General features: G+C 37.2%; 59 protein-coding genes and 1 riboswitch (2 of these 60 cut by a window edge). Of the genes, 31 read left to right on the top strand and 28 right to left on the bottom strand.

Annotated features, from left to right (window positions below; translation table 11 throughout):
- Positions 1-536: the 3' portion of an NADPH-dependent FMN reductase gene (locus BMY50_RS14925; RefSeq protein ID WP_093326163.1), read on the top strand. The gene continues 22 nt to the left of window position 1, outside the view; 536 of the gene's 558 nt are visible here — the last part of the coding sequence; its start codon lies beyond the left edge, outside the window; its stop codon occupies positions 534-536.
- Between the two features lie 16 nt (positions 537-552).
- On the opposite strand, the gene BMY50_RS14920 is transcribed toward BMY50_RS14925, so the two are convergent.
- The 4 genes from BMY50_RS14920 to BMY50_RS14905 form a co-directional block, all read right to left on the bottom strand.
- A complete protein-coding gene (locus BMY50_RS14920) occupies positions 553-1,221 on the bottom strand; it encodes a DUF2461 domain-containing protein (protein WP_093326160.1) in 669 nt (222 codons plus the stop codon).
- 66 nt (positions 1,222-1,287) lie between these two features.
- On the bottom strand, positions 1,288-2,958 hold the full coding sequence (locus BMY50_RS14915; protein ID WP_093326155.1) for a sodium/sugar symporter: 1,671 nt from the start codon (positions 2,956-2,958) through the stop codon (positions 1,288-1,290).
- 18 nt (positions 2,959-2,976) lie between these two features.
- Positions 2,977-4,050, bottom strand: coding sequence for an aldose epimerase family protein (locus BMY50_RS14910; protein WP_093326153.1), 1,074 nt, complete (start codon positions 4,048-4,050; stop codon positions 2,977-2,979).
- Between the two features lies 1 nt (position 4,051).
- Positions 4,052-5,221: a galactokinase gene (locus tag BMY50_RS14905; protein WP_093326151.1), complete on the bottom strand. Its 1,170-nt coding sequence runs from the start codon at positions 5,219-5,221 to the stop codon at positions 4,052-4,054.
- Positions 5,222-5,504: 283 nt separating this feature from the next.
- Here BMY50_RS14905 and BMY50_RS14900 point away from each other — a divergent pair, with 283 nt between their 5' ends.
- From BMY50_RS14900 to BMY50_RS14885, 4 genes are all read left to right on the top strand, one after another.
- Positions 5,505-5,867 (top strand): PadR family transcriptional regulator, encoded by a 363-nt coding sequence (locus BMY50_RS14900; RefSeq protein ID WP_093326148.1) that lies wholly within the window; start codon positions 5,505-5,507, stop codon positions 5,865-5,867.
- 14 nt (positions 5,868-5,881) lie between these two features.
- Positions 5,882-7,549, top strand: a complete 1,668-nt coding sequence (locus tag BMY50_RS14895; RefSeq protein ID WP_093326145.1) for a PspC domain-containing protein — start codon at positions 5,882-5,884, stop codon at positions 7,547-7,549.
- 82 nt (positions 7,550-7,631) lie between these two features.
- Positions 7,632-8,951 (top strand): UDP-N-acetylmuramoyl-tripeptide--D-alanyl-D-alanine ligase, encoded by a 1,320-nt coding sequence (locus tag BMY50_RS14890; protein ID WP_093326142.1) that lies wholly within the window; start codon positions 7,632-7,634, stop codon positions 8,949-8,951.
- A gap of 167 nt (positions 8,952-9,118) precedes the next feature.
- Entirely contained in the window at positions 9,119-10,213 is a 1,095-nt protein-coding gene (locus BMY50_RS14885; RefSeq protein WP_238383782.1) for a DUF4407 domain-containing protein, read from the top strand.
- A 49-nt stretch (positions 10,214-10,262) separates the two neighbouring features.
- Here the strand turns inward: BMY50_RS14885 and pyk are convergent, their stop codons facing one another.
- Positions 10,263-11,693 carry a pyruvate kinase gene (pyk, locus tag BMY50_RS14880; RefSeq protein WP_093326136.1) on the bottom strand — a complete coding sequence of 477 codons (1,431 nt, stop codon included), beginning with the start codon at positions 11,691-11,693 and terminating at the stop codon, positions 10,263-10,265.
- Positions 11,694-11,885: 192 nt separating this feature from the next.
- Positions 11,886-12,305: an IPExxxVDY family protein gene (locus tag BMY50_RS14875; RefSeq protein ID WP_093326134.1), complete on the bottom strand. Its 420-nt coding sequence runs from the start codon at positions 12,303-12,305 to the stop codon at positions 11,886-11,888.
- A gap of 333 nt (positions 12,306-12,638) precedes the next feature.
- Here BMY50_RS14875 and BMY50_RS14870 point away from each other — a divergent pair, with 333 nt between their 5' ends.
- From BMY50_RS14870 to rnc, 3 genes are all read left to right on the top strand, one after another.
- Positions 12,639-12,875 carry an acyl carrier protein gene (locus tag BMY50_RS14870; RefSeq protein ID WP_093326132.1) on the top strand — a complete coding sequence of 79 codons (237 nt, stop codon included), beginning with the start codon at positions 12,639-12,641 and terminating at the stop codon, positions 12,873-12,875.
- A gap of 24 nt (positions 12,876-12,899) precedes the next feature.
- Positions 12,900-14,153, top strand: coding sequence for a beta-ketoacyl-ACP synthase II (gene fabF / locus BMY50_RS14865; protein WP_093326128.1), 1,254 nt, complete (start codon positions 12,900-12,902; stop codon positions 14,151-14,153).
- Between the two features lie 83 nt (positions 14,154-14,236).
- Positions 14,237-14,968, top strand: a complete 732-nt coding sequence (gene rnc / locus BMY50_RS14860) for a ribonuclease III (RefSeq protein ID WP_093326125.1) — start codon at positions 14,237-14,239, stop codon at positions 14,966-14,968.
- A gap of 26 nt (positions 14,969-14,994) precedes the next feature.
- Here the strand turns inward: rnc and BMY50_RS14855 are convergent, their stop codons facing one another.
- A complete protein-coding gene (locus BMY50_RS14855) occupies positions 14,995-16,275 on the bottom strand; it encodes a replication-associated recombination protein A (protein ID WP_093326502.1) in 1,281 nt (426 codons plus the stop codon).
- 144 nt (positions 16,276-16,419) lie between these two features.
- On the opposite strand from BMY50_RS14855, the gene BMY50_RS14850 reads away from it, so the two are divergent.
- The 3 genes from BMY50_RS14850 (at position 16,420) to BMY50_RS14840 (ending at position 20,532) form a co-directional block, all read left to right on the top strand.
- Positions 16,420-17,598 carry a tetratricopeptide repeat protein gene (locus BMY50_RS14850; protein WP_162276603.1) on the top strand — a complete coding sequence of 393 codons (1,179 nt, stop codon included), beginning with the start codon at positions 16,420-16,422 and terminating at the stop codon, positions 17,596-17,598.
- A 208-nt stretch (positions 17,599-17,806) separates the two neighbouring features.
- Positions 17,807-19,951 (top strand): carboxy terminal-processing peptidase, encoded by a 2,145-nt coding sequence (locus tag BMY50_RS14845; protein ID WP_093326501.1) that lies wholly within the window; start codon positions 17,807-17,809, stop codon positions 19,949-19,951.
- Positions 19,952-20,058: 107 nt separating this feature from the next.
- Positions 20,059-20,532, top strand: coding sequence for a nitroreductase family protein (locus BMY50_RS14840; RefSeq protein WP_238383781.1), 474 nt, complete (start codon positions 20,059-20,061; stop codon positions 20,530-20,532).
- Positions 20,533-20,630: 98 nt separating this feature from the next.
- Here the strand turns inward: BMY50_RS14840 and BMY50_RS14835 are convergent, their stop codons facing one another.
- The 3 genes from BMY50_RS14835 to BMY50_RS14825 all read right to left on the bottom strand — a co-directional run bounded on the left by BMY50_RS14835 (position 20,631) and on the right by BMY50_RS14825 (position 22,806).
- Complete coding sequence (locus BMY50_RS14835; RefSeq protein ID WP_238383780.1) at positions 20,631-21,284, bottom strand: carboxypeptidase-like regulatory domain-containing protein; 654 nt, start codon at positions 21,282-21,284, stop codon at positions 20,631-20,633.
- A 115-nt stretch (positions 21,285-21,399) separates the two neighbouring features.
- Positions 21,400-21,678, bottom strand: coding sequence for a NifU family protein (locus BMY50_RS14830; protein ID WP_093326116.1), 279 nt, complete (start codon positions 21,676-21,678; stop codon positions 21,400-21,402).
- A 69-nt stretch (positions 21,679-21,747) separates the two neighbouring features.
- On the bottom strand, positions 21,748-22,806 hold the full coding sequence (locus BMY50_RS14825) for an Mrp/NBP35 family ATP-binding protein (RefSeq protein ID WP_093326114.1): 1,059 nt from the start codon (positions 22,804-22,806) through the stop codon (positions 21,748-21,750).
- A 170-nt stretch (positions 22,807-22,976) separates the two neighbouring features.
- On the opposite strand from BMY50_RS14825, the gene BMY50_RS14820 reads away from it, so the two are divergent.
- From BMY50_RS14820 to BMY50_RS14795, 6 genes are all read left to right on the top strand, one after another.
- Positions 22,977-25,019 carry a biosynthetic peptidoglycan transglycosylase gene (locus tag BMY50_RS14820; RefSeq protein WP_238383779.1) on the top strand — a complete coding sequence of 681 codons (2,043 nt, stop codon included), beginning with the start codon at positions 22,977-22,979 and terminating at the stop codon, positions 25,017-25,019.
- A gap of 15 nt (positions 25,020-25,034) precedes the next feature.
- Entirely contained in the window at positions 25,035-25,568 is a 534-nt protein-coding gene (gene hpt / locus BMY50_RS14815; protein ID WP_093326111.1) for a hypoxanthine phosphoribosyltransferase, read from the top strand.
- A 73-nt stretch (positions 25,569-25,641) separates the two neighbouring features.
- Positions 25,642-26,307 (top strand): phosphatidylserine decarboxylase family protein, encoded by a 666-nt coding sequence (locus BMY50_RS14810; RefSeq protein ID WP_093326108.1) that lies wholly within the window; start codon positions 25,642-25,644, stop codon positions 26,305-26,307.
- A 44-nt stretch (positions 26,308-26,351) separates the two neighbouring features.
- Positions 26,352-27,377 (top strand): sensor histidine kinase, encoded by a 1,026-nt coding sequence (locus BMY50_RS14805; protein ID WP_093326104.1) that lies wholly within the window; start codon positions 26,352-26,354, stop codon positions 27,375-27,377.
- A 122-nt stretch (positions 27,378-27,499) separates the two neighbouring features.
- Complete coding sequence (locus BMY50_RS14800) at positions 27,500-28,147, top strand: DUF47 domain-containing protein (RefSeq protein WP_093326101.1); 648 nt, start codon at positions 27,500-27,502, stop codon at positions 28,145-28,147.
- A gap of 60 nt (positions 28,148-28,207) precedes the next feature.
- Positions 28,208-29,218 carry an inorganic phosphate transporter gene (locus tag BMY50_RS14795; protein ID WP_093326098.1) on the top strand — a complete coding sequence of 337 codons (1,011 nt, stop codon included), beginning with the start codon at positions 28,208-28,210 and terminating at the stop codon, positions 29,216-29,218.
- Positions 29,219-29,260: 42 nt separating this feature from the next.
- Here BMY50_RS14795 and BMY50_RS14790 read toward each other — a convergent pair whose 3' ends face one another.
- Positions 29,261-29,917: a hypothetical protein gene (locus BMY50_RS14790; protein ID WP_093326095.1), complete on the bottom strand. Its 657-nt coding sequence runs from the start codon at positions 29,915-29,917 to the stop codon at positions 29,261-29,263.
- Positions 29,910-30,482: an RNA polymerase sigma factor gene (locus BMY50_RS14785; protein ID WP_093326092.1), complete on the bottom strand. Its 573-nt coding sequence runs from the start codon at positions 30,480-30,482 to the stop codon at positions 29,910-29,912. Before BMY50_RS14785 ends, BMY50_RS14790 begins: the two co-directional genes overlap by 8 nt.
- A gap of 255 nt (positions 30,483-30,737) precedes the next feature.
- Here BMY50_RS14785 and BMY50_RS14780 point away from each other — a divergent pair, with 255 nt between their 5' ends.
- The 8 genes from BMY50_RS14780 to BMY50_RS14745 all read left to right on the top strand — a co-directional run bounded on the left by BMY50_RS14780 (position 30,738) and on the right by BMY50_RS14745 (position 37,335).
- Positions 30,738-31,160, top strand: a complete 423-nt coding sequence (locus BMY50_RS14780; RefSeq protein ID WP_093326089.1) for a DUF4199 domain-containing protein — start codon at positions 30,738-30,740, stop codon at positions 31,158-31,160.
- Positions 31,161-31,304: 144 nt separating this feature from the next.
- Positions 31,305-31,769: a hypothetical protein gene (locus BMY50_RS14775; protein WP_093326085.1), complete on the top strand. Its 465-nt coding sequence runs from the start codon at positions 31,305-31,307 to the stop codon at positions 31,767-31,769.
- A gap of 8 nt (positions 31,770-31,777) precedes the next feature.
- Positions 31,778-32,875, top strand: a complete 1,098-nt coding sequence (locus BMY50_RS14770) for a Nif3-like dinuclear metal center hexameric protein (protein WP_093326082.1) — start codon at positions 31,778-31,780, stop codon at positions 32,873-32,875.
- Entirely contained in the window at positions 32,875-33,621 is a 747-nt protein-coding gene (locus BMY50_RS14765) for a zinc ribbon domain-containing protein (RefSeq protein ID WP_093326079.1), read from the top strand. The genes BMY50_RS14770 and BMY50_RS14765 overlap by 1 nt, the downstream gene beginning before the upstream one ends.
- A 121-nt stretch (positions 33,622-33,742) precedes the next feature.
- Positions 33,743-35,227 (top strand): tetratricopeptide repeat protein, encoded by a 1,485-nt coding sequence (locus BMY50_RS14760; protein ID WP_093326076.1) that lies wholly within the window; start codon positions 33,743-33,745, stop codon positions 35,225-35,227.
- Positions 35,228-35,245: 18 nt separating this feature from the next.
- Positions 35,246-36,514, top strand: a complete 1,269-nt coding sequence (pepT, locus tag BMY50_RS14755; RefSeq protein WP_093326074.1) for a peptidase T — start codon at positions 35,246-35,248, stop codon at positions 36,512-36,514.
- A complete protein-coding gene (dtd, locus tag BMY50_RS14750) occupies positions 36,511-36,969 on the top strand; it encodes a D-aminoacyl-tRNA deacylase (RefSeq protein ID WP_093326499.1) in 459 nt (152 codons plus the stop codon). The genes pepT and dtd overlap by 4 nt, the downstream gene beginning before the upstream one ends.
- Before the next feature lie 39 nt (positions 36,970-37,008).
- Complete coding sequence (locus BMY50_RS14745) at positions 37,009-37,335, top strand: nucleotide pyrophosphohydrolase (protein ID WP_093326067.1); 327 nt, start codon at positions 37,009-37,011, stop codon at positions 37,333-37,335.
- On the opposite strand, the gene BMY50_RS14740 is transcribed toward BMY50_RS14745, so the two are convergent.
- Genes BMY50_RS14740 through thiS form a run of 7 tightly spaced genes read right to left on the bottom strand, consistent with a single transcriptional unit; the run spans position 37,327 to position 43,643 of the window.
- On the bottom strand, positions 37,327-38,403 hold the full coding sequence (locus BMY50_RS14740; RefSeq protein ID WP_093326064.1) for a ThiF family adenylyltransferase: 1,077 nt from the start codon (positions 38,401-38,403) through the stop codon (positions 37,327-37,329). The two genes, BMY50_RS14745 and BMY50_RS14740, sit on opposite strands and share 9 nt — an antisense overlap.
- A gap of 11 nt (positions 38,404-38,414) precedes the next feature.
- Positions 38,415-39,527, bottom strand: a complete 1,113-nt coding sequence (gene thiH / locus BMY50_RS14735; RefSeq protein ID WP_093326061.1) for a 2-iminoacetate synthase ThiH — start codon at positions 39,525-39,527, stop codon at positions 38,415-38,417.
- A 3-nt stretch (positions 39,528-39,530) separates the two neighbouring features.
- The gene (locus BMY50_RS14730; protein ID WP_093326058.1) at positions 39,531-40,310 is read right to left on the bottom strand and encodes a thiazole synthase; all 780 of its coding nucleotides are present in this window, start codon (positions 40,308-40,310) and stop codon (positions 39,531-39,533) included.
- Positions 40,282-40,944 carry a thiamine phosphate synthase gene (locus BMY50_RS14725; RefSeq protein ID WP_093326055.1) on the bottom strand — a complete coding sequence of 221 codons (663 nt, stop codon included), beginning with the start codon at positions 40,942-40,944 and terminating at the stop codon, positions 40,282-40,284. Before BMY50_RS14725 ends, BMY50_RS14730 begins: the two co-directional genes overlap by 29 nt.
- On the bottom strand, positions 40,945-41,514 hold the full coding sequence (locus BMY50_RS14720) for a thiamine phosphate synthase (protein WP_093326052.1): 570 nt from the start codon (positions 41,512-41,514) through the stop codon (positions 40,945-40,947). It abuts the gene before it with no gap.
- Between the two features lie 18 nt (positions 41,515-41,532).
- The gene (gene thiC / locus BMY50_RS14715) at positions 41,533-43,401 is read right to left on the bottom strand and encodes a phosphomethylpyrimidine synthase ThiC (RefSeq protein WP_093326049.1); all 1,869 of its coding nucleotides are present in this window, start codon (positions 43,399-43,401) and stop codon (positions 41,533-41,535) included.
- A 41-nt stretch (positions 43,402-43,442) separates the two neighbouring features.
- On the bottom strand, positions 43,443-43,643 hold the full coding sequence (thiS, locus tag BMY50_RS14710; RefSeq protein ID WP_093326046.1) for a sulfur carrier protein ThiS: 201 nt from the start codon (positions 43,641-43,643) through the stop codon (positions 43,443-43,445).
- Between the two features lie 46 nt (positions 43,644-43,689).
- Positions 43,690-43,784: riboswitch (TPP riboswitch) on the bottom strand.
- A 287-nt stretch (positions 43,785-44,071) separates the two neighbouring features.
- Here thiS and BMY50_RS14705 point away from each other — a divergent pair.
- Positions 44,072-44,506 carry a YybH family protein gene (locus tag BMY50_RS14705; protein WP_093326043.1) on the top strand — a complete coding sequence of 145 codons (435 nt, stop codon included), beginning with the start codon at positions 44,072-44,074 and terminating at the stop codon, positions 44,504-44,506.
- A 41-nt stretch (positions 44,507-44,547) separates the two neighbouring features.
- Here BMY50_RS14705 and BMY50_RS14700 read toward each other — a convergent pair whose 3' ends face one another.
- The 3 genes from BMY50_RS14700 to BMY50_RS14690 form a co-directional block, all read right to left on the bottom strand.
- Complete coding sequence (locus BMY50_RS14700) at positions 44,548-45,324, bottom strand: exodeoxyribonuclease III (protein ID WP_093326040.1); 777 nt, start codon at positions 45,322-45,324, stop codon at positions 44,548-44,550.
- Positions 45,325-45,390: 66 nt separating this feature from the next.
- Positions 45,391-46,143: a peptidylprolyl isomerase gene (locus BMY50_RS14695; protein WP_093326037.1), complete on the bottom strand. Its 753-nt coding sequence runs from the start codon at positions 46,141-46,143 to the stop codon at positions 45,391-45,393.
- 22 nt (positions 46,144-46,165) lie between these two features.
- The gene (locus tag BMY50_RS14690) at positions 46,166-46,525 is read right to left on the bottom strand and encodes a hypothetical protein (RefSeq protein WP_093326034.1); all 360 of its coding nucleotides are present in this window, start codon (positions 46,523-46,525) and stop codon (positions 46,166-46,168) included.
- A gap of 452 nt (positions 46,526-46,977) precedes the next feature.
- Here BMY50_RS14690 and BMY50_RS14685 point away from each other — a divergent pair, with 452 nt between their 5' ends.
- Positions 46,978-47,370 (top strand): group III truncated hemoglobin, encoded by a 393-nt coding sequence (locus BMY50_RS14685; RefSeq protein ID WP_093326032.1) that lies wholly within the window; start codon positions 46,978-46,980, stop codon positions 47,368-47,370.
- A gap of 45 nt (positions 47,371-47,415) precedes the next feature.
- On the opposite strand, the gene BMY50_RS14680 is transcribed toward BMY50_RS14685, so the two are convergent.
- Positions 47,416-48,015 (bottom strand): porin family protein, encoded by a 600-nt coding sequence (locus BMY50_RS14680; protein WP_093326029.1) that lies wholly within the window; start codon positions 48,013-48,015, stop codon positions 47,416-47,418.
- 235 nt (positions 48,016-48,250) lie between these two features.
- Here BMY50_RS14680 and BMY50_RS14675 point away from each other — a divergent pair, with 235 nt between their 5' ends.
- Positions 48,251-48,466: a CsbD family protein gene (locus tag BMY50_RS14675; RefSeq protein WP_093326026.1), complete on the top strand. Its 216-nt coding sequence runs from the start codon at positions 48,251-48,253 to the stop codon at positions 48,464-48,466.
- 48 nt (positions 48,467-48,514) lie between these two features.
- Positions 48,515-50,254 (top strand): S41 family peptidase, encoded by a 1,740-nt coding sequence (locus tag BMY50_RS14670; protein WP_093326023.1) that lies wholly within the window; start codon positions 48,515-48,517, stop codon positions 50,252-50,254.
- On the opposite strand, the gene BMY50_RS14665 is transcribed toward BMY50_RS14670, so the two are convergent.
- Both BMY50_RS14665 and BMY50_RS14660 read right to left on the bottom strand, forming a co-directional pair.
- Positions 50,251-50,976: a LytR/AlgR family response regulator transcription factor gene (locus tag BMY50_RS14665; RefSeq protein ID WP_093326020.1), complete on the bottom strand. Its 726-nt coding sequence runs from the start codon at positions 50,974-50,976 to the stop codon at positions 50,251-50,253. The genes BMY50_RS14670 and BMY50_RS14665 overlap by 4 nt on opposite strands.
- A 20-nt stretch (positions 50,977-50,996) precedes the next feature.
- Positions 50,997-52,004: a sensor histidine kinase gene (locus BMY50_RS14660; RefSeq protein ID WP_093326018.1), complete on the bottom strand. Its 1,008-nt coding sequence runs from the start codon at positions 52,002-52,004 to the stop codon at positions 50,997-50,999.
- Positions 52,005-52,669: 665 nt separating this feature from the next.
- Between BMY50_RS14660 and BMY50_RS14655 the strand changes: the two genes are divergently transcribed.
- Positions 52,670-53,041, top strand: a complete 372-nt coding sequence (locus BMY50_RS14655) for a BlaI/MecI/CopY family transcriptional regulator (protein WP_093326014.1) — start codon at positions 52,670-52,672, stop codon at positions 53,039-53,041.
- 29 nt (positions 53,042-53,070) lie between these two features.
- Complete coding sequence (locus BMY50_RS14650) at positions 53,071-54,750, top strand: M56 family metallopeptidase (protein WP_093326010.1); 1,680 nt, start codon at positions 53,071-53,073, stop codon at positions 54,748-54,750.
- Positions 54,751-54,847: 97 nt separating this feature from the next.
- On the opposite strand, the gene BMY50_RS14645 is transcribed toward BMY50_RS14650, so the two are convergent.
- The 3 genes in view from BMY50_RS14645 to BMY50_RS14635 are tightly spaced (at most 51 nt apart) and all read right to left on the bottom strand, a layout consistent with a single transcriptional unit that may run on beyond the window.
- On the bottom strand, positions 54,848-55,624 hold the full coding sequence (locus BMY50_RS14645) for a succinate dehydrogenase/fumarate reductase iron-sulfur subunit (RefSeq protein WP_238383778.1): 777 nt from the start codon (positions 55,622-55,624) through the stop codon (positions 54,848-54,850).
- A gap of 29 nt (positions 55,625-55,653) precedes the next feature.
- Complete coding sequence (locus BMY50_RS14640) at positions 55,654-57,588, bottom strand: fumarate reductase/succinate dehydrogenase flavoprotein subunit (protein ID WP_202907855.1); 1,935 nt, start codon at positions 57,586-57,588, stop codon at positions 55,654-55,656.
- A gap of 51 nt (positions 57,589-57,639) precedes the next feature.
- Positions 57,640-57,671: the final stretch of a succinate dehydrogenase cytochrome b subunit gene (locus BMY50_RS14635; RefSeq protein WP_093326004.1), read on the bottom strand. It continues 742 nt past the right edge of the window; only the last 32 of its 774 coding nucleotides appear in the window; its start codon lies beyond the right edge, outside the window; it ends in the stop codon at positions 57,640-57,642.

Raw genomic sequence — 57,671 nt, 5'->3', positions numbered from 1 at the left:
TAGGAAGCACCAGAGAAGGTAGAAAAGGTATTTCTGTTGCTAATTGGGTATATGAAGCCGCCAAAAAACGTACTGTATTTGAAACTGAATTTATTGACCTCAAAAGTATAAATTTGCCTTTTATGGATGAGCCAGAACACCCTCGTTTCCAAAAATATACGCAACAGCATACAAAAGATTGGAGCAAAAAAATAGAAGGGGCAGATGCTTTTATTTTTGTGACACCCGAATATAATTACGGGATGCCAGCGCCACTAAAAAATGCAATAGATTATTTAGTTAAAGAATGGGCGTTCAAACCAGTAGCCATGGTCGGCTATGGAGGGATCGTGGGGGGAACGCGTTCTATTCAACAACTTAAACAGGTTACTAATGTACTTCAAATGTTTCCCTTTGATGGCCTTTTATTACCGAATTTTACCAAACAAATAAACGAAGAAGGCATTTTTGCTGCAACCGAGGGAAATGAAAAGGCAGTTGAATTGATGTTTGCTCAGCTGGAAAAGCTGCATAAGACGCTTGTAGACTTAAGATAACCTACCTTATCATTAATTAACCCTCGTCTAGTGCATGATGGAGAAAAAGTTTAAAGTCGTACATAGCAGTTATGGGCTTCAATATCGATTCAATGGCATTTTTAGACATGAACTCGTTATCACTAAAAGAATGACTTGCAGTAAAGCTCTTTAGTTTTAAAAATTCGATTTCAGGATGATCCACTTCGTATCCAGAGGGAGCCTTTTTCAGCTTATCTTCCTGATTTAACGTGCAAAGCTCTCTAAAATTTGAAGCATTTATAATATCTCTGAACTGTTTACCATTATAGTCAATTTCTTGCCTGATGGCAGCCAGGTGATCTTTCTCTGGCCTCCAATATCCTCCCGCAACAAAGGAGTTTTCCGGCTCAATGTGTAAATAGTATTCGGGTCCATTTAGTTTTCTGCCTGCTACTGAGATTCCAGCGCCAAACCAGTGTTTATATGGCGTTTTATCTTTACTAAATCTTGTGTCTCTATATATTCTGAAAAGGCATTTGGATGTAGGGATATCCTCGCTTATGTAGCGGTCAACTTTTGCTAACTGAATTATAAATGCTGTAACAAAAGCTTTAACGTTTTCATGAGCTAAATCATACGCTTCTTTATTAGCCTGAAACCATTCTCTATTGTTGTTCTCTCTTAATTGTTTGAGAAAAATAAATGTTGAAGGTGATATCTGCATCAATGTAATATTTGTTGGAGCGCCCTGTCTGTTTCTGAGACAGGGCGCTTATTAAAAATCATCGTGTTACCAAAATAACAAATAAAGGGCAGCAACTATCCCTATTATCAAAATTGCTCCTACGGCGAAACCTGAATGTACTTTGAACATTTTAGTATCTACCTCTAAACCTTTAGGTACGACACCTGCACGGTTTTCTAAGATAGAAATGATATACATTGCTAAAATACATATAATAAAGACAAAACCCATCCGGTCAATAAATGGAATCTCGTATACACCTTCTGCATTTTTTACAGCAAATCCAAAGGGATGTAAGAAAGAAAGATTCACCATATTAGGTAAGAATTTAAATAATACGGAAAGGATGAAGCCTCCTACTGTTGCAAACATAGCAGCAGAAGATGTTGCTTTTTTCCAGAAAAAGCCCAATATAAACATGGCAAAGATACCTGGGGAAACAAAACCAGTATATTCTTGAATATATTGAAATCCTCCCTTTTTATCAATTCCTAAATGAGGTGAAATAAGGATAGCTAGGAACATAGAAATAATGATAGTGGCTTTTCCCACGTTTACTAATTTCTTTTCAGAAGCTTCAGTGTTAAAGATCTTTTTATACACATCGAGCGAAAAGATCGTTGCAATACTATTGGCTTTTCCTGCTAAGGATGCAACAACTGCCGCAGTTAAGGCCGCAAAAGATAGACCTTTCAACCCAGTGGGTAATAGGTTTAATAACACGGGATAGGCATGATCTGGATTGACTCCACCGTCTTGCAGCATTTCTTCTTGGAAATAACCTTCTTTGTATAAAATATACGCCGCTATTCCAGGTAGTACAACAATTACAGGCATTAATAGTTTGAGTCCAGCTGCAAACAGCAGACCCCCACGTGCGGTTTTTAAATCTGCTCCAAGAGCTCTTTGCGTTATATATTGATTACAACCCCAATAGTTTAAATTTACTATCCATAAACCGCCAATTAATACCGATATGCCGGGAAGATCTAGGTAGTTTTCATTATCTTTTGAGAAAATCATCTCAAAATGATCTGGCGCGTGATCGTACATCAAACCAAGCCCCTTTAATGCTCCTTCGGCGCCAAAATGATCTGAAACAAGGTTTAAAGCGATATAGGTTGTCGCTAATCCACCGAGTATTAAAAAGAAAACTTGAATAACATCTGTAAAACCAATTACCTTCATCCCTCCAAGTGTGATGATAATGGCGAAGACAGCGAGAGCATAGATGCAGAAAGTAAAATTTATGCCTGATATACTGGACACCGCTAAGGCCCCTAGGTATAAAATCGATGTTAAGTTAACGACAACATACAATAGTAACCAAAAAACTGCCATAACAATGCTTACGGTACTATTATAGCGTTGATTTAAAAACTGCGGCATTGTATATATTTTATTCTTTAAATAAACAGGAATAAAAAATACGCCCACAATTATGAGTGTAATTGCAGCCATCCATTCGTAAGCAGCAATCGCTAAGCCCATCTTAAAGCCAGAACCGCTCATTCCAATGAATTGTTCAGCAGAAATGTTAGAAGCTATAAGTGATGCTCCGATAGCCCACCAGGTAAGAGATCCTTCAGCAAGAAAGTAATCCTTAGAATCGGCGGTAAGTGATTTTTTCTTGTTATACACCCAATAGCCGTAAACAGCTACTATTAGAAAGTAGAAGAGAAAAACAATGTAGTCAGTTGTGTGTAGGGTTTTCATTGGTTTTTTATGATTGTTTTATTTAATTACGTCAAACCTATAAGTGGTTTGTGATTTATATGTTTCATTAGCTTTTAAATGTGTAGAGGGAAAGTTAGGATGGTTTGGTGAATCGGGAAAATGTTGTGTTTCAAAGCAAAATGCATGTTGCTTAAAGTAATGTGCTCCCGTTTTGCCAATATCTTTTCCGGTTAGTGCATTGCCCGTATAAAACTGGATACCCGGTTCTGTGGTGAGTACTTCCAGTTTGATACCACTTTTATTTGAATAGGCTGTGGCAACAACTTGTTTACCATCGCAAAGGTTAGGCATAATAACAAAAGTGTGATCATATCCTCCCCCCCCACTTTCCAATTGCGTATCTTTTTTAAATATATCTTTAACAATTACTTTTGCCTTTCTAAAATCAAAAGGGGTATCAGCGACCGTACTGATTTGTCCGGTTGGAATCTGTTGATCATTGATTGGAATGTAGTGATCAGACTTTAGCTCTACTATATGATCGAGCACATCCCCCTTTCCTTCTCCGTCAAGATTAAAGTAAGCGTGATTGGTCAAGTTAATAATCGTATCCTTGTCAGTAGTGGCTTGGTAGCTAATCTCGATTTCATTGTTGTCAGTTAACAGATAACTAACAGATGTATTTAATGTTCCTGGAAATCCCTCTTCACCATCGGGTGAAACATAATAAAAAGTGACTTGATTGGGATTATTTAAACGCCTGTCCCAAATTTGGCTGTGGAATCCAGTTTTTCCACCATGAAGAGCATTGCAACCATTATTGGGCGCAATGCTGTAAGCGGTGTAATTTAATATAAAACGGCCGTTTGAAATACGATTACCATAACGTCCAATTGTAGCGCCATGATAAATCTCATCTGCAGCAAAATATTTGTCAATCGAGTTAAAACCTAATACAACATCTGTTGAAACACCATTTTTATCAGGCACAATGATACTGACGATCCGTGCACCATAATTTGTTAGTGCCACCTGCATTCCCCGATTGTTTTTTAATATAATGAGTGCAGTGCTTTTATTTTTCTGCTTTTTTTTAAAGTTGTTCAGAATAGGAAGCGTATAATGAACCATTTTAATTTTCTCCTTGATTAGCAATGCTAGTACCTTTATTTATTTCAGCAATATAAAAAGGGATATCAACACCCGTTTTTTTCTTGTATAGTGAAACTATTTCTTTGGCTATATCTTCTACTTTATCGGCTTTCACTAAATTTATGGTACATCCACCAAACCCTCCTCCCATCATACGAGCTCCTAAGACATCCGGATTATCTTTTACAAGCTCTACTAATAAGTCAAGTTCCTTACAACTTACTTCGTATAGGTGTTGTAGACCTTCATGTGTTTCAAACATCCGCTTTCCAAAAGAGCTGAAATCGTCTTTTTTCAAGTCTTCGCATGCCTGTTTTAATCTATCTATTTCAGATACAATATAAGAGCATCTGTTGTAGATTACTTGGCTCACCGGTTTAACATAAGTTAATAGCTGACTTTCTGTTGCCTCCCTTAAGCTTTTCACTTCTGGATGATGCGCACTAATAAGCCTTACGCCTTCTTCACACTGCTGTCTACGTTCATTATAGGCAGATGAAGCTAAAGAGTGCTTAACTTGTGTGTCCAGAAGGAGAATTTTAATATCTGTAGTATTAAATGGGATATATTCATAAGAATAGTCAGCACAATCTAGTTTTATAAGATGCTGTTCTTTGCCAAAAACACTTGCAAATTGATCCATTAGACCACAATTTACACCTACAAATTGATTTTCAGCAGCTTGTGAAAAAAGAGCAATATCCAATTTCGGAATATTTAAATTGAATAACTCACTGAGAGCGAAAGCAGTAGCACATTCTAGCGCTGCTGAAGAAGATAATCCAGCACCTTGGGGAATGTCTCCAGTGAAAGCGATGTCAAAACCCTCTGTGATTGCGTAGTTATTTAATTGAAGCTGTTCTATTACCCCCAGAATATAATCAGGCCACAATTTTTCCGTCTTCTTTATATTATCAAGTGATGTTTCATATGAGTCATTCAAATCAAGTGAATGTAGTCTTATCCTGTTGCTTTTATTTTTTGCGATCGCAACAAAAACGTTTTTGTTAATTGCAGCAGGTAATACTAAGCCATTATTATAATCGGTATGCTCACCTATTAAGTTTACTCTGCCAGGTGATCTAACAATAAGTGGTTCATGTTGAAATATATCGAAGAAGGATTGCTTGAGGTTAACGGCTTTAGTCATGCTTTTGTTTATAAAGATTTTAATTTGTAAATGTATTGGATGGAATAATAAAAAGCAAATAGAATTGTGTGAAAAATACACTATTCTGTCTCAATCTATAATAATGAAATTGTTTTGTATCCAAGAAAAACTCTTTTGACTGTAAAAATATCTTCCAAATAAACTAAAGCTAACAATTTTAAATAAAATTATTAATCTCATTGTCAGTTAGTTATGTGTTGTTAAGTCTTTTGCAAGCTACTATGTATTGCATAATACCTAACAAAACATATATCTTTGTAATATGATAGTAGAAAATACACAGACCCAAATGAGGAAAGGAATACTGGAATACTGTATTCTTTCAATAATTTCCCGAGGGGAGATTTATGCCTCAGATATCATTGGTGAGCTGAAAGCAGCACGCTTACTGGTGGTGGAGGGTACACTATATCCTCTGTTAACCAGGCTTAAAAATAATGAATTACTTAGTTATATATGGAAGGAATCCAGTTCCGGCCCACCAAGAAAATATTATCAGATAACGCCGGCCGGGACGGATGTGCTAAAAGCCTTAGACGATACATGGAATGAATTAGTATTTGCGGTAAACCGATCTACTGCAAATCCGCAGAAAATGGAAGAACAAAAAGATATCAACCTTTAATATAAAAATAAGTCATGAATAAAACAATAATCATCAATATAAACGGCATTGTTTTTCATATAGAAGAAGATGCTTATGAAATACTTCGATCTTATATGATTGATGTAAAAAAACACTTCGCTAATACAGAGGGGAGCAATGAGATTGTTGGGGATATTGAGAATAGAATTGCAGAAATGTTTAGTGAGCGGGTTACAGCCGGCAAGAAAGAGGTGATCACCATGCTGGATGTGAATGAAGTTTGTGCTCAAATGGGAAGAGTAAGCGATTTCGATGTTGATATGGATCAAGAAGAACAAGCAAGGAAAGAATCTTTCTATGAAACAGGATCAGCAGATACCCGAAAGCTTTTTAGAGACCCAGACGACAAAGTTTTTGGCGGGGTTTGTGCTGGATTAGGGCACTATTTGGATATAGAGGCTCTATGGATACGCTTGGCTATGGTGCTGTTATTTATCGTTGCGGGAACTGGATTTTTGATATATATAATATTGTGGATTGTTGTCCCTATAGCGAAAACGCGTGCTGATAGAATGGCGATGCGAGGCGAAGCGCCTAATCTGCAAAATTTTAAAAGAAATTTTGAGGAGGAAATGGAGGGTCTCCGGGGAAATTTTACTATGGCCGGGGAAAGAATTAAACCCGGCCTAAACAGAATGGGTGATGGAATAGAGCAGCTGGTGTCTTTTATAGGGAGGGTCTTTAAAGGATTTTTTAAGATATTGGGGGTGTTTATTATTTTTATGCTCTGTGTTTCACTAGTAGCATTGTTATTTTGCATATTAACGCTTGGCTTTTGGGGTGATGGAGTTTCAGGTTTTGGCCCCGAAGGACCTACTTGGTTTATCGATGAACAATTTCTTACAGGAGGTTTAGTCGCAGCGTTCCTGGTAGTCGCCATTCCGCTTGTCGCGCTCATCTCTCTTGCTGTCAGAATAATTTTTCACAGAAGCTTCATTGGGAATTATGTAGCATTTACATTATTGATTGTTTGGTTAACTGCTGCAGGATTTATAGGTTATTATGGTGTTAAAACAGCCGAAGATTTTGCTGAGGATGCTACGGTGGTTCAAGAGCGAACGTTAAGTCCTTACCCTCAATATTATTTGGAAGTGAACGATGTCAATATGATCAAAAAGGTAGACACGATGTCTAAGGATTTAGATTCTATTAGTACCATCATTAGATTGAATAAGAGAAAGGGAAAATTTAAGAATATGCGATCTGTTGACATTAATATAATAAAGGCGGAGACGGGTATGCAGGCAAAGCTTATTCAGGAGTATAGAGCTAGTGGAAGAGATTTTGATGTAGCGGCTAGAAGAGCTGAACGCATGCGTTACGAAATGAACCAACACCAAGAACATTTAACTTTCGATAGCCACGCAACACTTCCCAAAGGCGAGCTCATGCGAGATCAGGAAGTAAATATTAAGATGTTATTGCCAGTAGGTTCTAAATTATACATAAGTAATGAATCTGATCGATATATAAGAAACCTTCCGACATGGCAATGTAGAGATCTATATCCTGAAAGCGAAAGAGACGGGTATACTGAATGGATTATGACAGAAGATGGTTTAAAATGTACAGCAATAGAACGAGAGGAACTTGAAAAAGAAAAAAATAAAGACACCATGTTGGATGCGGACAGTGTAAAAGTTAAAAAAGACAGTGATTAGCGACATTTTTAAGCCCTTATAAAAAGATTGATATTTAAATACTCTAATTCTGAATATGTAAATTAGCCGGAAAAATGTTTATATGAGTATTGACACGCTTTATGATGCTTTTGTTAAAAGCCCAAAAATTTCTACTGACACGCGAAAGATTGTGCCAGGATCGATCTTTTTTGCTCTAAGAGGAGCAAATTTTAACGGGAATGAATACGCGGAGCAAGCCTTAGCGCTCGGGGCTGTCCATGCGGTTATAGATGATATATCCTATAAAAAGGACGATCGATATATTCTTGTAGAGAATGTATTGGAGGCCCTACAGCAGCTAGCCGAACATCATAGAAGTAAGCTTAATATTCCAATAATTGGCATAACCGGGACCAATGGGAAAACAACGACTAAAGAATTATTACATGCCGTATTATCCGTTAAATTTAAAACCTATGCGACAAAAGGAAATTTAAATAATCATATAGGAGTGCCCTTAAGCATTTTGGATATCACGTCCGACATCGAAATCGCAATTATAGAAATGGGCGCGAATCATGTAGGTGAGATTGCATTTTTGTGTGAAATAGCAAAGCCAACATTGGGATTAATAACGAATGTAGGGAAAGCACATTTAGAAGGTTTTGGAAGTTTTGATGGCGTTAAAAGAGCGAAGGGGGAGTTATATGATTGGTTGGAGAAAAGTGGTGGTGTACTTTTTCTACAAGCGGATAATAACCTATTATTAAATATGGCCAATAATAGATCATTTAAAGAAATTATTACATACGGCTATAATCAGGGAAATCATATTAGTGGTAATCTTGTTTCGTCTAACCCTACTATCGCGCTATTGTGGAGTAGCATGAAGGCTAATGGTTGTAAAGAAGAAAAAGTGCAAACGAACCTTACTGGATCGTATAATATGGAGAATGTTTTGGCAGCAATAGCTGTGGGGCTTCATTTTAGCTTGAATTGTGACGAAGTTCATAAAGGCTTAATAAGTTATATGCCAACAAATAATCGATCTCAGATTAGTGAAACTGCAAATAATACGGTTATTTGCGATTATTATAATGCAAATGCTAGTAGCATGTCTGCTGCTTTAGAAAATCTCGAAAATTTAACAGCTGATAATAAAGCGGTGATACTGGGGGATATGTTTGAGCTTGGGAAAGAGTCTGCAACCGAACATAATCGGATTGTACAGCTAGTGAATGCCATGCATTTAAATAGGAAAATATTTATTGGACACGAATTTTATGAGCAAAGAGACAATGTTGAGCACGATGATTCGGAATTTTATAATTCAGCAGACGAAGCAATTCAAGCGTTAAAAAAAATGCCTTTGAAAGGGTCGCTTGTTTTGCTAAAAGCCTCACGGGGGATGGCCTTTGAAAAGTTGGTAGCATTCCTGTAAGGATAAATCAGCCGATTGCGCTAACTTAATTTAGAAAAAGAATCGATGATGCTCCGCAACAAAGGTTAGCATAATGCATTTAGAGAGACTATGATATATAGGTGTCAGAAAGGCACTAATAAAAACCAGCATATAGTAACTTTATCTAATAAAAAGCAATTGTTCTGATGAAAATTAACAAATTTTTTTGGTTTTGTAGTGGCGTACATATACCCACACTATTAAAATCTCCTTCAGAGTACAGTAAGTATTTCGGCATTGGAGCAACCATATTTTTTACAGGATTGTTTGCTGCTTTAGCAGGAGCTTATGCGATGTATTTTGTTTTTAGTGGAAATACATTCGCGATATTTACGTCCGCAATTTTTGGATTGATTTGGGGGCTTGCGATATTTAATATGGATCGCTACATTGTTTCCTCTATTAATAAGGATACATCACCGACTAAACAATTTTTACAAGCAACACCTAGAATTGCTTTGGCTATTCTAATTGGCATAGTAATTTCAAGACCTTTAGAACTTAAGATATTCGATAAAGAAATTTCAGAACAACTAAAGGCCAATTACCTTCAATTGCAGCGTTCCAAAATCGATACTTTAAATGTAACATTTGACCATAAGTACAAGATTGAACTTGATAAATTATATCTACTAAGAAAAGAAAGTGATTCTTTACAAAATAGACTAAAGGCAGATCGACAAAAGCTGAATTATGAGATTTTTGGAGAAAAAACGACGGAAACTTCAGGAATGATGGGCTACGGCCCGTATGCTAAGCGTAAGGAAGAAGACTTAGATAATAGAGAACAGCATTTTAATAGATTGCAGCAGCGGATAGATGCGCAAGAACGCTTTATTAGCGAACGAAAGAAAATAGATGGGCTTTTTGACGAACGATTAGTTACAGGAAAAGAGTTAGATAGCTTAGTTAAGCTAGCCGGTTTTGCCGATAGAAACGCTGCGTTGGAGCAATTAAAATATTTAGAGAACGGAAAAGTCAATCCTAGTACCTATTGGGCAATTAATTTTATAGGACTACTTTTTATCTTTTTTGAATGTTTGCCTGTATTTGTAAAATTAATGAGCAGACAAGGGGCTTATGATCTCCTTATTAAGGATCAAGAAGACGTTATTATATATCAGTCGGATAGAGATAAGCAAGCGGAAATGTCAGCCTCAGATCAGGTATACGAAAAAAATATTCAGCTAAGAGCACAAAGGTTACAAAATGAAATGGAGCTCAATAAAGCATTGTTCTAAATAATATTATTAGGACAACACTTTATTGAGCTCCTAGGGGGTATAGAAATTAATTAATCTCTGATACTTTAATCATATTCGTTCTTCCTTTTTCACTAATAGGAATAGAGGCCGTGTTTACTACTAAATCTCCTGCGGCAACCAATCCTTCCGTTTTTAATCGTGAATTTACATCAGCGATAGAAGAGTCGGTACTCTCTTCCCCATTGTAGTAAAAACCCCTTACTCCCCAAAGTAAACTTAATGTATTTAAGAGAGATTGATTACCTGTAAAGATGTGAATATCCGAATCAGGGCGGTGGCTTGAAATTTCGAAGGCAGTATACCCAGAGGAGGTCATTGCTACGATTGCTTTTGCTCTCACTTGCTGTGTAAGATATACTGAAGAGGCACAAATCGAATCTGGTATCGAAGTAGATAGATTACGATTCGATTTTCTAGAAGCGAAGTAAGGGTAAGCTGTACCTTCAACATTCTTTATAATCTTAGTCATTGTTTCAATAACAATCTCAGGAAATTCACCTACAGAAGTTTCTCCGCTCAACATCACTGCATCAGCTCCGTCTAACACAGAGTTAGCAACGTCATTTACCTCAGCCCGAGTAGGTCTTGGAGTAGTAATCATACTTTCAAGCATTTGCGTAGCAATAATTACGGGCTTAGACGCATCGCGACATTTTTGTACAATCATTTTTTGCAATAAGGGAACTTGCTCCATAGGGATCTCTACACCTAGATCTCCACGTGCAACCATCACACCATCTGTAGCATCGATAATACTATCTATATTTTCAATAGCTTCCGGCTTTTCTATTTTTGCAATAATACGAGCTGTTTTCCCTTTTTCAGCGATGATTTTTTTGCATTGAATAATATCTTCTGCCGTTCGAACAAAAGACATCCCGATCCACTCAACATCGTAATTTAATACGAAATTAAGGTTATCAAGGTCTTCCTCGGTTAAACTAGGAATTGAGACCTTTGTATTGGGGAGGTTAACTCCTTTGCGAGAGGTAAGAACACCGCCATGTACCACTTCACAATTTACAGTATCCTCATTATTTGTATTTAAAACGCGAAGCTGGATTTTTCCATCATCCAAAAGGATAATTTCACCTTCAGTAACATCTTTTGGAAATTCCTGATAAGTTATATAAATTTCTTCTTCATTACCGATCATTTCTTTGGTCGTGATACGAAGTGTTTTACCATTTAATAATATGGCGCCCCCCTCCTTCATTTTTCCAATTCTAATTTTTGGGCCCTGAAGATCGGCAAGAATGCCTACGTTTAAATGATTCTCGGCATTAATTTCTTTAATAGTATTAATCACTTTGAGGTGGTCATCTTGACTACCATGAGAAAAATTAAGGCGGCAAACATCCACGCCTTTTTCAATTAAGCTGCTTAAAATTTCTTTTGGAGCTGAAGCAGGGCCTAAAGTGGCTACAATTTTAGTTCTCTTATGAACTTTTTTCATTTGAATAAGTTTGTTTTAAAAGCTTTGAATAAGGTTATACTGACATTGATAACGCATATCCATTTAAATAAATGTTAATATTCTGATGCCTTTTATAGTAAATGTTCCGCATAAAGGAAGATACGTTCAGTTTAATTTGCACATCTATAGTGTAAAAAATACACACGCAAAGGTAATAAAATCATTATCAAGCTAAAATACTAAATTTTCCTTGGATTTCAATTTATGTGGGTCAATTTCTGAAGCAACCACTACATCCGCAAGATTGTTTATTTGAGTTATTTGCCAGAGAAGGAGCTCTTCATCAATGGCATTTTTAACCAATAGAAAGAAATCGGTCACCTTCATTTCTGGAATCAACACACCTCCTTCAACACCTTTATTGTTTAAAAGGAAATAAAAGGTGTCATTATTTACGTCTTCATAGGTGTACCGTCCAAAATAAGTAGGCTGCTGGCTCTCAAACCAAATTTCATGTTCCTCAATTTTATATAGGTCAAGCCCTGTAACTTTATTAATATAATAGCATAACCTATAGTCCTTTAAGGGAGAGGTAATTGCTATTAAATTAAAATCAATATCTAATTCGTATTTTAGTGTTAGTTTGTTCAATTTTTTTAGTACTTTACTGCAAACTTAGATAAATTGATTTTTTAATGCAATTTATCTAAGTTTAGTCGTTAAAAATAATAATTTGCGAGGGAGTAAGGACGTTAAATTCGGAAACTAAGTAAACGAATATAAATATTAGGCGGAGTATCCTTCTACGTATATCGTTTTTAAAGGTCTCCTAAACGTCTATACAGTTGCATATTAAATAAAATTATCTGTTCGTTAGGATGAACAAAAAAGGAAGTAATTTTGGGTAAAACTTAAAAAGGTTTGAATTTTGCTGAATTTTATTTTTCTTTGCACTGATTTATTAAACATTAAACCATAAAAATCATGTCTGATATCGCTTCAAGAGTTAAAGCAATTATCGTTGAGAAATTAGGTGTTGACGAAAGTGAAGTTACACCAGAGGCTTCATTCACTAATGATTTAGGTGCTGACTCATTAGACACCGTAGAATTGATCATGGAATTTGAAAAAGAATTCAACGTAGCTATCCCTGACGACCAAGCTGAAACCATCAGCACTGTTGGACAAGCTGTCGCTTACTTAGAAAAAAACGTTAACTAACTAAAAATTAGGCCAATCGAATAAATGGAGCTTAAAAGAGTAGTTGTAACAGGATTAGGTGCGCTTACTCCTATTGGTAATACTGTTTCTGAATATTGGAACGGTTTAATCAACGGGGTAAGCGGAGCTGCTCCTATTACGCATTTTGACGCAGAAAAATTCAAAACAAGATTTGCGTGTGAAGTGAAGAATTTTGATCCAACACAATTTATGGATCGTAAAGATGTGCGCAAATTAGACCCATTTGTTCATTACGCGCTTGCCTCTACTGAAGAAGCTGTTAGAGATGCTGGATTAGACTTTGAAAAATTAGATACTAATCGCATTGGTGTAATATGGGGATCAGGTATTGGTGGGTTAAAAACATTTTTAGATGAAGTAAGCAACTTTGCTAAAGGGGATGGTACTCCGCGTTATAACCCTTTCTTTATTCCTAAAATGATACTGGATATTTGTCCTGGGCACATATCCATGCGGTACGGCCTTCACGGCCTTAACTTTTCAACAGTATCTGCATGTGCCTCTTCTACTCATGCCTTAATTGATTCTCTCAATTATATAAGAACGGGTTATGCTGATATAATTATTAGCGGAGGATCTGAAGCTATTATAAATGAGGCAGGTATTGGTGGTTTCAATGCAATGCATGCATTGTCGACGCGTAACGACGATCCAGCAACGGCATCAAGACCTTTTGATAACGATCGCGATGGATTTGTTGCGGGTGAAGGATCGGGAACGATCATTTTAGAAAGTTTAGAACATGCAAAAGCAAGGGGGGCGAAAATATATGCAGAATTGATAGGTGGGGGAATGAGTGCCGATGCTCACCATATAACAGCTTCCCATCCTGAAGGCTTAGGCGCGCGTCTTGCGATGACAAATGCCATCAAGGATGCTAAAATTTCTAATGAGAATATTGATTATATCAATGTGCATGGAACTTCTACTCCCGTTGGGGATATTAGTGAATCTAAAGCAATTTTAGACCATTTTGGTGAGCATGCATATGACTTAAATATAAGTTCTACGAAGTCTATGACTGGACACCTATTAGGTGCCGCAGGAGCAGTGGAATCTATTGCCTCCATTTTAGCAATCCGAAATGGTATTGTACCTCCAACCATAAATCACTTTACTGACGACCCAAACTTAGACAGCAAGCTTAATTTTACGTTTAATAAACCGCAAAATAAAACGGTTAATTATGCTCTAAGTAATACATTTGGTTTTGGAGGACATAATGCTTCTGTGATATTTACGAAGTACGAAGAGTAGCCACTATGAAGATTTAAGTGCTAATATGACTTTAATTCCTTCGTTAATGGTATGCGCTTCTGCATTTTTTTCCAAAGAATATAATGTCTTTTTTTAGCATTTATAAACTTTACATATCGTCTAAGCGTAGATACGTAAGGGCCCTGAAGAATTTGCTAGGGTTCATACCGGGTAATTTATATCTTTATCAAATGGCCTTCAGGCATAAATCTGTGGCTGTTGCGGTAAAGAAGGGGGCTAAGAATAGTAATGAACGGCTAGAGTTTCTAGGAGATGCTATTCTGGGTGCTGTCGTAGCAGAGCTTCTTTTTAAGATGTACCCCTATAAGGATGAAGGATTTTTGACTGAAATGCGATCGAAAATTGTAAGTCGTGTTAATCTTAATCAATTGGCAAGAAAGTTGGGCTTTGATGAACTCATTCAATATGATTCTAAAATGGTTAACTATCCGGGCAAATCAAGCTCCTTACTAGGAGATGCATTTGAGGCATTAATAGGGGCTGTATATCTTGATAAAGGTTATCTTTTCACTCGGAATTTTCTTCTAAATAGAATCATAAAACCGCATGTTGACATACATTTGCTGGAGCAGACAGAGACAAACTTTAAGAGTAGGTTAATTGAATGGTGCCAGTCAACAGGTAGTGAAGTTCTTTTTGAAGTAACGAACAATGCAGAAGGCGAAAGTGCTAAACTTTTTACAGTAGATGCTATCATTGCCGGTGAAGTAAAAGGAACTGGAAGAGATTACAATAAGAAGAACGCAGAAAAACTAGCAGCAGAGAAGGCTTGTGAAGCGTTGGGAATAATCTGATGCTTTTAAAAACGCTAATATTTAAATTAATACCCATACTTATCTTTCCATAATTTTCTTAAGTGTTCTCTAAGTTTCTGTTCACTCGAATTATTTCCTGGATCGTATAATATTTGACCACTTAGTTCCTTGGGCATAAACTCCTGTTCGACAAAATTGCCTTCGTACATGTGTGCATACTTGTAATCTTTGCCATAATCCATGTTCTTCATAAGCTTTGTTGGAGCATTTCTCAAGTGAAGGGGTATCGACAAGTCTCCGGTTTGCCTTACTAATGTCTGAGCCTTATTAATTGCTTCATAAGCAGCATTACTTTTTACGGAAGAAGCCATGTAGGTAACAGCCTGAGACAGAATAATTCTTGATTCCGGCCAACCTATTAGATTTACTGCTTGAAAACAGTTAGTTGCTAATAATAAAGCGTTCGGATTGGCATTACCAATATCTTCAGACGCCAAGATTACAAGACGTCTGGCAATAAATAAGGGGTCTTCCCCCCCTTCTATCATTCGCGCCAACCAATAAACAGCGGCGTTAGGATCACTCCCTCTTATGGATTTTATAAATGCGGAAATAATATCGTAATGTTGTTCGCCAGCTTTATCATAAAGTGCCATATTTTGCTGAACCTGCGCGAGTACAAATTCGTTATTTATATGGGTTCTCCCCCCCTCCAGTGCATTTGCGATGAGCTCAAGTACATTTAATAGTTTTCTAGCATCGCCGCCCGAAAGTCTAAAGAGCGCTTCATACTCATCAATAACAAGTGACTTAGACTTCAGAAGGTCGTCATCGGTTAAAGCTTTGTTTATTAGTTTAACTAAATCTGTTTCTTCGAGGGGTTTTAGGGTATACACCTGGCACCTTGATAGCAATGCAGAAATAACTTCAAAGGATGGATTTTCTGTTGTAGCTCCGATTAAGGTAATAATACCTCTTTCTACTGCATTAAGAAGAGAATCCTGCTGCGATTTTGAAAAACGGTGAATCTCATCAATGAAAAGAATGGGTTGCTCCTGATAGGCCATTTTACTGACGTTAGCTTTCTCAATTACTTCTCTTACGTCTTTCACTCCAGAATTAATTGCACTTAAATTATAAAAAGGTCTACGAAGACGTTTGGAGATAATATACGCCAAGGTTGTCTTTCCCACTCCTGGAGGTCCCCATAAAATCATAGAAGGTATATTATTACTTTCAATTGATTTTCGCAATACCGCATTTGGACCCAATAAGTGATATTGGCCTACATAATCATCGATCGTTTCTGGGCGCATGCGCTCAGCTAAAGGAGCTTTCGTTGCCATGATTTTTAGCAAACCTACCATAAATTATTCCTAATATCAATAGTAGACATCACTAGATATCAAATGATGAAGCAGTTTTAAAAAGGTAAGTTTTTTTAAAATTCGTATATTAGCTGAAATAATTTGGAAGTGTAAATGCAAAAAATGCTCAAAGACACCCTGAACGGTTATCTGATGATAGGCTTGATGACTGCGCTTGCAATACCTCAATTTGGAAAAAGCAGGACTAGGCCTCAAGTAATAGTCGATACTGTTTCGGCAAAGAAGGAATTTGTAGGAATAGGGCCTCAGTTTTATGATTTACCTCCTGAAAAAACAAAAGAACAGCTTTTAGAAGAAGAGTATGACAAAAAGCATGCAAATGCCGAAATCATTATAAAGATTTTAGAAGAAAGGCATTTATTGAATGCATTGCAGCAAATAGGTCCTTCGCAACCGACCATGACCGCTAATAACGAGCTTTATACGCAAAATTTGGAACAATCTCTGTTGAGCTCTTTGCAATCCTATATACAAATAGGAAATCTTGAGATGGTTTCGAACCTTCAGAATAGATTAGGGGTATTCTATGTACAGAAAAAACAATACGACCAAGCTATTAGCTTTTTCCAGAGGGCCTTTTCTTTAAAAGAAGAATTAAATGATGTTGTCTCACAAGTATTAGTCAGTAACAATATTGCGGTGGTGTACAACTTTATCGGTAATGATGAAGAGGCTACAAGCTATTATAATCTAATGAACAGAAAAGCGATTAAGTCAAAAGACTTAAATGGTCAAGCTAGTTCGTTGGAGCAATTAGCTATATTAAAAGCAAAGAAAAAACTATATCTTGAGGCGCAGTTAGATATTATTAAAAAAGTATTACCTCTCTATAAACGCGCTAAAAATGCTAGTGGAAGAGTTGGTGCCTATAATAATTTAGCTGCAATATATTTGACTGAAAAAAAATATACGCAGTCAAGGTGGTTTCATTTACAAGCAGTAAAAATAGCTTCCATAAGTGGAAATAGTAATAAAGACATGTCTTTCAGTCTTTACAGTTTGGCTAGGGTAAAAAAGATATTAAAAGAGTACAAATTAGCTATACACGATTATACCGTTGCTGCAACCTATGCGTTAGAGGGTGGAGATGATATTCTACGAATGCATATTTATGACGATTTGGGTGATATATACATTCAAACAAAAGATTATGCAAATGCTTCTGCCTCTTTGGCAGCGTATGACATGATAAAAAATAAAATTATTTCCTCTACTGATTATAGAAAATCGGAAGCAGTTGTTGTTAGTGGTAATACTTCACCTATTCTTGCCTTAGAGTAAATTATTTGAATCAATTTATTTGCGTTAGAGAATATTACGAAATAATTAACGTTCGTATAAATGTAAAATTTTGTTAAATTATTGAATAATTGTCGGTTTAACGGAGGGCTATAAAATATTTGGTTCTTTTTTTGATAAATTTAAAACCTTAAGGGCTTAGCTGCCCAAACGAGTATTACTAATAATGGATATTAAATCATTCCAAGAGATGTTAAAGAAATTGTTCCTGGCGTTGTTTGTTGTAGCGACTGTTGCGTGCAGTGCTAATCCGCGTGTTAATTTGGATGAAGGTGCAGGTGTGCTGAGGCCCAATGCCAAACAAGAAGTTATTGCTAAAGATTTGGTGAACTTACTTGAAAAAGCCCATTATAAAAAAATCCCATTTAATGATTCTTTGTCTACCGTGGTCTTTGATCTTTACTTGAAAGGGTTGGATCAGGGAAAAAACTATTTTCTTCAAACAGATATTGACGGTTTTGAGCCTTATCGTAAGGTTTTATTGAGCGATCTAAAAAATGGTGATCTAAGTTCGATGTTTCAAATCTATAATGTTTATAGGAAACGTTTTGCAGAGCGAATGAAGTATGCTGTTTCTCAAATAGATGCTAAGTATGACTTTACTAAAGAAGAATCTTTTACATATAACAGAGAAGATTTAGATTGGTTTAAAACGGAGGCAGAGGCGAATGAGAATTGGAAGAAAAGGATTAAATATGATCTTCTGAATTTAAAACTAAGCAGTACTGGCAAAGAAGGAGAAGAGGCGAAAAATAGAAAAACGTTAAAAGACCGATATCAAAACCTCATTTCTCAAGAGAATACATCAAATAATTACGATGCATTCCAACTGATGATGAATGCTTTTACGGCTTCAATAGATCCTCATACTAATTATTTTACACCAGAGGACGCGCAAAGGTTTAATGAAAGTATGTCGCGATCTTTCGAAGGTATAGGAGCACAGTTGATGATGGATAACGAGGTGGTAAAAGTTATGAAGATCGTTCCTGGAGGACCCGCGTTTAGAGATAAGACGTTAAAGCAAGATGACCGGATTATTGCTGTCGCTCAAGGAGATGGCGAGTTTGTGGATGTTATTGGCTGGCGCTTAGGTAATGTGGTTTCAAAAATAAAGGGGCCTAAAGGAACCACCGTTCGGTTAAAAATCATTTCAGCTGGACAAGAGTTAACCGCCACGCCTAAAATTGTTTCTTTAGTTCGCGACAAAATTGTGGATGAAGAGCAATCCGCAAAGAAAGAGATAAAAGAGATAAAGGGAGATGATGGTAAAAGCTATAAGATAGGCATAATAAAGGTACCTGGATTTTACATTAACTTTAAGGAAATGCAAGCAGGTAATCCTGATTATAAGAGCACTACACGTGATGTAAAACGAATATTAGACACGCTTAAACAACAAAAAGTTGATGGTGTATTGATGGATTTAAGAGGTAATGGTGGGGGATCTTTGATAGAGGCAGTTGATTTAACTGGATTGTTTATAAAATCTGGTCCAGTTGTGCAGGTTCGCGATCCTAATAACCGAATTGAAGTGAATAACGATGAAGATCCTTCAATTAGTTGGGATGGCCCTCTTGGAGTAATGATTGATCGATCTAGTGCTTCGGCATCCGAAATTTTTGCTGCAGCGATACAAGATTATGGCCGAGGAATTATTCTTGGTACGCAATCTTATGGAAAAGGAACCGTACAGAGCGCAGTTGCGATGGATCAGTTCATTAGCCGAGCCGATAGATTATTACTTGCAGCAAGAACAAAAACTGAATCAGGTGGAGCTCCAGGTGCTGATGAAGGGATGCCTCAGGGAGCCCCTCAATTTGGACAGATTAATTTTACTACATTTAAATTTTATAGGGTAAATGGAAGCAGTACGCAACATAAAGGTGTAACCCCGGATGTGGAATTTCCTACCGTTTTCCCTGCGGATAAGTTTGGTGAAAGCTCTGAAAAAGCGGCGTTGCCTTGGGATCAAATAAAATCGTCTTCTTTCACTCCGTTTGCTAATCTTTCTACCTTGAAAACACAGTTGGAGGAAAAACATACAAAACGAATGGATGCATCTCCAGAATATAAATACTTATTGGATGATATTGCTTTATTTAAGAAAAAAGAGAGCGAAACATCTATTACGCTGCAGGAGGCAAAGTTGAAAAAGGAGAGAGATGATCAAGAGGTTAAAAATAGGGAACGTATTAATGCAAGACGTAAATTACAGGGATTACCCGAAATTAAAAAGGGAGACCATGTTCCTCGTACCGAAAATGATTTTATGCTCGATGAAAGCCTAAATGTCATGGGCGATTTTATTGAAGGTGTTAAAGCCTCTGCGTAATGTATTTTTAATAATTTGTTTAGAATTGCCACTAGATTAGAAGCTAAAAGCGAATCTGTAGTGGCAATTCTGATAAAAGATCCTATTATTACTAAAGAGAGTAATGAATGACGAAAGTAGAAGAGATTATATTAAATAATATAAAGTATAGACGAAGTATTTTTCCTGTTAGCTATATCGAGAAGCAGATTCCAAACGAAATTATATTGGCATTGCTCGAATGTGCAAATTATGCCCCTAATCATAAGCTTACACAACCTTGGAGATTTACGGTATTTAAAGGCAAGGGACTGGAAAAGTTGGGCAATAAAATGGCCGATTTATATAAAGAAAAGACGAGCCCAGAAAGCTTTTTGCAAAAAAAATATGAAGTTACTAAAGACAAAATACGTCGATCAGCGGCCGTCATCGCTATTCACATTAAATACAGTGACAGTATACCTAGATGGGAGGAGATCGCGGCGGTTGGCGGCGCAGTTCAAAACCTTTGGCTAGCTGCTAAAGCTAAAGGTATTGGTGGGTATTGGAGTACACCGAATACTATCAGTGAGATGGGGCCCTTTTTAAACCTTGGAGAATGAGAGGAGTGCCTTGGCTTGTTTTACCTTGGATATCACAACGAGAATGAAAGAGAAGGTGTAAGGAATCCAGTTGAAGAAAAAGTTGAATGGGTTGAAAGTTAATTGTTATTACTTCTACTTTTGTTGCCCTGCGTTATTTGGTTTATAAAGCTCGCCCAAGCAAGCGGACTAAATAATGGATTAGAGTTACGTTGGTTTACAGCCTTGTTAGAAAGGCTGATATGGCGGTTAATAGCGTCTATGTTTTGTATTTCAGCGGCATTTCGTGGAACTTCTTTTGCCATGGCCATTAATGACTCGGAGGTAAGGTTTCTTTGAGCAATCAAATAGTCATCCGCGGCAATTTTCAAATTCATAAAGGCATAATTAAATTCGTCAATACTTGCCCAAGGATATACCGTTACCACCGGCAAGTCTACAATCTGCGGTTTCATGGATAAATCTACAGTAACTTTGTTATTGGGTGACTTTGGTATAATGAGTTTTTCGGTACGATAGCCAACGGCACTTAGTTGAATTGTATCGCCTTCATGCGCAACGAAGGAAAAAAAACCTTGGTGATTGGCATTGAATAACTCTTTTTGAAAAGAAAGATTCGTTAAGGTTACATAAGGAACAACAATACTGGTATCGGTATTATGTATAATCCCACTGAATTGTACAAGCTTTTTCTCAGGAGATTGTTGTCCATGAACTACGACGAACATTCCTAAAATAAAATAGATACAACTTAATAGCCTCTTACTTCTCATCCGATTATTTTATAACTATGAGCACATTCTAGTTCTTAGAAAGTACAACAGTGCCATAAAGCTACCAAAAACTCTATAGAGCTTCTAGTTAAATTTTGTTAAATGGATAAAGCGATTAGTTAACCCTTTGAGGCATAGTGGCATTAGGATCATCTGCATCTGTGATGTTTATAGCTTCTACTGCGGTTATTTCAGGAACTGCTTTTTGAATAGCTTGCTCTAAACCGGCTTTAAAAGTCATAATACTCATTGAACATGATGCGCATGAACCTAATAGTCTTAGTCGGACAACGTTCTCAGGGGTAATTTCCTCAATTGTAACATTGCCTCCATCTGCCTCTAAATACGGTCTGAGGGTTTCTAGCGCTTCTTCTACTCTCTCCTGTAAACTCATAACCTTAATGGTTTTAAATAGATGTAAAGATACTAAAATTATTTGTTGTATGAAACAGCTGTCTTTGTCTTAATTAGCATGCTGCAACGATAATTGTTGGGCAACCCGCTCTGCAATTATCAAAAATTCTTTTGAAATTGGCTCATCTTCATCTGTAACAATCGGATATCCATTATCGCCGGCATCACTTATACTTTTTATAAGAGGAAGCTCTCCTAAAAAGGGAGCATTAAATTTTTCCGCCAAATGTTTTCCGCCATCTTTTCCGAAAATATAATATTTATTTTCTGGAAGTTCCGCTGGTGTAAAATAAGCCATGTTTTCAACGATACCTAACAACGGTATGTCTATCGTATCCATCATAAACATGGCGATTCCTTTTTGAGCATCGGCCAAAGCAACATTCTGTGGAGTTGTTACGATAACGGCGCCTGCTACCGGATAATTTTGGGCAATAGTAATATGGACATCGCCTGTTCCCGGAGGAAGATCAACAACGAGGTAATCCAAGTCTCCCCAATCAGCATCATTAAAAAGCTGTTTAATAGCTGCACTTACCATCGGGCCTCTCCATGGAATGGCTTGGTTCGGATCAGTAAAGAAGCCAATTGAAAGTAATTTAATGCCAAACTTTTCTATTGGTTCTATTTTTGTCTTGCCATCACTCGTTTTCGATGCTTTTGGACGAGCTCCTTCCAAACCAAACATCATTGGCAAGGACGGACCGTAAATATCCGCATCCAATAAACCTGTTTTAGCGCCTTTTAATTGAAGAGCTAATGCTAAATTGGCAGCAACTGTTGATTTTCCGACACCTCCTTTGCCGGAGGCTACTAATATGATGTTCTTTATATTGTCTAACTGCTTGTCTGGTTTTGACATTACTCTTGACGTCATGTTAATAGACACCCCAATCTCCTTATCAACAAAATGAGCAATTGCATTTCGGCAAGCGTGTTCAATGTGATCTTTCATTGGACATGCAGGGGTTGTGAGCTCTACGGTAAAGCTTATTCTATTAGGGGTAATTTCAACATCCTTAATCATGTTCAAGGTAACAAGATCTTTTTTGAAATCTGGGTCCTCAACAAAGCTTAAAGCGTGTAGTACCTGTTCTTTAGTAATCATTTAAAATTCAATAATTTCTACAAAAGTAACAATTAACCAATACATTGTTGGGAATCCAAACGGTTTTACTTGTATATATAATGCATTTCTACATAATTTAAACAAATAAGAGGGGACGAACAGGATGGTAAAAATAATGTTTACTTTTGATTTCGTTTTCGGTTTTAATCATGATGATAAAAGAGTATATCAAAAAAATTAATCCTAAGTATCTAAAATTAGCACTTCTAGTATTAGGAGGTGTTTTTGTCATGATATTTATAGCATTTATTGTGATTTACAATAAAAGAGAAGAACTCTTGGCTAAAGCGATACAAAGTGCCAAGCATAAGGCACTGCTAGAGTATGATATTAATTTAGCCATTAAAAAGGCTTATTTTTCTGGATTAAATGAAGTTACATTAGAAGAGGTTCGTGCGCAACCGAAAGATAGAGCTGAACTGCTGAAGATCCAATACTTAGAAGTCGCTGTAAAATTATGGCCATTGATTGGGGGTGATGTAAAAGTTGCAGCCATTAATTTACATGACGGTAAACTCTCTTTTGTAAAAAAGGATACTTTGAGTAATTATGATTTTCTTTTTCGTCGTAAGGAAGAGGATACTACAAAAACTTCTGCTAAGATGAATCTTGCAGAACTTGCTAATAAATTGATAAATAGTGTTTTATATAAAATCCCTCAGAATATGAGGTTGAAAGATTTTTTAACAACATATAAAGACGATAGCACTAGTCAACAAGTAAATATACCGGAGGCCATTATAACGAATGGAGATTTATCTTCCACTATTGAGATTAACGGAAAAGAAGCGGTATGGCATGCTTTAGGTGAGCTGAAACCGGATAAAAAGCAACTGTATCTTAAACTATTTGCTGATGGAAAGGCCGTTGAACTGCCGATATTAAGGAAAAAATATGGGCTTACACTGAGGTTTGATACATTGGAGACAGATTTGAAAAAAGTAACCATGAATGGTGGCGAGCTTCAGATGTCAGGAGGATGGGCAGCTAAAAACCTTATTATACATCATTGGCGTATTGCCGAAAATAATATTGTGATTCCCGAGGGCAGTATTGCGGCAGATGTTTTGATTGGTGAAAATTATATTGGATTAGATAAAAGTTCTGAAGTAAGTATCAAAAAATTAAAGGCTCATCCTTATGGTAAAATAACTTTCAAGCCATACAAAACGATTTCTTTAGGAGTACATATGCCCGAAATAGCCGCACAGGATTTATTTGATTCTTTTCCTCAAGGCATGTTTGATAATTTAGAAGGTATTAGGGTTTCAGGCAAATTAAAATATAATCTCGACTTATATGTTGATATAGATCATCCGGATAGTGTTCGGTTATCCGCAGCAATGCAAAAGGATGGCCTTAGAATCAACTCTTGGGGAAAAACTAACTTAGCAAAGATCAGTACTCCCTTTACGTATACTCCCTACGAAGATGGCAAGGCCATGCGTAGTTTTATTGTGGGACCTAGTAACCCTAATTTCACACCCATAAATGAGATCTCACAAAATTTAAAAAATGCGATCCTTACGGCGGAAGATCCCTCTTTCTTTAGCCACAAAGGATTTGTTGAAGAGGCATTTAGGGCTTCTATTACTGCAAACCTGAAAGCCAAAGCCTTTAAGCGGGGCGGTAGTACTATTTCTATGCAGCTGGTAAAAAATGCATATTTGGGAAGAGAGAAAACACTTGCTCGAAAAATTGAAGAGATTTTAATGGTATGGTTAATAGAAAACAACAATGTTGTAAATAAATCAAGGATGTTTGAGGTTTATTTAAATATCATCGAATGGGGAAGAAATGTCTATGGTATCGGTGAAGCGTCGAGATTTTATTTCGGAAAACATCCTTCTCAATTAAATTTAGGAGAGAGTATTTATTTAGCCAGTATTGTTCCCAAACCAAAAAGCGGGTTGTATCCCTTTCAGTATGACGGTCATCTGAAGTCCTATCTTAGTGGTTATTTCCGCTTAATTGGAGGATTAATGGCCAGGAGAGGAATGGTAGCAGATGATAGCAGTAATTATGGATTCTATAATGTTACCTTGAGAGAGGATCTTCGTCCGGCAAGACCAGATACTGCGCAGGTTGATACGGTTAAAGTTTATGATTTTGAAAAAGAGATGGAAGAAACGAAAGGTTTTTTAGAGCGTTTGTTTGGTGGAGGAAAAAAGGATAAAGAGCAAGAAAACTAAATCAAAAAGGCAAGCATGAAAATACAGATAGATCACAAGGATTTTGAGCTAATGATTGAACATGAACAGGTAAAAAAGCGACTGCGGCTGATAGGTATTCAGTTAAATGTTGCTTATGAAAGGCGGGTACCTGTTTTTGTGGGGATCTTAAATGGCTGTTTTATGTTTATGGCGGATCTAATGAAGCAAGTACACATTTCTTCAGAAGTTTGTTTTGTTAAAATGACTTCGTATAGTGGCGTAAATAGAAGTGAACAGGTGGATGAATTGATGGGACTCAATATTGATTTAAAAGGACGAGATGTTATTATTGTTGAAGATATCATAGATTCTGGGAATACACTTAAAAAAGTGATCAATAGTGTAAAGAAATCTGAACCATCTTCTTTGGCGGTATGTACTTTATTGTTAAAGCCAGATGCCTTACAACATGATTTTGATGAAATTGCATATGTAGGATTTGAAATTGAAAACCAATTTGTTGTAGGGTATGGTTTGGATTATAACGGTTTAGGAAGAAACTTAAAGGATATTTACAAAGCCATTTGATATCCCTTTAAATGATATTTATATCAACTGGAAAAAATATGCTAAGTTTGTATCGTAATACAATATTTTTCGGATGAAATTTCACAAAGAAGGTTATACAACGCTAGCTCTTTCTATTTTAGTTGTTTTTATTATTAATGCGCTCACGCATTTTTACTTTTCAGATAATGCGTTGTTGACCTGGATCGTATATATAGTATCCTTCGTTCTTCTGGTAACCGTAATACAATTTTTTAGAAGTCCTATTCGGAAAGTTAACCCAGGCGAACGGTTAATTTTATGTCCAGCTGATGGAAAGGTCGTTGTGATAGAAGAAGTAGAAGAGACAGAATATTTTAAGGATAAAAGATTGCAAATATCAATATTCATGTCTCCAGTTAATGTTCACAGTAATCGTAGCCCAATTGCTGGAATAGTAAAATTTTTCAAGTACCACCCCGGCAAATACTTAATGGCTTGGAATCCAAAATCGTCTACACTGAACGAACGTACAACGATAGTGGTTGAAAGTTCTTTTGGCGTTGAAGTGCTATTCCGGCAGATTGCGGGAGCATTGGCCCGTAGAATTGTATGGTATGTAAATGAAGGCAAAGAGGTTAAGCAGGGAGACGAATTTGGCTTTATAAAATTTGGTTCGAGGGTAGATGTTTTCTTACCAATAGGGACTAAAATTAATGTAAAGCTAGGAGATAAGGTTAAAGGAGGAATTACCGTATTGGGGGAGTTTGATGCGGTTTAATTGTCTGTAGATTTCTTGAAACTTATATTAAATAAGTATGTGTTATGCAGTTTAAACTGTTGGTATCCATTAATGCCCTGATTGTAGCGTTATCTTTAAGTTCTGTTAACTTCTATTTCCAACACAGCTGGTATTATTTTCTCATCACCTTTGTAATAGCCTTTATTTGTAGCTTTTTTGTTTTCTACTACCTAATTGAACGATACATTTATCGTAAAATCACCTTGATTTATAAGCTCATCCATAACTTAAAACTAGGAAAGGATTTAAAAGAAGCCCTGGGAGAGCAACTGAGTGATGACCCCATAAACGATGTTCAGGAAGAAGTAAAGTCATGGGCCCGCGAAAAAAAGACTGAAATAGAGGCGCTGAAAAATCAAGAGCAATTTAGGCGCGAATTTCTGTCGAATATTTCCCATGAATTCAAAACACCATTGTTTGCAATTCAGGGCTATATTGAGGCTGTTCAGGAAGATTTAATGGAGGAAGATCCGGATCGTGCAAAAGTGTTTCTTCAGAAGGCGTCTAACAATCTGGATCGCTTAAGTTATCTTATTAAGGATTTAGATGAAATAGCCAAGCTTGAAAGTGGCGAGATAAAAATAAATTATCAACGCTTTGACTTGTCTGTTTTAATTAAAGAAGTAATGGAGTCTCTTGAGTTAAAGGCAGAGAAACACGAAATAGAGCTTATATTTAAACATAAATATAACTATCCCATTTTTGTAAATGCTGACCGAGAGAAGATTAGACAGGTGTTGGTGAATTTGATCAGTAACTCTCTTAAATACGGAAAAGAAAGAGGGCATACCTTCATAAAAATCTATGAATTGCATGATCAGGTACTCGTAGAAGTAACGGATGATGGAATAGGAATAGAAGAAAAATATTTACCGCGTTTATTTGAAAGATTTTTCAGAGCGGATAAAAGCAGATCGAGACAAATTGGTGGATCTGGTTTGGGACTCGCCATTGTGAAACATATCTTGGAAGCGCATCAACAAACCATTTCCGTAAGAAGCACTGAAGGGCTCGGCTCAACATTCGGTTTTACCTTAGCGAAGGACTGATTTTTTCTCTAGTTTCTTAAACGCTGTTACATAAATGTTGTTTATTGTAGAGTTGGCATAAACTTAACATTAACTTAACATTAAGGATATACCTTTGCAACATAATTATATTAACAAGAAAAATGTCGTTAAACAGTATATTTCAATACTTCGTTCCAAAAGACAAAAAGTTTTTTCCTCTTTTTGAACAGGCCAGTACAAATCTTATTGACATTGCCAACGCGCTTAACGAGGCTGTTAATACGGAAGATTTGGAGCAACGAAAATTGCATTATAAAAAGGTTAAAGATCTTGAACATAAAGGTGATGATATTACGCACCAAATTCACCTGGAGCTGGGAAAGAATTTTATAACGCCTTTTGATCGTGAAGATATCCATACGCTTGCCAGTGCGCTGGATGATATTGCTGACTATATTTTTGACTCTGCCAATAGAATGGAACTGTATCATGTAGACGAGATTACAGAGCCTATTAAAGAGCTAGCGAGCTTGATCGTCGAGGCAGTAACCGCGCTCTCAAAGGGCATGTACGAGTTAAGAAATCTTAAAAATGTTAGAAGTATTGCAGATGCTTGTGTACGGGTGAATAGTGTTGAGAATAAGGCTGACTATGTTTATAACAAAGCCATTGGAGACCTTTTCTTGTATGAGAAAGATGCTATTGCTCTTATAAAATACAAAGAGGTTCTTGCTACTTTAGAAACAGCTACTGATATGTGTGAAGATGTGGCCAACGTGCTGGAAAGTATTTTGGTTAAAAATGCTTAAAAATCAAGAGCATTTTTTCGATTAAAAGACAGCACATTTGCTAATTAAAACTAAAAAATTATGTTAACCACTATATTGGTTGTTGTAATTGTCCTCGCCATCGCCTTTGATTATATCAATGGTTTTCATGATGCCGCAAATTCCATAGCAACCGTTGTTTCTACAAAAGTTTTATCACCTTTTCAAGCGGTATTGTGGGCTGCCGCCTTTAATTTTGCAGCATATTTTTATTTCACAGACCACAAAGTAGCTAATACGATAGCAAAAACTGTTGTTGAGAATTATATTACACTTGAAGTGATTTTAGCAGGATTAATAGCGGCTATTAGCTGGAATCTCTTCACTTGGTATTATGGTATACCTTCTAGCTCCTCTCATACGTTGATTGGAGGTTTTGCTGGAGCAGGAATGGCGCATGCGCTGTTTTTAGGAGACCCAATATTAGAAGCGATAAATCTTGCACCAACTTTAAAGATTATCTCATTTATTGTATTAGCGCCGGTGATCGGTATGCTCATCTCCATTGTAATTACACTTATTATTCTCCATTTAGCCAAGCACTCTAAACCCGCTGTTGCAGAAAAATGGTTTAAGAGATTACAGTTGGTTTCTTCTGCCGCATTAAGTTTTGCTCATGGAGGTAATGATGCACAGAAAGTGATGGGGATTATTGTGGTTGCTATGGTCGCTGGGGGCTATTTACCAAACGCAAACCATATGCCCGAATGGATTCCATTGACGTGTTACTCTGCAATTGCGCTGGGCACAATGAGTGGTGGGTGGAAAATTGTTAAAACGATGGGAACCAAAATCACAAAAGTAACGGCTTTAGAAGGGGTAGGAGCAGAAACCGCTGGTGCTTTAACTTTAGGCATTACTGAACATTTTGGAATACCAGTCTCCACCACACATACCATTACGGGATCTATTATTGGGGTCGGACTTGTTAAACGAGTTTCTGCTGTACGTTGGGGAGTTACCATTAGTTTACTATGGGCGTGGGTGCTCACAATTCCGGTGTCGGCAGTACTTGCTGGTATTACCTATGGCATTATGCATTATATTTTATAATTACCATAAGCTTGCATTTGTTTTTGCGTAAAAAGCTCTTTTTTATTCAAAAACAAATTCGATTTCTGCACGGTTACTTCCCGTCCAAGTTGGGCCCTTCTCCAATAAGATTTTAGCTTCTTTTACAGACGCCGGTTTACCTTTGGAGGAAGTGATGTTAATTGGCCGACCTTTTTCGCTTACCTCGAAAGAGAGCACCACAACGTCTTTTCCTATAATAGCAGTGCGCGTATTCTTTTTAATATAGGTATTAAATGCCTCCCAGCCTATTACTGGCGAAGCAGATTGATTCGTCAATTTTCTTGCAATAAATAAACCATTTCCAGACGGTATGGGCTCCGATGTATTCAATTCGAGCGCAACTTGTCCTTGATTTTTCTTAGCGTCTCTTGTATTGATCATCCAAAAAAGTACACAAGATAAGATAAAAAGCAAGCAAGCAACGGCTGCAATTCCAAGTCGTTGTGAATTAAAAAGCATACGGCTCCTTTCTTGGGGCTGTTGTGCAATTCTATCCTGTAACCTTTGTTGCAGCAGCGTGAGTTTGGTATGACTAACACCCTTAACGGCATAACCTTCAATAGCATCATTTAAAAAAGGGTCTTCTAAAGCTTGTCGCTCAAGTTGGTTCATTTCTTCTGGAGTCAACTCTCCTCTAAGATACTGTTGTATTCTAATTATATTATAAGTGTTATCCATCTCCATTTTTTTCCATGCAAATTTTTAAATTTCTCTTTCCGTTTTGAATGTAACTTTTTACCTTACTGATATCGTAACCAGTAATTTCACAAATGTCCTTATAACATTTTTGATCCAGATAAAACAACTTAATGCACTTTTTTTGTTCGTTATTCAGATGCTCTAGACATTTTTCCATTGAACTCAATTTTGTCTCGAGCATATCATGCTCAAAGGATTGATGCTCGGTAAGCTCATTTTCCATAAAAGTATTTTCGTCAATGGAAATAGTAATGTTTTTACCGGAAGCTCTTAGTTCCATTAAGCAATAATTTCGGGCGAAAGAATAAAGCCAACTTTTAAAATTGCTTACTTCATGTATGCGTAATTTTTTTATTAACTGTTCAAAGATTTGCATAACGGCATCTTCGCTTTTGCTTTCTTCTTTAAGATACCTAAGACATAAACCATATATTAGGGGCATGTAGGGTTCATAAAGAGTACCTAAGAGATTAAGGTCTCCCGTTGATTTATATTGTATTAATAAATCTGCTTCCGATTGCCTATACGTTCGTTTAAAGACCAATTTTTAAGGTTTTGATATTTCTAATGTAATGAAATTATATATAATATACAATCTGCGAAAATAAATCTCGGCAAAGGTAATCCAATAGCTACCCTGTGTAGCGTTACCTTCGCTTGACTTATCCCAATAGGTCTTCACAAAAGCACCTTGCCTAGGATGGTTATTGAATTTTGAGCTCATAAAGAATAATCGAATTCAGGTTATAAACAATTAGAGTAAAGCCTTGTTATATGAAGACAATCAAATAAACTGATTATGAAACATGCATGGCCATATGGTGTATTGATCGGAATTCTAAGTGGAATCTGGATTTTTGTTATACAAAAATTTGGTGCTTATAATTTAAGTACCATTTCTTCAAATGGTTTTCTGGGGATAACATGGATGGAATATCTATCTGTTTTAATCCCTTTTGTAGGCTTATATTTTGGGATTCGAAGTTACAAAAATACCTTACCCAATGCTGATATTTCTTTCTTTCGAGCTTTTGTACAAGGTTTCATGATTTTGTTGGTTGGAGGAGCTTTGGCCGGACTGGCAACGGCTATACTGTTACAATATGAACGTCAGCCCTATACAGAAGAGTATATTGGGAGATTTGGAGGTGCTCTCTTGGTTGGAATTCTGTTAAATTTTGCGGTAAGTCTATGGTTTATGAACCGTCCAAGGAACCTTTAGGATTTACTTGTATTATGTATGTTTTCATTTGTAAACCCTATTCAAGGGTGGATGAGTGGCAGATGATTTGGCGGTTTATATTCCGTTTTTGTTATTTGCACATAAAATCCAAGATATCTAAGTTTTTGATGTACTTTCGTGCAAATGGAATTTAATATAAATAATTTAGACCGTGAAACGATAATTGCTGCAGGGGTTTTTGCGTTAATATGTTTAATTATTAAAGCCTTTTATGCCAACACCTTTCGAGCAACATTAAAGTTGATCGACCCCGCTAATAGACATATGAAACCGTGGGAAGCATGGTTAATTCTGATCCCGATTTTCAATATTTATTGGAACTTTGAATTAGCAAAACGGATGTCAGACTCATTGACAAATGAATTTTATGATCGGAAGATCGCGGAAGAAGAATCCCCTGGGCGTTCAACAGGAATAACAGTAGGTATATTATATGTCGTGACAATGTTTCCTTTATCTGTTAACCTCCTTGTTGGTCTAAACTTGGTTTATTTTTTCTATTTTATAGCATATTGGGTAAAAATGAATAATTTCAGATCTCTTTTAAATGATCATAATGCTTTTTTAGCAGAAGAAAACAGAAAATAATTAGGACCATGAGATTAGCAGAATTAGCCAAATATTTAGAAGACATTGCTCCACTGCCTTATCAGGAGACATATGATAATTCGGGTTTATTGGTGGGTGATCATAACAAAGAGATAAACCAGGCGCTTATTTCTTTAGACTGTACTGAAGAAGTGGTTGAAGAAGCTATTAGCACAAACTGTGATATAATTATTTCACATCATCCAATCATTTTTAAAGGACTCAAGCGATTTAATGGAAGTAACTATGTTGAGAGAACGGTAATGAAAGCCATTAAACATGATATAGCTCTTTACGCGATACATACGAATCTTGATAACATATTCGGCGGTGTAAATAGAAAGATTGCCGAAAAATTAAAACTGCAGGATCTTTCCATACTATCTCCAAAGGAAAACCTGCTTAATAAATTGGCTGTATTTGTTCCTAAAACTCACGCTGAGTCGTTAAGGAACGCTTTATTTAATATAGGTGCCGGTGCTATCGGAAATTATGATCAATGTAGTTTCAGTACCGATGGTCTAGGAACTTTTCGGGCAAAGGAGGGTTCAACTCCTTATGTCGGAACGATTGGTGAACAACACACAGAACCGGAAGAACGGATAGAGGTTGTATATCCACAGCATTTAGAGCGGAAGCTTTTAGTTGCGATGTACGAAAATCATCCATATGAAGAGGTTGCCTATGATATATATAAGTTACAGAACGCTTACAGCAGTATTGGAAGCGGAATGATCGGAATGTTGCCAATAGCATTAAGTGAACTGGATTTTTTGGCACAAATAAAGGAAAATCTTCATTTGCAAGTGATAAGATATACTAAATTAAAAAAGAAAAATATCCAACGTGTGGCCGTTTGCGGTGGTGCCGGGGGCTTTTTATTACCACAAGCTATCAGGATGGGTGCAGATGCTTTTATAACAGGAGATTACAAGTATCATGAATTTTTTGATGCCGAAGGAAAAATCCTTATTGCGGATGTTGGACATTTTGAAAGTGAGCAGTTTACACAAGAATTATTGTTGGAAATAATTCAAAAAAAATTTCCTAACTTTGCAGTCCGTTTAACCGGAATAAATACAAACCCAATAAATTATTATATTTAATGGAACAAACCGTAGAGCAAAAGTTGCAGGCCCTTTGGGATCTGCAGACAATCCATACTAAAATTGACAAGATTCGCCAAGTTCGTGGCGAATTACCAATCGAGGTAGCAGACCTTGAGGATGAGGTGGCAGGCTTAGAAACACGTATCGAAAAAAACAGAACAGAACTGGATGATTTGGAAGATGCTATCGTTAATCGTAAAAATATGATTAAGGAAGCTCAGGCGGCGATCAAAAAGTATGAGTCACAACTGAATGAGGTAAAAAACAATCGTGAATACGATGCTATTACCAAAGAAATTGAGATTCAGGGATTGGAAATTCAAGTTTGCGAGAAAAAAATTCGCGAGCATGAATTTGAGATCAAAAATAAAACTGATGTTTATGAAAAGACGCAGGGAGATTTAGAAGAACGGAGAAAAGATTTATCAGTTAAAAAAGAGGAATTAGACACCATTACTTCTGAAACACAAAAGGACGAAGATGCCTTAATAAAAAAGGCGGACGATGCGGAATCGAAAATTGAAGAACGCTTACTTATAGCATATAATAGATTACGGAACAATGCTAAAAATGGACTTGCTGTCGTAACTATAGATAGAGATTCCTGTTCAGGATGTCATAACCAAATACCGCCTCAAAGACAATTGGATATACGTCAGCGTAAGAAAATTATTGTTTGTGAGCACTGTGGCCGTATTTTGGTGGATGAAGCCTTCGTTGAAGACAATATCGTTCAAGCATAACACGCATTTATAGAATTGTAAAGCTCAGGTCATATGTCCTGGGCTTTTTTATTGTCCATGAATTTTGGCACTGTTAATGCTATTTCGTACCTCAATTTGGTTCATCTATTCAATCCTTTAAATGGCACTCAGATTCATCGTATTTATCCTATTAATGTTGACTGGATTTATATCCAAAGCCTCTTTCGAGTTTAGCACAAATTGTAAAAATGCTTACTACGAGGTCATGAACCTAAGGCTTGATCTGGCCAGACAATATATAGAAAAAGAAAGAGCGCTGAATCCTGCTAATAGCATGGTATATCTGATCGAAAATTACATCGACTATTTTTATATTCTTGCGTCAGATAATAAAATTGAATTTGATAAGCTAAAAAAAAATAAGTCAATACGCTTATCGAAAATAAGTGCCGATAGTAAAGATTCGCCCTATTATCTTTTTGCGCAAGCAGAGATTAATTTACAATGGTCGCTCTTACGCGGACGATATCAAGAATACGTCACCAGTGCGCTAGAGATCAAACGTGCTTATAACATGCTTCAGGAGAATACGGAAAAATATCCGGAATTCCTGCCAAATTATAAGGGGCTAGGGATGTTGAATGCTGTTATTGGGTCTTTACCTTCTGGCGCACAAAAGGCCCTAGGAACTCTTGGAGTACGGGGAGGTACCGAGAAGGGCGAAAGAATGCTAGAAGAGCTCGTGGATAATTTACCCGGTTCTACTTATGATATTTTTTATGACGAATCAGTTTTTTACTTGAGTCAAGTTTGGGTAAATATAACCAAGGAAAAAGATGCATTTGACAAAATAATAACTGCCACCGAAAGATTAGATGATACGAGCTTATTAAAAGTATATATTCGAGCATACGCTGCCTATAAAACGGGACATAACGGGGCGGCTATCAGTTATTTAATGAACAGACCTACTAAATCAGGGTACACGGATTATCCCTACCTTGATTATCTACTGGGTATGGCAAAACTTAATAAACTAGACCTGTCAGCTGCTGTTCAGCTTCATGACTTTTTGCAATCAACAAGGGGAGCAAGTCTTATTAAAGATACCTATTTACATTTAGCATACATCGCAATATTAAAGGGAGATGAGGTTAAATACAATACTTTTATAACGAAGGTAAAAAAGGAAGGTGCCTCCTTTGATGAAAAAGACAAACAGGCTATCAATGAAGCCAGCGAAGGAGAACCGAATCCAGCTTTACTGAGAGCAAGATTTTTATTCGATGGTGGATATTACGACAAAGCGAAAGAAATCCTAAACAATGAAAATGCTAACACATATAAAGAAAAGCGATACAAAATAGAATATTGTTATCGATTTGGACGGGTTTTTCATGAAACTGGAGGAATGGCTGGTGCAATTAAATTTTATAACTATACGATAGCTTTCGGAGAGCACAGTAAATATTATTATGCTGCTAATGCGGCTGTGCTTTTAGGTGATATATATATGCGAAGGAAGCAATATAAACAAGCCGCTGATTCTTATAATAAAGCAATTAACATGAAGAATCATGATTACGAAAGTAGCATAGAAAATAAAGCCAAAGAAGGTTTAAAAAGGGTAGAGGGAAGATTTTAATTTTCTTAATTTTACAGCATGAGTATTTTGATAGAGTCATACGAGCATCAGGTTATAGAAAGGTTTTTACGTTATGTTAAGGTAGATACGCAAAGTGACCCATCGTCTTTAACCCAGCCGTCTACAGAAAAGCAAAAAGAATTAGGGAAAATTTTAGTTGAAGAATTATTAGTGCTTGGATTAAGTGACGCTCATATGGACGAATACGGTTATGTATATGCAACGCTTGAAAATAACACATCTGAAGACAATATCCCGGTTATTTGCTTTTGTTCTCATATGGATACTTCTCCCGATTGCAGTGGAAAGGACGTTAAACCGATCGTTCATTATAATTATCAAGGACAGGATCTTATCTTGCCAGACGATAACGGTCAAGTTATCACGAAATCCAACCACCCTGATTTAACAAATCAATATGGAAACGATATTATCACAGCAAGCGGTACAACATTATTGGGAGCAGATAATAAAGCCGGATTGGCGGCAATAATGGATGCAATATCCTTGCTTATAAAGCATCCTGAAATAAAACATGGTAAAATACGTCTTTTATTTACGCCAGATGAAGAAATAGGGCGTGGTGTAAATAAGGTGGATCTTAAAAAATTAGGAGCAGATTTCGGTTATACAGTTGATGGAGAAACGCTTGGATCTATTGAAGATGAAACTTTTTCTGCAGATGGCGTAGTTGTAACGATTGATGGCGTAAGCGCTCATCCAGGTTTTGCTAAAGGGAAGATGAAAAGTGCTATCAAGATAGCCGCTGAAATAATCGAAGCGCTTCCAAAAGATAGATTATCTCCCGAAACGACTGCTGGTAAAGAAGGTTTTATTCACCCAGTATCAATATCTGGCACTGTAGAGCAGGCAACAATTGAATTCATTGTGAGGGATTTTTCAGATGCGCTTCTGGAAAGGCACGAACAGGAGCTTGAAGCGGTTGTTATGCGCGTTATCAATCAATATCCGAATTGCAGCTATTCATTAAAAGTTCAAGAACAATACAGAAATATGAAGCAGGTACTTGATGAGTATCCTGAAGTAATGAATATCGGATTAAAGGCAATACAACAAGCAGGATTGACACCTATAAGAAGAAGTATACGTGGAGGAACCGATGGATCTCGTTTATCATTTATGGGATTGCCTTGTCCGAACATCTTTGCTGGAGAACATGCCTTCCATGGTAAACAAGAATGGGTTTCCGTTCAAGACATGCAGCATGCATCGATAACCATTATTAATATCGCCCGACTATGGGCGGAGCGGGGGGAAGTATCGTGAGAGCCGTTGTGCAACGCGTTTCGAAGGCCTCCTGTAAAGTAGATAATAACATAACCGGCCAGATTGATGATGGATTGCTTGTTTTATTAGGCATTGAACAAGAGGACGTGGTGGATGATGTGAAATGGTTAGCCCAAAAAATTGTAAATATGCGCATTTTCGGAGACGACAACGGATTAATGAATCGGTCCGTCTTAGACATTGAAGGGAATGTATTACTCATTTCACAGTTTACCTTATTTGCGCAAACAAAAAAAGGAAATAGACCTTCTTTTATCCGGGCAGCAAAACAGTTAGTCGCTGTACCGCTCTATGAAAAGATGATTGAAGAATTGGAATTTCTGTTAAATAAGAAGATAGCAACAGGTGTATTTGGGGCGGATATGAAAATTAGCTTGCTCAATGACGGGCCGGTTACTATCATGATGAATACAAAAGATAAAGAAAATTATTAACTAAAGTGCGCTGAGAAGCGAGCTTATCACGACGGAGAAATGACTATACAGGAAGCACAAGAAACAGTAGATAATTGGATTAAAACGATTGGTGTCCGTTATTTTAATGAGCTTACTAATACGGCGATGCTCATGGAGGAGGTGGGGGAAGTTGCTCGTATAATGGCAAGGCAATACGGAGAGCAGTCTTTCAAAAAATCGGATAAAGAAGTAAACCTCGCGGATGAAATGGCGGACGTTTTATTTGTGCTGATCTGTTTAGCTAATCAAACGGGAATAAACCTTACAGAAGCGTTGGAAAAAAATTTGGAGAAAAAAAATATACGAGATAAAGAACGACACCAAAATAACGAAAAATTAAGATAGCGAGCTATCATTTAAACGAGCAGCCAAGATACTTTTTACATCATTTTTCAACATATGCGCAGCATATAGGCTTCTCTTGCCCGTTTGGCACAAAAAAACTATCGTATTAACCGAGTCGATTTCATTTTTTCTTGTTACAAGATCAAATAAGGGAATGTTTTGACCGCCAATATTATATTCATCGAATTCCCACGTTTCACGAACATCAATAAGTTGTGTTTTTGGATTTTTCGCTAAATATTCCTGCACGTCTCGGAGACTCAACAAAATTTTGTTTGTTTCCTCACTTTCTCCCTCTGAAGGTATTTCGGTTTTAGCTAATGGAAGTTTAGTTATTCGCTGGTGTTCAGGAATGGCGTCAATGTATATAATTTGATGATGATTACTTTGTATGTCAATCAATAACAATTTGCCGGAAAGAACTTCTCCATAATCGGTAACTATTTTGATTACTTCATTGGCCATGTAAAGCGCAATCAATCCAGGGAGCACATTTAAAACACCATTTACGGAACAAGAGGTACAATCTTCATCCAATGGCTCTTCGGGGAAGAGACATCTATAAGTGGGGCCTCCTTTATAGTTAAATACAGAGAGTTGTCCGGTATAATCATTGATTGCACCTGATACCAGTGGTTTGCCCAGTATAACGCAGGCATCGTTTATTAAAAAGCGTGTAACGAAATTATCAGTACCGTCGACAATAATATCGTATTCATTAAAAATTTTTAAAATATTCTGGCTATTTAAATAGAAATTATGGGTTTCGATACGAACAAAGGGCTGTAAAGACATTAATTTTTTCGAAGCAATTTCTACTTTAGGAAAACCTACATCCTGTAGCGTGTAAAGAATTTGTCTATGCAGATTACTAGCTGAGATATTGTCTCCATCCACGATTCCAAGTGTTTTTATCCCTGCGGTAACTAAATATTGAAGTAAAGGGCACCCTAAGCCACCGACACCGACGACCAAAACTCTCGCATTAAAAAGCTTGTTCTGAGCGGCCTCACCAAAGTCCTTTAATTTTATATGGCGGTCAAAATACTGTCTTTCTTGTTTTAACATATTACATTTTGTTAAGTAGTTTGAAGAATAGCGTCCCAATCTTTCCAAATAGGGTCGTAACCTGCTTCCTTAATAATACGGGCTATCTGTGACGGAGATCTGCTATCATCAATCTCAAACTGTTCAAGGCTTTCGGGTTCAACGGCATAACCTCCCGGATTGGTTTTAGAACCTGCACTAATGGAGGTGATGCCTAATTTTATGATGTTATCACGAAAGGTCCAGCTTTCTCGTGTCGACATAGATAGTTCTATATCGCTGTTAAAAATTCGCCACGCACATATCAACTGAACTAATTCAGCATCCGTTATAATTGACTTGGGGACTAATCCACCAGCATGTGGTCTTAGTCGCGGAAAAGAAACCGAAAACCTACTTTTCCAATAATGCTTTTCTAAATAAAGGAGATGAAGAGCCGTAAAAGCACTATCCGTACGCCAGTCATCTAATCCCAACAGGGCACCTAAACCTATTTTATGTATACCTGCCTTCCCAATCCTGTCGGGTGTTTCAAGTCGGTAATAAAAATTCGATTTTTTACCTTTAGGATGGTGTGTTTTATAGTCTTCTTGGTGATAGGTTTCTTGATATACTAAAATTGTATTCACGCCAAGTGTGTGTAATTCTTGGTATTCATGTTCATCTAGAGGCTGTACTTCCATAGCAACGTGTGCAAAATGAGATTTAACGATAGGTAGTACTTTTTTAAAATAATCCATGCCAACCATTTGTTGGGCTTCTCCCGTTACCAATAATATATGTTGGTAACCCATCTGTTTAATGGCATCAATTTCTTGTAATAACTCGAAGGTTGTTAATGTTTTGCGCGGTATTTTGTTATCCAAACTGAAACCGCAATAGGTACATATGTTTTGGCATTCATTTGATAAATAGAGAGGTGCATATAATTGAATTGTTTTACCAAAACGTTTTTGAGTTTCACGATGGCTGATTTGGGCCATCTGTTCTATGAACGGTGTGGCAGCAGGTGAAATTAGCGCTTTAAAATCTTCATATGATCGCTTTATATTGCTCAACGCTTTTTCAACATCCAAGGCATTTTTTCCATAGATGGAAATTTGTTCCGCTTCCCATCTATATTTATTAAAACTTTCCGAAAACATATTTTAAACGGTTAAGAAGGAAGTAAGCGGACTAGAGGCAGAAGCATCTTTTTTGATCATTGGACTTAAGCCTGATTCATAAGCTAGTCGACCCGCAATGACCGCCTGTTTAAATGCCAATGCCATATTAATGGGGTTTTCGGCTGTAGCAATCGCTGTGTTTACTAGCACTGCATCTGCTCCTATTTCCATTGCCTGTGCGGCATGGCTGGGTTTTCCAATACCTGCATCAATTATTACGGGCACTGTCGATTGTGCAATGATGATCTCCAACATAGACAGCGTTTTCAGTCCCTGGTTGCTGCCAATAGGAGCTCCTAAAGGCATCACTGCAGCAACGCCAACCTCTTCCAAGCGTTTACAAAGTACAGGATCTGCGTTACAGTAAGGAAGTATTATAAAGCCCAATCTGACAAGCTCCTCCGCTGCTTTTAACGTTTCGATGGGATCAGGCATTAAATATTTAGGATCTGGATGTATTTCTAGTTTTAACCAATTTGTTTCTAATGCCTCCCTTGCCAATTCTGCTGCAAGAATAGCCTCTTTAGCTGTACGGACACCGGAAGTGTTCGGCAGTAGGTTTATATGAGCATGATGAAGACATGCTAACAAGTTGTCTTGTTCCCTTTGCTGGTGTTCAATACGTTTTAACGCTACTGTTACCAACTCACTTTCAGAAACTAAGAGCGCTTCTTCCATTGTTTTTGTGGATCCAAATTTTCCAGTTCCGGTAAATAATCGGGAGGAGAAAATTTTATCGGCAATCTTTAATGTTTGTGTCATACGTTCTTTCAATTTCTTTTAATATGTTATTACATAAAGTTTGTGGAGAATCGCTACTGGTAATTGCTCCTGAAAGTGCTATCCCATGTATACCGGTATTAAACAAGGCAGTAAGGTCATTCAGTAAGATACCGCCTATGGCAATAATAGGAATGGAGATATTGTGATCAGCCATTTTCTGGAGAATATCCAAATAACCGGAAAGCCCTAAAATCGGACTTAGTTTTGTCTTTGTAGGGGTGTGTCGGTAAGGACCTAGTCCGATGTAATCAATGGGTAACAAACTGAGGCGGAGAATGTCATCAAAGGTATTAGCCGTGCATCCGATAATCTTGTCATCTCCAAGGATTTCACGTGCTTTCATAGGGTTCATATCTTCATTACCAAGGTGAACGCCGTCTGCTTCCAACTCTTGGGCAACAAATACCCTATCATTTATTATAAAGGTTGCTTTATTTGCTTTCGCTAGATTCATACTGAGAGAGGCTTCCTGCCTAAAAGCGGAGTCAGTCAAATCTTTTCGTCGGAATTGAATCCATTCTACCCCTGCGGCGGTAACCATTTTTACCTGTTCCAAGGTGCTTAAATGGCTCGTAGGATGGGTAATATAGTGAAGTTTTGCAATGACTTTCATCTAATTTATTAAGTTTTTGATATGAAGAAAACGCTTTAAAGGATTGTCACTTTCCCATATATATCCCAGTAATGCCGCTCCATCAAATCCATGTTCTTTTACTTTTTGTATGTTTTGATCGTTAATGCCGCCTAAGGCGATTAACGTACATTTTCTTGCATGTCTGCCAAGGGAAAGCAGTTCGCAATTGCCTAAATATCCCTTTTTTGATATGCTATCATATACGGGGCTTATAAAAAGCTGGCCTTCTTGTCTATCCAATTCTTCGAGCTCCGCTTGTGCATGAACCGAAGTAGATACTATACCAAAGGGCATTCTTAATGATTTAAATTGACTCCTGTTAACATGCACACCTGCTAAATTAAAATAGTGTATTAATTCAGTGTGTTTATGAACGATAATTCTATTATGAAACGAACTATTGATAGAACCTATAAAACGTTTTATTCTGTTTGAATCCGCTGAGGGCTTCCTTATGTGCAAGCATTGTAAGCCCGCATCAAATAACTCCTCAATGTGCTCGATCTCGTCTTTTAAAAAGGTTTCCGCCGTTATGACAACAGTTTTCATGGCCGCTTATTCACCGAATTACGAATAAATTTCAAAGTTGTTGTTTCTAAATTCCGCGGCTTTTTCATCCATACCTTTGTCGAATACCTCCTTTTCGTTTAGGCCTTGCTCCTCTGCATATTTTCTAACATCTTGTGTGATCTTCATACTACAGAAGTTTGGGCCGCACATGCTGCAGAAATGAGCTGTTTTAGCGCCCTCAGCGGGAAGTGTTTCATCATGAAATTCACGCGCGGTGTCAGGATCTAAGGCTAAATTGAACTGATCTTCCCATCTAAATTCAAATCGCGCCTTGCTCATCGCGTTATCGCGATGTTGAGCTCCGGGGTGTCCCTTTGCTAGATCTGCCGCGTGTGCAGCAATCTTATAGGTGATTACCCCATCTTTTACATCTTTTTTATTAGGTAAGCCTAAATGCTCTTTGGGTGTTACGTAGCAAAGCATAGATGTGCCGAACCACCCTATCATCGCTGCTCCAATGCCGGAAGTAATGTGGTCATACCCGGGAGCTATGTCTGTTGTAAGCGGCCCTAAGGTATAAAAAGGAGCCTCACCACATTCCTTCAACTGTTTATCCATATTTTCTTTAATCATATGCATTGGAACATGTCCGGGCCCTTCGATCATGGTCTGAACATCATGTTTCCATGCAAGTTGTGTTAATTCTCCTAACGTTTCAAGTTCAGCAAATTGGGCTGCATCATTTGCATCAGCAATTGATCCGGGTCGTAAACCATCTCCTAATGAAAAACTAACATCGTAAGCCTTCATGATCTCGCATATGTCTTCGAAATGTGTATATAAAAAATTCTCTTGATGATGGGCCAAACACCATTTAGCCATAATCGACCCTCCTCGTGAAACAATACCCGTTACACGTTTTGCAGTGAGCGGAACATAAGGAAGGCGAACCCCTGCGTGGATGGTGAAATAATCTACACCCTGCTCTGCCTGTTCGATAAGTGTATCTTTAAAAATATCCCAGGTCAATTCTTCTGCTTTTCCATTTACTTTTTCCAGCGCTTGATAAATGGGAACGGTACCAATGGGAACGGGTGAATTCCTGATAATCCATTCGCGTGTTTCGTGGATATTTTTACCTGTTGATAAATCCATCACTGTATCAGCGCCCCACCGGATGGCCCAAACCATTTTTTCTACCTCCTCTTCAATACTGGATGTCACCGCGGAATTGCCAATATTGGCATTTATTTTAACCAAAAAATTCCTTCCAATAATCATTGGTTCTATTTCTGGATGGTTAATATTGCTTGGAAGTACAGCTCTTCCTCTAGCAATTTCTTCTCGCACAAACTCAGGAGTTATAAAGCCCTTGTGACTAAAGGCACCGAAGTTGTGTCCTTTATGTTGTTGCCACATGTCATTGTTTTTACTATAAAGCTCTTCCAGACGCTGGTTTTCTCTAATGGCAATAAATTCCATTTCAGGTGTAATAATTCCCTGCCTGGCATAATGCATTTGAGAAACGTTGTGGCCTTGTTTTGCCTTTTTGGGCTTCTGCGAATATTCAAACCGTAGATAATTGAGATCGGGATTGAAAAGACGCGATTTTCCATATTCGGAAGAAATGGATTCGAGCTTGGTCGTATCATTGCGCTCTTCGATCCATTGCTCACGCAGCTTGGGCAGTCCTTTCCGAACATCAATTTCTACTGCCGGATCTGTATAAGGCCCACTGGTGTCATAAATTGTGACAGGTGAATTTTCTTCCGTTATATTGCGAAAGCGATCGGTAGTGGGAGCCAAACTAATTTCACGCATAGGAATAAGGATTTTATGAATATTACCCTTAACATAAATTTTCTTTGAACCAGGAAAAGGTGTTCTACTGATTGTTTGTTCTGTGGGAAGTTTTTCTATTTTCATGGAGATAAGTTTAATTCGTTATTTTAGACAATCATATTACGTTAACCACCTTGAGCGGCCGTGATTACAGTTATTTGATCTGACGGTTGTAGTGAATAGGAATTCCAGGACGACTTCGGAACAACACGATTATTTACAGCGATTGCAATACCCTTTTTTAGCGAAAGGCCATAAAGCTGTAAGGCTTCAGTTAAACTATTGGAGTTTACGTAAAATGTTTTTTGATTGATGATGACTTCCATAATTGCAATAATTTTTTGCTTTAGAAGTCACCAAAGAAATAACAGTGATGAGGCTCTTACTTTTCCCTTCGCAGGCATTATCCTGAGCAGGTTGTGAGGGTAACTCTCAGCCCCAAAAATGGGACACCCCTAAAGCATTAAGTCAAAGGTATAAAATATTTTACCAATCTACCAAATACTTAATTTTAAAAGTTGAATAGCATTTTTGTTACTAAATTTATATATGGATTGAGTTATCGGCGATTTTAAGGAAAAATCACTAATAATGATAGATAATCACTAATTTAATCCCTTTAAAGAATTACATTTACGAGCCTAAGATGTGTGAACGCTGAATGAAATTGCCGGATTTAGGTTTTAAAGTGTAATTCCAACTGATGATTTTAATAATCAATGGCTCTACTGATCAAAAAAACAAAAAATAACAGATGAAGACAATTTTTTTATGTTGCAGTATCTTATTAATGGGTGTATTACAAGTATATGGACAAAATAATGCCGAAAAAGATATAAGAGGAGCGATGAGTTTACAGCAGGAGGCTTGGAACAAAGGGGACGTTGCCGCTTTTATGGAGGTTTACTGGAAAAGCGATAGCTTGCTTTTTGTTGGAAGCCAAGGGCCAGTGTATGGCTGGCAGGCAGCTTTTGATCGTTACCTTAAAACCTATCCCGACCAAGCAAGTATGGGAAAACTTAAGTTTGACCTCTTGCAAGTTAATCCCTTGTCAGAGGATTACTATTTCGTGCTCGGTAAGTGGCATTTAACACGAAAGAAGGGTGATATCGGTGGAACTTTTACCCTTCTTTTTAAGAAAATAGCCGATAAGTGGGTTATCATTTCCGATCATACCAGCCAGAGTTAAGCTGTTAGGGTATAGTTATTATGCTTGCAATTGACTACTTATTAAAGAAAGGCATCCAATTCTAACAACACAGGACAATGATCTGAATGTACCGCTTCTGGTAAAATTTGTGCGTGTCTAATCTTATGCTCAAGGGCCTTGCTTACCATGTTATAATCAATACGCCAACCCAAATTTTTAGCACGGGCGTTGGCTCGATAACTCCACCAGGTATAATGATGAGGTTCGGGGTGTAGATGTCTAAAAGAATCGATATAACCACTATTTATAAAACCGTCCATCCACGTCCGCTCTTCTGGTAAAAAGCCAGATGAGTTAGCATTAGCCTTAGGATTGTGAATATCGATAGCTTTATGACAGATATTGTAATCTCCGGAAATAACAAGATTGGGTATTTCCGTAAGAAGTTTGTCGCTATACTGTTGAAAGTCGTCCAAGAATTGATACTTGAAATCTTGCCTTAAATCTCCGCTAGATCCGGAAGGGAAATAAGCGCTAATAACAGAAAAGGCTTCAAAATCAGCGCGGATTATTCTGCCTTCTTTATCATATAGTTCAATGCCACACCCGTATTCAATATGTTTAGGCGTCTTTTTTGTTAAAATGGCAGTGCCACTATACCCCTTTTTTTCCGCGGGAAACCAATAATGTTCATAGCCTAAGCCTTCTAGCAGTAGAAGATCTATTAATTGATCGGGAGATGCCTTGATTTCTTGCAGGCAAATAATATCAGCGTTGGTTGTTTTGAGCCAACTTAATAGGTCTTTGCGCAAGGCGGCCCTTATACCGTTTACGTTGTAAGTTATAATTTTCGTCATCCGTTGTTCTGAACATCAAGAAAGGGTGCTATAAATATAGTCATGACCATTCCGTCGTGGTTACTGTTAATAATTGTCCTTGACAAATAGATCTAAAAAACGCCTGAATATGGATGGTTTATAAGGCTCCCCCTTTAATTCGGCTTCTAGTTTTCGTACAGCTAGGGGTGTAAGGATGTCCATTTTTATGATTTGATTTTGCAAGGGTCTATCGTTACTGTCCGTAGGAAGAGCCGCGATGCTGTCAATAAGATCTATACCTTTAACAACTTCACCAAACACGGTATAGTTATGGTCTAAAAAAGGTGAGCCACCCAGTGTTTCATATACCTTGCGATGTGTCTCGGGAATTTTTTGTCCCTTTAGTTTGAGTTCTTCCATACGGTCCAGCTCTTTTGCAGTATATTTTTTACCTTGCACCAAATAAAACTGAGTTGCGCTTGAGGCTTTTTCAGGATTATTGTCTCGAGCAGCGGCAAGTGCACCTTTTTTGTGAAAAAGGCTATCGTTAAATTCTGCAGGGATAGTATATCCTAAATCACCCTCACCTAAAAGCGTCCCAGAAGCAGCTCCTTTCGAATCTGGATCCCCGCCCTGAATCATAAAATCTTTTATTACTCTATGGAAAAGAGTACTGTCATAAATGCTTTCCTTAACAAGTTTAATAAAGTTATCGCGATGTTTCGGCGTCAGATTGCTTAATTGTACAATACATTCTTTGTTATTTACGGTTATACGGATATAACTATGTTCGGGAAGCGCCGCATAACTAAAAAGACCGACAAAAATACAGAGCAATAAGAGAATAATTTTCTTCATTTTTAAGAAAAGATATAATTGTTTACAGCGTGGTTGAATTAGGGATTTGTTCTTCAAAATAGTCAATGATCAATGATTTAAGAATCATTTCTTGCTCCAGTAAAGTGTAATTCGGGATGGGCTTTATAAGTCGCCAATGAGGCCAGCCATCTTGGTCTAATCCTTCAAGTTCATAAAAACCCATGCCACTAAATAACCTACAGGTTGCTATATGCATCAATTCCTCTTTTTGCCTTTTACTGAACGTCATGGGTCCCTTTCCTAACTCTTGAACACCAATCAAAAAAAGAAGAATTTTTATATCGGGTGTATCGGTATCAAAATGTGACGCCGTATGCTTTTGTAATACACGCCAACGATTGTTGATTTCAGCTGCATTCATAGTCTACAAAGATAATATAATCATATTCATTCCCGGCTCTCTTTTTTGTTGCCCTATGTGTGTATATAATTCTACAGTTTGTGGCTGTGTGCATTTGGGGAAACATTCTTAAAACGGCTTTTTTATTGTCTTGAGGGATATTTTAAAATTGGCACGTTATTTCTATGTTAACACGCAGAATCAATAGGGCTGTTTGTAGTAAATAAATTCTCAACAAGGTCTCCTATCTAAATCATCTTATTGAGGTGAGCAGGAACAAAGAACGTTGAAGCCGTAAAGGTATTCATAATATAAAGAAAAAGCTTCGCTTAAATAGAATAAGGCGAAGCAAAAGATAACGGTAAAGTACTTTAGAAGTATGTACTGTTTGTTTTAGTATCTGACGGAAGGCTACCAAACTCTTGGTAGCCTTTTTTATGCTTATCTTTGTAGGGCTACGTTAAAATTATAAAATGATGTTAGATATTAGCAGTCGAGAAGACATAGAAAGATTGGTTGGATCGTTTTACGAAAGAGCTACAAAAGATGTGCTGATTGGGCATTATTTTACAAGTGTTATTCCCATAAATTGGGATGAGCATATCCCGACTATTGTATCATTTTGGGAGAATATTTTATTTAAAACCGGTGGATATAGTGGTGGTATGATGTATAAACATATGAACTTAAATTATCTATCTGCATTTAAGACCATACATTTTGATCGATGGCTAGAAATATGGGAGCTTACCGTTGATGAGCTATTTGCAGGAGTAAATGCAGAAGAGGTGAAGTTTAGAGCCAGAACTATTGCCGTTATTATGCAAACGAAAATTGGCGTTTATAAAGAGGATACTAAAAAATAAAGCAGACCTCTATGGTCTGCTTTAATCTCTTTGAGTTAAGTATTTTTAGAATAACCTATAGCCAATCCCAATTGTCCATAAATTTAATTTTTGAGATTCTGCGCCGTCCTTAGTTAAGTTGCTTAAGCCGTGTTCATAACGAAGGTCAGCTCTAAGTCGCATGATATCTACCCCTACACCGCCTGTTAAGGCAATCGCCTGACTTTTATAAGAGCCAGTTCTACCAACATCACCTAATCTGTCGAAAATAGAATTGTCTTTATCAATTAGAAAGGAAATTACCGGACCTACTTGCACACGGGCAGCGATGGGGCCTAATCCTATTCTTGTTCCCAATAAAAGGGGTAAATCTAAGCTGGTGAAATCCATTTTTACTTCAGCATCTCCTTCGTTCACTGTCGCTTTTGCATTTTTACCGGTTACATAGAGCTCCGGTTGAAAATGAAAGCCTGCCCCGCCTATACGAGCCCATAGACCTGCTTGGTAGCCCGTACGACTGCTTTTGTCGAACCAATTGTCGTCAGTCTTCAAAGAAGAAAAATTTAACCCGCCCTTTATACCTAATTGAAAGGTCGGTAATAGTTGGGCAGAAGCGAACGTCACTGTACTAATTAATATACAAATAGATAAAAGTGTTTTTTTCATATTAATACGAAGTTTTTAATTGTTAATTCTTTAGTTCGGGTAATGTTTTAGTACCGCTCACACTATCCACAAATTTCGAGCCTAAATTGTTTAAATCATATAACTTATTAACAATCAATTAGTTGATAATGAACAAAAAATATCTTGGTAGAATTAGTCAAATAAAAAAACTTAAATCGTTAAGGTGTTTTGTTTTGGAAGAAATTTTGTTTTATTTTGTTTAAAACGATGATTTATGACAGCTCTTACTTTAAACGAAGCAGATTGGCAAATTCTTAAAGAAAAAGTTAAACGTAAGTACAATCATCTTTCAGAAGAAGATCTTACCTATCAGACAGGTAAAGAACAAGAGTTGATTGACCGATTGGCCGAAAGAGTAAAAAGAAAACCTGAATATATATTGTTCACCCTAAAAAAGGGGCTTGCCAATTTGTCTAGTAATAGATTATGATGAAGCTAATGTTTGCCTTGTAGGGAGCATCTTTAAATTTACCGGTAAATGAAACGATTAATCAAAAATAAACGATGGTTCAACGTGTCATTATGGTTGCTGGTAGGGCTTTCTCTAACGGCCTTTACATTTATAAAAGATGACCTATTTCACATAGGGAAAAACCTAGAAATATTTTCCGCATTATACCGTCAGGTTAGTTTGAATTATGTTGATGAGGTGAATTCAGATGATTTAATGAAGGCGGGGATAGGTGCTATGCTGGAGAGCCTTGACCCTTATACAGAATTTATTCCTGAATCTGAGCTTGAAGATTTTAAATTGAGATATGTTAGTACGCAATATAGTGGGTTAGGTGCTCGGATTATGGAAAAGACCGATGGAACTTTTTTTATTGCTGAGGTGTTTGAACAAAGTCCGGCATCTAAGGCAGGTTTACACGTTGGAGACGAAATCCTCGCAATAGGAAACGAGCCCTTGAAAGGAAAGAAAGCGATAGACATAAGTAATAAGCTAAAAGGAATTGCAGGCACAGAAGTAAAATTAAAAATTAGGGAAAGTAAAAACGGGCAAGTGATGGATGTTGACGTGAAGAGAGGTCAAATAATTCAGCCCAATGTTGCTTTTTCGACCTATTTAGAAGACGGTATAGGGTATATTAAGCTTGATAAATTTTTAAGTGGGGCGGCAAATGAAGTGCAGAATGCATTGCTAAGGTTTAAAGAAAGAGCAACACTGCGAGGGTTGGTTCTCGACCTACGGGACAATGGCGGGGGAATATTGCAAGAGTCTGTAAAAATAGTTAACTTATTTGTCAATAAGGGCGAAGAAGTTGTTGTGCAACGCGGTAGCCATGCTAATCAGGTATTTTCTTATGTTACTAATAATTCACCTCTTCTGCCCTCATTACCAATAGTTGTTTTAATAAACAATAATTCCGCTTCAGCTTCTGAGATTGTTGCCGGAGCGCTACAGGATATGGATCGCGCCGTCGTTTTGGGCGAGCAAAGTTTTGGAAAAGGACTTGTGCAGCAGACATACAGACTGCCTTATAACAATATGGTAAAGGTTACGGTAGCAAAATACTATACACCTTCTGGAAGATGTATACAAGCACTTGATTATTCGCATAAAGATAGCATTGGACATGTACATAAATTGAACGACAGTTTAATTGCGGAATATACAACCAAACATGGAAGAAAAGTATACAATGGAAGTGGTATCTATCCGGATGTGCAGGTAAAGGAAAGAAGGATAAGTACAATAGCAAAGGTATTAAGAAACAAATTTTATATTTCGGACTATGCTACTATTTATTATAATATGCATACTAAAATAGAAAAGCCAAATACATTTGAACTGACGGAGATAGAATATCAGCATTTTTCGGATTATTTAAAAGGGAAAGATTTAAACTATCAATCGAAAGCAACTTACCTTTTAAATGAATTGAAAGCAGAAATTGTCAAGAAAGATACAAACGACGGTATCATGAACGACATAAGGAACGTAGCGCATAAAATTAAAGAGAATGTGAAAGATGAATTACGGTTAAATAAAGAAGAGATTAAACGACTGTTAGAAAAGGAGATTGTCTCAAGATACTATTTTCAGACCGGGGTATATGAATTAGCCAATAGAACGGACACGATGATTTGGGCAGCTAAAAAGATATTGAGAGAAGAGAAAAAACTTGTTTATAATAATGTGCTCAAGGGTAACGGCGAATATAATACTATAGGAAAACCCAAATCGGATTTAGCTGCTGCAAGCCTTCAACATTAACTGTATTTTTCTCCTATCCGTTTAAAAAAGGAGTCTTTATAAGTATCTCCTATGGGGATCAACTTTTCTTTAAGTGATATTCGGCCACGTTCAATACTTTCTATTTTTTCAAGCGCCACAATATAAGATTTATGGACTCTTATAAAGCGTTCCTCTGGAAGAGTCTCTTCCATGCGTTTCATATTCTGAAGGGTGATAATTCGCTCCTGAGAGGTGAATATAGAGATATAATCTTTTAGTCCTTCGATATAATAGATGTCATCGTAATCAATCCTTTGTATTTTGTGTTCTGTTTTTACAAAAATGAACTCGCCTACTTTATTCGAAGGTAATGGTGTCTCAGCTACTACGTTTCGAATATGTGTGTTGTTTTTTTGGCTGATTACCTTTTGTACAGATTTATAAAATCGATCAAATGCAATAGGCTTAAGTAGGTAATCTGTAACATTCAGCTCATAGCCTTCTAAGGCATATTGGGGATAGGCAGTGGTTAAAATTACATCACATTTACCGTTTATTATCTTCAAAAACTGAATGCCGGTAAGTTCAGGCATTTGTATATCCAAAAATACCAAATCAATAGCACCTTGTTGAACAAGGCCCAGCCCTTCAATAGCATTGGTGGTGCTTGCAGATAATGTTAGCTCGGGTATTTTTTGAATATAATCAGTAATGATATCCAAGGCCAACGGCTCATCATCTACTACTAAACATCGTATCATTTTCTTAAGAAATTTGCGGTTTATAAATATACGAATAATTCACTGCTGTAATAATCCTCATTATCCTGGACAATAAATGTGTGCTTGTCTGGATAACCAAGCTCAAGACGTCTTTTTAAGTTAGTTAATCCTATACCTCCGGTTTTATCTTTATTTAGTTTATTCTTCTTATTCTGAGCTCTAAAATGTAATCGGTTATTCTGTACCTCTACTGTAATACGAATAGGATGCTCTTTGTCGGTTGCAACACCATGCTTAAATACATTTTCAAGGAAAGAGATTACCAAAAGGGGCATAATACGATGTTGATAGTTATCCACATGAATGGTTAGCTCCAGATACACCTGTTCCTTAACTCTTAATTTCTGTAAATCTATGTAATTCTCCAAATAGTTTATCTCATCCTCTAGCGATACTTTGTCATCATTACTTTCATACAACATATATCGCATGATTTCTGAAAGTTTTAATATTGCTTCTGGCGCTTTATCAGACTTTTGGTAAGCTAATGAATAGATATTATTGAGCGAATTAAAAAGAAAATGTGGATTAATCTGCGATTTAAGAAAAGCTAACTCAGCATTTAATTTTTCGGTTTCCAGCGTTTTTCTAGCCTGTTCCATCTGATAAGAATTGGACGCCAGCCTAAAACCATATCCTAAAAACATAAAGAACAGTGTAATGATAATAGCAGAAGAAAAATATTCACCTTTTGTAAAGGTTTTTTCCAAGTTATCACCATAGCGCATGAGTATATCGCTATTGTAAACAGCAATTGCTAGTTTAATGAGAGCAATCGTAAGTGTAAATACAAAGGCAATGATTAAGCCCGTTAAGTATCGTTTGTTACCAATGAAATAAGAGGATATAAAAAAATAAGAAGTGTAAAAGATTGTAATGTTAGAAAGTGTGAACAGGGTATAAAAAGTGATATGCGGAATACTTGTTTTATTTTCACTGGTTAAAAGCAATAGAGCTGCAAGTACAAGCCATACCAAGATGTGATAGATAACATGGCTTCTTTTCATATTAATAAACACTTCATTTTTTAATCGTCAATTAGAACATATTTTGTTTTTCATTTAGCAAATATATTATTTAATAGCGTATAGCATTTGCTACGATATACAAACATGATATTTTCTTCGATGAACGAAGAAAAGGAGTCGATGACTCGTACTTGGCTGTTTGTCTAGAAATATGAACCGTTAGTCTAAAAAACTTTAAATTAGAGAAAACCTATCGTTTCTTTGTACAGTGAATAATTAAAACAATTGTTTAACATATAATCCTTCGAAAAATGAAAACGTATCTATCAAATATCTCACCATTTTTATTATTACTTATCCCAATTATTATAGCAGCAATAGTCGTCTGTACGCATGTTGATAAAGAGTTGGTTCATGAAAAAATAGAATTAAACGCGTCTTTTATAACGATACCCGAATTTTTAAATGTAAGGTCATTTTTATTTTGAATGTAAGATGGAATACGTTTCATTAAGTCATAAGGATTAGATACCATCGCCCACATTACCCCCACATATATAATAGTAGGAACGTTCAGTTAAACTGAGCGTTTTTTTTTGCTTCTTACTTGCAAAACTAAAAAAATAGTTGTGAAACTAAATTTTTAGTTTTATGTTTGTATTATTGAGTACTCAACGTTACATAAATTATTTAAATTAATAATTATGAATATTAAAGAATTAACAAGAGCTGAAGAGCAGGTTATGCAAGAATTATGGAAACAAGGGAAAGCCTTTGTGAAGGAAATCATAGAGCAAATGGAAGATCCTAAACCTGCTTATAATACAGTTTCTACTATTATCCGTATTCTGGAAACCAAAGGTTTTGTTGGTCATGAGAGCTTTGGTAAGAGTCATCGATACTTCCCAAAAGTAAGTAAGGATGATTACAAGGATTTCGCTGCTGGAAAACTTATTTCTGGCTACTTCGATAATTCAGCTAAAAAGATGCTTTCTTTTTTTATTCAGGAAAATAGGTTGAATATAAAGGAGACAGACGAACTATTAAGGCTCTTGGAGAAAGCGAAGAAAAAATAGAAGATGCTAACCGATTAAAAATAGTAAATATGATGAACTACCTAGTTATTGCCAATATTTACCTAGTCCTATTTTACGGTTTTTATAGATTCTTTTTATCGAAAGAAACATTTTTTCAGTTAAATAGAATCTATCTCATAGGTACGACTGGGCTATCATTTGTGCTGCCATTAATTCAGTTGGAGTGGTTGCAAAATGCCTTTGGTGCATCTACCGTATATGCAGCACGCTCTAGTTTAGACGCAGTGACATTGGAAATTGTACCGAACGTCGATGTCGTGGGTACAGACAATGGATTTCAGCTACCTGTATGGTTTTATTTGTATATAGGGGGAGTTTTGGTGCAGTTAATTTTGCTGTTGCGTAAATTCATATACTTACGGAACTGGTTGCGGACAAACCATGAAGGAGATGCTTATTCTTTTATGCGCACCATTAAAGTGGATGGTGCACAGGAAGAAAGTGCTAAGGTGATTGATCACGAGCAGGTGCACGTACGTCAATTACACAGTTTTGATGTGCTTCTTGTTGAGATGGTTAAACTCTTTAATTGGTTTAATCCAATAGTGTATTGTTTAAGCAATTCGCTGAAGCTGACACATGAATACATTGCGGATGAGGCTATCAACAAAAGCCATATGGAGAAGGTGGCTTATGCAGAATTACTTATTAGTCGCACTTTTTCGGTTTCGTCAAACGTTTTGACAAATAATTTTCTCAATCAATCATTTATTAAAAACAGAATTATGATGCTTTTTAAAGATAAATCAAAAAGGCCCGCCTTGCTAAAATATGTATTAGCAATGCCTTTATTTATTGGCATGCTGCTTTTTTCTTCGGCAAAGGTGAGTGATAAGGCCGAGCGTTTAACAGAACTTGCTCTTGGCCAGGCTGAGGCAACAAATTTTTATAAACTGGTAGGAACACATGTACGGTACTTAGGTGATGCAAAGATCAATGAGGTACAGGGGGCAGTGGATATTGCTTTTGAGAAAGGAACAAATAATCTTGAAACAAAGGTTCTAAATACCATTGGCTACGATCAGGAAGCGGAAGTAATACGTGTATTGCAGCTACCGGAAGTAGTGAAAGAAATGCCAGACGGCAAGCATGTGTTACGGGTTAAGTTCCTTTTAGCGGGAACCGCTAAAGAAAAGCTGAATGCATCACCTTTGGTTGTACCTACTGGATACCAACCGTTAGAGGAAGTGGTTGTGGTGGGCTACAACCCATCGTCTCAGGAAAAGGAAAACGACATACCGTCTCCTAAAGTTGTGCAGGTTAAAAGCACCAAGGCAGATAAAGAGACCCTTCCGCCACAGGTTGTATTGGTGAGGACTGACACTACGAAGAACGTGCAAGACTTCAATAAGGTAGATGTACAACCAAGGTTCCCAGGTGGAATGCACGCCTTCTACAAGTGGGTAGGCGAAAATTATAAATATCCAGCAGAGGCCAAAAAGAACGAGGTTTCAGGTAGTTTGCATTTGAGTTTTATTGTGGAGAGGGACGGTACACTAAGTAGTTTTAAAATATTGCGCGATTTAGGTTATGGTACAGGCGAGGAAGCAGTTAATTTACTTAAGAAATCACCTAAATGGACCCCGGGTTCAATTAAAGGAGAAGTGGTACGGGTTTCCTATTCACTACCAATTAAGCTAAACTTGGCAGGTATAAAGGATACAACAAAAACCAAGACTACCCCCTAACTGTATTGAGTATTGATCGATCTAACAACCAAGCTAAAACAAAAGCGGCTATCTATTGAGATAAGCCGCTTTATCGTTAGTTAGTGTAAAGTAATTTTTATGAATGAATAGTCTTTTCCTTAAAAAATTTTGCATTTAAATAATCTCTATTCATCCGTGCAATATTTGTAAGCTTAATACCTACCGGGCATTCCGCTTCGCAAGCTTTTGTGACGGTACAAGCACCAAAACCTTCTTTGTCCATTTGTTCAACCATTGCCTGTGCCCTATCATAACGCTCTGCCTGTCCCTGTGGGAGCAAAGCGTACTGTGAAATCTTGGCAGAAACAAATAGCATAGCGGAAGCATTTTTACAAGCAGCAACACATGCTCCGCAACCAATGCACGTAGCCGATTCGAAGGCTTCGTCTGCTTTGATCTTTGGAATAGGAATTGCATTGCCATCGGGCACTCCTCCTGTATTGACAGAGACATAACCTCCGGCTTGTTGGATACGGTCAAAAGCGGTACGATCTACTGCCAAATCTTTGATTACAGGAAAAGCAGCGGCTCTCCAAGGTTCGATTACAATGGTTTGACCATCATGGAAACTGCGCATATGTAATTGGCAGGTAGTAGTTCCTTGTTTAGGTCCGTGTGGCTGCCCGTTAATATGTAGCGAGCACATACCGCAAATCCCTTCACGGCAATCATGGTCAAAGTATATAGGGTCTTCCCCTTTTCTGGTAAGGTCTTCATTTACTACATCAAGCATCTCCAAGAAAGACATATCCGATGATATACCCTTTGCCTGTATAGTAACGAATTTACCTTTGGTATTTTCGTTTTTTTGACGCCAAACTTTTAGCGTTAAATTCATTGTTTTTTCACTCATGATTTCTATTTATTTATTGAGTGGATAAATTATTTATAACTCCTTTGGGTTAGCTTCACGTTCTCAAACACTAATTCTTCTTTGTGAAGCGTTTCCGGTTGATTGTCGCCGTTATATTGCCATGCGGAAACGTAAGCAAAATGCTCGTCATCCCGTTTAGCTTCTCCTTCAGGAGTAGCACTTTCCTCGCGGAAATGCCCACCGCAAGACTCCGAACGGTTCAAGGCATCATCTACCATTAATTCGCCTAGTTCTAGGAAATCAGCCACTCGTCCTGCCTTTTCAAGAGATAGATTTAACTCTTCATTGTCGCCTAGGACTGTTACGTCAGACCAGAATTCTTTACGTAATTCTTGAATTAATCCTTTAGCTTTTTTCAGGCCGTTTTCATTCCTTGCCATTCCACAATATTCCCACATGATGTGTCCAAGTTTTTTGTGGATATCATCAACTGTTTTTGAGCCTTTTAAACTAAGAAGTTTTTTTACTTTATCTTCTACCTCTTTACGTGTTGCTTCAAATGCCGGGTGCTTCTTATCTACAGGAGCAAAACTTCCTAGATTGGTTAAATAATCCCCCACAGTATAAGGAATTACGAAATAACCATCAGCAAGGCCTTGCATCAACGCTGAGGCTCCTAATCTGTTTGCCCCGTGGTCAGAGAAGTTGCATTCTCCTAATGCATATAAACCAGGAATGGAGGTCATTAAGTTGTAATCAACCCATAAGCCACCCATAGTATAGTGAACTGCAGGATAAATACGCATTGGCTGTTTATACGGATTTTCATCTGTTATTTGGTAATACATATCAAACAGGTTTCCGTATTTTGCCCTAACCGTATCTTCACCCATTCGTTGAATCGCTTCCGCAAAATCTAAGTATACAGCTAGGCCTGTCGTACCGACCCCTCTTCCTTCATCACACATCATTTTTGCATTACGTGAAGCAACATCACGAGGAACTAAATTACCAAAAGAAGGGTATTTACGTTCTAAGAAATAATCTCTTTCTTCTTCTTTTATATCTGAAGCTTTAATTTGGCCTTTACGCAATTTCTCCGCCAATTCAACTGTTTTTGGCACCCAAACTCTTCCGTCATTACGTAACGACTCAGACATTAATGTTAATTTGGATTGATGGTCTCCAGTTACGGGGATACAAGTTGGGTGAATTTGTGTGTAGCAAGGATTTGCGAAATAGGCCCCCCTTTTGTGCGCGCGCCAAGCAGCAGTAACATTACAACCCATTGCATTCGTAGAAAGGAAGAATACGTTTCCATATCCGCCAGTACATAGTAACACGGCATGTCCTTCATGAGCCTCTATTTCGCCTGTTTTCAAATCGCGGGTTACAACACCCTTTGCATGGCCATCAATCATCACCACGTCTAACATCTCATGCCTTGTGTAGGAGATTACCTTACCCGTATGAATTTGACGGTTTAGAGCAGAGTATGCACCTAAAAGTAATTGTTGTCCGGTTTGCCCACGAGCATAAAAAGTACGTGATACCTGTGCCCCACCGAAAGAACGATTGTCGAGTAAACCACCGTACTCACGTGCGAAAGGAACCCCTTGCGCAACACATTGATCAATTATGTTTACAGAAACTTCTGCTAGACGATGTACGTTCGCTTCCCGGGCGCGATAGTCACCCCCCTTTATAGTATCATAAAATAGACGGTAAACACTATCACCATCATTCTGATAGTTCTTTGCGGCATTGATTCCTCCTTGCGCAGCAATAGAGTGCGCGCGTCGAGGGCTATCCTGATAGCAAAAAGTCTTCACATTATAGCCAAGTTCAGCAAGTGAAGCGGCTGCAGAAGCTCCGGCTAATCCAGTGCCAACCACAATAATCGTAAATTTACGTTTATTGGCAGGGTTAACCAATTTAAGGTTAAATTTATGTTTTGACCATTTTTCGGCCAATGGGCCTTCTGGTATTTTAGAATCTAACATAATCTTTATTCTATTTTTAGCAAAGGTTTAGAAAACTAAATCTTTTAAAGCTTATTTACAAAAGAAAAAATACAATGGCATTG

It is taken from the genome of Olivibacter domesticus, assembly GCF_900109575.1.
GTDB lineage: Bacteria > Bacteroidota > Bacteroidia > Sphingobacteriales > Sphingobacteriaceae > Olivibacter > Olivibacter domesticus.
This window is presented reverse-complemented; position numbering and strand designations above follow the sequence as displayed.

Bases quoted from the DNA above. Each gene is read 5' to 3' on its own strand.
- BMY50_RS14770 (WP_093326082.1), top strand. From the start codon at position 31,778: ATGAGATTAGCAGAATTAGCCAAATATTTAGAAGACATTGCTCCACTG.
- BMY50_RS14740 (WP_093326064.1), bottom strand. From the start codon at position 38,403: ATGTTAAAACAAGAAAGACAGTATTTTGACCGCCATATAAAATTAAAG.
- BMY50_RS14640 (WP_202907855.1), bottom strand. From the start codon at position 57,588: ATGTTAGATTCTAAAATACCAGAAGGCCCATTGGCCGAAAAATGGTCA.
- BMY50_RS14705 (WP_093326043.1), top strand. From the start codon at position 44,072: ATGAAGACAATTTTTTTATGTTGCAGTATCTTATTAATGGGTGTATTA.
- hpt (WP_093326111.1), top strand. From the start codon at position 25,035: ATGAAAATACAGATAGATCACAAGGATTTTGAGCTAATGATTGAACAT.
- BMY50_RS14885 (WP_238383782.1), top strand. From the start codon at position 9,119: ATGAAAATTAACAAATTTTTTTGGTTTTGTAGTGGCGTACATATACCC.
- BMY50_RS14665 (WP_093326020.1), bottom strand. From the start codon at position 50,976: ATGATACGATGTTTAGTAGTAGATGATGAGCCGTTGGCCTTGGATATC.
- BMY50_RS14765 (WP_093326079.1), top strand. From the start codon at position 32,875: ATGGAACAAACCGTAGAGCAAAAGTTGCAGGCCCTTTGGGATCTGCAG.
- thiH (WP_093326061.1), bottom strand. From the start codon at position 39,527: ATGTTTTCGGAAAGTTTTAATAAATATAGATGGGAAGCGGAACAAATT.
- BMY50_RS14725 (WP_093326055.1), bottom strand. From the start codon at position 40,944: ATGAAAGTCATTGCAAAACTTCACTATATTACCCATCCTACGAGCCAT.
- BMY50_RS14920 (WP_093326160.1), bottom strand. From the start codon at position 1,221: ATGCAGATATCACCTTCAACATTTATTTTTCTCAAACAATTAAGAGAG.
- BMY50_RS14870 (WP_093326132.1), top strand. From the start codon at position 12,639: ATGTCTGATATCGCTTCAAGAGTTAAAGCAATTATCGTTGAGAAATTA.
- BMY50_RS14680 (WP_093326029.1), bottom strand. From the start codon at position 48,015: ATGAAAAAAACACTTTTATCTATTTGTATATTAATTAGTACAGTGACG.
- BMY50_RS14675 (WP_093326026.1), top strand. From the start codon at position 48,251: ATGACAGCTCTTACTTTAAACGAAGCAGATTGGCAAATTCTTAAAGAA.
- BMY50_RS14845 (WP_093326501.1), top strand. From the start codon at position 17,807: ATGTTAAAGAAATTGTTCCTGGCGTTGTTTGTTGTAGCGACTGTTGCG.
- BMY50_RS14790 (WP_093326095.1), bottom strand. From the start codon at position 29,917: ATGGATAACACTTATAATATAATTAGAATACAACAGTATCTTAGAGGA.
- BMY50_RS14720 (WP_093326052.1), bottom strand. From the start codon at position 41,514: ATGAAAACTGTTGTCATAACGGCGGAAACCTTTTTAAAAGACGAGATC.
- BMY50_RS14760 (WP_093326076.1), top strand. From the start codon at position 33,743: ATGGCACTCAGATTCATCGTATTTATCCTATTAATGTTGACTGGATTT.
- BMY50_RS14745 (WP_093326067.1), top strand. From the start codon at position 37,009: ATGACTATACAGGAAGCACAAGAAACAGTAGATAATTGGATTAAAACG.
- BMY50_RS14830 (WP_093326116.1), bottom strand. From the start codon at position 21,678: ATGAGTTTACAGGAGAGAGTAGAAGAAGCGCTAGAAACCCTCAGACCG.
- BMY50_RS14820 (WP_238383779.1), top strand. From the start codon at position 22,977: ATGATGATAAAAGAGTATATCAAAAAAATTAATCCTAAGTATCTAAAA.
- BMY50_RS14850 (WP_162276603.1), top strand. From the start codon at position 16,420: ATGCTCAAAGACACCCTGAACGGTTATCTGATGATAGGCTTGATGACT.
- BMY50_RS14835 (WP_238383780.1), bottom strand. From the start codon at position 21,284: ATGAGAAGTAAGAGGCTATTAAGTTGTATCTATTTTATTTTAGGAATG.
- BMY50_RS14905 (WP_093326151.1), bottom strand. From the start codon at position 5,221: ATGACTAAAGCCGTTAACCTCAAGCAATCCTTCTTCGATATATTTCAA.
- BMY50_RS14795 (WP_093326098.1), top strand. From the start codon at position 28,208: ATGTTAACCACTATATTGGTTGTTGTAATTGTCCTCGCCATCGCCTTT.
- BMY50_RS14805 (WP_093326104.1), top strand. From the start codon at position 26,352: ATGCAGTTTAAACTGTTGGTATCCATTAATGCCCTGATTGTAGCGTTA.
- BMY50_RS14855 (WP_093326502.1), bottom strand. From the start codon at position 16,275: ATGGCAACGAAAGCTCCTTTAGCTGAGCGCATGCGCCCAGAAACGATC.
- BMY50_RS14800 (WP_093326101.1), top strand. From the start codon at position 27,500: ATGTCGTTAAACAGTATATTTCAATACTTCGTTCCAAAAGACAAAAAG.
- BMY50_RS14660 (WP_093326018.1), bottom strand. From the start codon at position 52,004: ATGAAAAGAAGCCATGTTATCTATCACATCTTGGTATGGCTTGTACTT.
- thiC (WP_093326049.1), bottom strand. From the start codon at position 43,401: ATGAAAATAGAAAAACTTCCCACAGAACAAACAATCAGTAGAACACCT.
- fabF (WP_093326128.1), top strand. From the start codon at position 12,900: ATGGAGCTTAAAAGAGTAGTTGTAACAGGATTAGGTGCGCTTACTCCT.
- rnc (WP_093326125.1), top strand. From the start codon at position 14,237: ATGTCTTTTTTTAGCATTTATAAACTTTACATATCGTCTAAGCGTAGA.
- BMY50_RS14655 (WP_093326014.1), top strand. From the start codon at position 52,670: ATGAATATTAAAGAATTAACAAGAGCTGAAGAGCAGGTTATGCAAGAA.
- thiS (WP_093326046.1), bottom strand. From the start codon at position 43,643: ATGGAAGTCATCATCAATCAAAAAACATTTTACGTAAACTCCAATAGT.
- BMY50_RS14775 (WP_093326085.1), top strand. From the start codon at position 31,305: ATGGAATTTAATATAAATAATTTAGACCGTGAAACGATAATTGCTGCA.
- BMY50_RS14840 (WP_238383781.1), top strand. From the start codon at position 20,059: ATGACGAAAGTAGAAGAGATTATATTAAATAATATAAAGTATAGACGA.
- BMY50_RS14695 (WP_093326037.1), bottom strand. From the start codon at position 46,143: ATGAAGAAAATTATTCTCTTATTGCTCTGTATTTTTGTCGGTCTTTTT.
- BMY50_RS14895 (WP_093326145.1), top strand. From the start codon at position 5,882: ATGAATAAAACAATAATCATCAATATAAACGGCATTGTTTTTCATATA.
- BMY50_RS14670 (WP_093326023.1), top strand. From the start codon at position 48,515: ATGAAACGATTAATCAAAAATAAACGATGGTTCAACGTGTCATTATGG.
- pepT (WP_093326074.1), top strand. From the start codon at position 35,246: ATGAGTATTTTGATAGAGTCATACGAGCATCAGGTTATAGAAAGGTTT.
- BMY50_RS14730 (WP_093326058.1), bottom strand. From the start codon at position 40,310: ATGACACAAACATTAAAGATTGCCGATAAAATTTTCTCCTCCCGATTA.
- BMY50_RS14825 (WP_093326114.1), bottom strand. From the start codon at position 22,806: ATGATTACTAAAGAACAGGTACTACACGCTTTAAGCTTTGTTGAGGAC.
- BMY50_RS14700 (WP_093326040.1), bottom strand. From the start codon at position 45,324: ATGACGAAAATTATAACTTACAACGTAAACGGTATAAGGGCCGCCTTG.
- pyk (WP_093326136.1), bottom strand. From the start codon at position 11,693: ATGAAAAAAGTTCATAAGAGAACTAAAATTGTAGCCACTTTAGGCCCT.
- BMY50_RS14810 (WP_093326108.1), top strand. From the start codon at position 25,642: ATGAAATTTCACAAAGAAGGTTATACAACGCTAGCTCTTTCTATTTTA.
- BMY50_RS14890 (WP_093326142.1), top strand. From the start codon at position 7,632: ATGAGTATTGACACGCTTTATGATGCTTTTGTTAAAAGCCCAAAAATT.
- BMY50_RS14645 (WP_238383778.1), bottom strand. From the start codon at position 55,624: ATGAGTGAAAAAACAATGAATTTAACGCTAAAAGTTTGGCGTCAAAAA.
- BMY50_RS14915 (WP_093326155.1), bottom strand. From the start codon at position 2,958: ATGAAAACCCTACACACAACTGACTACATTGTTTTTCTCTTCTACTTT.
- BMY50_RS14690 (WP_093326034.1), bottom strand. From the start codon at position 46,525: ATGAATGCAGCTGAAATCAACAATCGTTGGCGTGTATTACAAAAGCAT.
- BMY50_RS14685 (WP_093326032.1), top strand. From the start codon at position 46,978: ATGATGTTAGATATTAGCAGTCGAGAAGACATAGAAAGATTGGTTGGA.
- BMY50_RS14900 (WP_093326148.1), top strand. From the start codon at position 5,505: ATGATAGTAGAAAATACACAGACCCAAATGAGGAAAGGAATACTGGAA.
- BMY50_RS14650 (WP_093326010.1), top strand. From the start codon at position 53,071: ATGATGAACTACCTAGTTATTGCCAATATTTACCTAGTCCTATTTTAC.
- BMY50_RS14780 (WP_093326089.1), top strand. From the start codon at position 30,738: ATGAAACATGCATGGCCATATGGTGTATTGATCGGAATTCTAAGTGGA.
- BMY50_RS14910 (WP_093326153.1), bottom strand. From the start codon at position 4,050: ATGGTTCATTATACGCTTCCTATTCTGAACAACTTTAAAAAAAAGCAG.